The organism is Mariniflexile sp. (genome assembly GCF_052728615.1).
In genome coordinates this window covers 1-57,671 of sequence record NZ_JBFVFE010000018.1, presented here as the reverse complement: position 1 = coordinate 57,671, position 57,671 = coordinate 1, and the positions used below count along the sequence as shown (strand labels likewise).

Annotated in this window: 49 protein-coding genes (1 of these 49 running past the window's edge); 21 read left to right on the top strand and 28 right to left on the bottom strand. The window is 35.1% G+C overall.

All coding sequences use genetic code 11. The features are described 5' to 3' along the window. The 3 genes from ACU1LP_RS09035 to ACU1LP_RS09025 form a co-directional block, all read left to right on the top strand. Positions 1–1,781: the 3' portion of an ATP-binding protein gene (locus ACU1LP_RS09035; protein ID WP_445736091.1), read on the top strand. Its footprint begins 1,570 nt before the window's first position; 1,781 of the gene's 3,351 nt are visible here — the last part of the coding sequence; its start codon lies beyond the left edge, outside the window; its stop codon occupies positions 1,779–1,781. Continuing rightward, positions 1,778–2,926, top strand: coding sequence for a Wadjet anti-phage system protein JetD domain-containing protein (locus tag ACU1LP_RS09030; RefSeq protein WP_445733788.1), 1,149 nt, complete (start codon positions 1,778–1,780; stop codon positions 2,924–2,926). The genes ACU1LP_RS09035 and ACU1LP_RS09030 overlap by 4 nt, the downstream gene beginning before the upstream one ends. Before the next feature lie 108 nt (positions 2,927–3,034). Next, a complete protein-coding gene (locus ACU1LP_RS09025) occupies positions 3,035–3,208 on the top strand; it encodes a hypothetical protein (RefSeq protein WP_445733789.1) in 174 nt (57 codons plus the stop codon). Positions 3,209–3,306: 98 nt separating this feature from the next. Here the strand turns inward: ACU1LP_RS09025 and ACU1LP_RS09020 are convergent, their stop codons facing one another. The 5 genes from ACU1LP_RS09020 to ACU1LP_RS09000 all read right to left on the bottom strand — a co-directional run bounded on the left by ACU1LP_RS09020 (position 3,307) and on the right by ACU1LP_RS09000 (position 5,473). Continuing rightward, on the bottom strand, positions 3,307–4,167 hold the full coding sequence (locus ACU1LP_RS09020) for a HipA domain-containing protein (RefSeq protein WP_445733790.1): 861 nt from the start codon (positions 4,165–4,167) through the stop codon (positions 3,307–3,309). Positions 4,168–4,225: 58 nt separating this feature from the next. After that, complete coding sequence (locus tag ACU1LP_RS09015) at positions 4,226–4,540, bottom strand: HipA N-terminal domain-containing protein (protein WP_445733791.1); 315 nt, start codon at positions 4,538–4,540, stop codon at positions 4,226–4,228. Positions 4,541–4,542: 2 nt separating this feature from the next. Further along, positions 4,543–4,752 (bottom strand): type II toxin-antitoxin system Y4mF family antitoxin, encoded by a 210-nt coding sequence (locus ACU1LP_RS09010; protein ID WP_106659579.1) that lies wholly within the window; start codon positions 4,750–4,752, stop codon positions 4,543–4,545. A gap of 198 nt (positions 4,753–4,950) precedes the next feature. Beyond that, on the bottom strand, positions 4,951–5,241 hold the full coding sequence (locus tag ACU1LP_RS09005) for a type II toxin-antitoxin system RelE/ParE family toxin (protein ID WP_445733792.1): 291 nt from the start codon (positions 5,239–5,241) through the stop codon (positions 4,951–4,953). After that, positions 5,234–5,473, bottom strand: coding sequence for a ribbon-helix-helix domain-containing protein (locus ACU1LP_RS09000; protein ID WP_445733793.1), 240 nt, complete (start codon positions 5,471–5,473; stop codon positions 5,234–5,236). Before ACU1LP_RS09000 ends, ACU1LP_RS09005 begins: the two co-directional genes overlap by 8 nt. Before the next feature lie 460 nt (positions 5,474–5,933). Here ACU1LP_RS09000 and ACU1LP_RS08995 point away from each other — a divergent pair, with 460 nt between their 5' ends. Continuing rightward, positions 5,934–7,124: an ATP-binding protein gene (locus tag ACU1LP_RS08995; protein WP_445733794.1), complete on the top strand. Its 1,191-nt coding sequence runs from the start codon at positions 5,934–5,936 to the stop codon at positions 7,122–7,124. Positions 7,125–7,231: 107 nt separating this feature from the next. Here ACU1LP_RS08995 and ACU1LP_RS08990 read toward each other — a convergent pair whose 3' ends face one another. Further along, positions 7,232–7,486 (bottom strand): tyrosine-type recombinase/integrase, encoded by a 255-nt coding sequence (locus ACU1LP_RS08990; RefSeq protein WP_445733795.1) that lies wholly within the window; start codon positions 7,484–7,486, stop codon positions 7,232–7,234. Positions 7,487–8,482: 996 nt separating this feature from the next. Next, positions 8,483–8,893 (bottom strand): BrxA/BrxB family bacilliredoxin, encoded by a 411-nt coding sequence (locus ACU1LP_RS08985; RefSeq protein WP_445733796.1) that lies wholly within the window; start codon positions 8,891–8,893, stop codon positions 8,483–8,485. A 546-nt stretch (positions 8,894–9,439) separates the two neighbouring features. Between ACU1LP_RS08985 and ACU1LP_RS08980 the strand changes: the two genes are divergently transcribed. The 3 genes from ACU1LP_RS08980 (at position 9,440) to ACU1LP_RS08970 (ending at position 12,366) form a co-directional block, all read left to right on the top strand. Next, complete coding sequence (locus ACU1LP_RS08980; protein ID WP_445733797.1) at positions 9,440–10,180, top strand: TerB family tellurite resistance protein; 741 nt, start codon at positions 9,440–9,442, stop codon at positions 10,178–10,180. 248 nt (positions 10,181–10,428) lie between these two features. Beyond that, entirely contained in the window at positions 10,429–10,881 is a 453-nt protein-coding gene (locus ACU1LP_RS08975; protein ID WP_445733798.1) for a DUF1569 domain-containing protein, read from the top strand. Between the two features lie 78 nt (positions 10,882–10,959). Beyond that, complete coding sequence (locus ACU1LP_RS08970; RefSeq protein ID WP_445733799.1) at positions 10,960–12,366, top strand: DUF4403 family protein; 1,407 nt, start codon at positions 10,960–10,962, stop codon at positions 12,364–12,366. Between the two features lies 1 nt (position 12,367). On the opposite strand, the gene ACU1LP_RS08965 is transcribed toward ACU1LP_RS08970, so the two are convergent. Further along, complete coding sequence (locus tag ACU1LP_RS08965; protein WP_445733800.1) at positions 12,368–13,282, bottom strand: S66 peptidase family protein; 915 nt, start codon at positions 13,280–13,282, stop codon at positions 12,368–12,370. Between the two features lie 71 nt (positions 13,283–13,353). Continuing rightward, positions 13,354–13,980 (bottom strand): hypothetical protein, encoded by a 627-nt coding sequence (locus ACU1LP_RS08960; RefSeq protein ID WP_445733801.1) that lies wholly within the window; start codon positions 13,978–13,980, stop codon positions 13,354–13,356. A gap of 155 nt (positions 13,981–14,135) precedes the next feature. Between ACU1LP_RS08960 and metG the strand changes: the two genes are divergently transcribed. From metG to ACU1LP_RS08925, 7 genes are all read left to right on the top strand, one after another. After that, on the top strand, positions 14,136–16,283 hold the full coding sequence (gene metG, locus ACU1LP_RS08955; protein ID WP_445736090.1) for a methionine--tRNA ligase: 2,148 nt from the start codon (positions 14,136–14,138) through the stop codon (positions 16,281–16,283). 119 nt (positions 16,284–16,402) lie between these two features. Next, positions 16,403–16,921 (top strand): ferritin, encoded by a 519-nt coding sequence (locus ACU1LP_RS08950; protein ID WP_445736105.1) that lies wholly within the window; start codon positions 16,403–16,405, stop codon positions 16,919–16,921. Between the two features lie 435 nt (positions 16,922–17,356). Further along, on the top strand, positions 17,357–17,833 hold the full coding sequence (locus tag ACU1LP_RS08945) for a lipocalin family protein (RefSeq protein ID WP_445736089.1): 477 nt from the start codon (positions 17,357–17,359) through the stop codon (positions 17,831–17,833). A 2-nt stretch (positions 17,834–17,835) separates the two neighbouring features. Continuing rightward, positions 17,836–18,540, top strand: a complete 705-nt coding sequence (locus tag ACU1LP_RS08940) for an OmpA family protein (RefSeq protein ID WP_445736088.1) — start codon at positions 17,836–17,838, stop codon at positions 18,538–18,540. Between the two features lie 127 nt (positions 18,541–18,667). Continuing rightward, the gene (locus ACU1LP_RS08935; RefSeq protein ID WP_445736087.1) at positions 18,668–19,555 is read left to right on the top strand and encodes a DUF488 domain-containing protein; all 888 of its coding nucleotides are present in this window, start codon (positions 18,668–18,670) and stop codon (positions 19,553–19,555) included. Positions 19,556–19,558: 3 nt separating this feature from the next. Then, positions 19,559–20,377 (top strand): hypothetical protein, encoded by an 819-nt coding sequence (locus ACU1LP_RS08930; RefSeq protein WP_445736086.1) that lies wholly within the window; start codon positions 19,559–19,561, stop codon positions 20,375–20,377. Between the two features lie 36 nt (positions 20,378–20,413). Beyond that, positions 20,414–22,555 carry a Tex family protein gene (locus tag ACU1LP_RS08925; RefSeq protein ID WP_445736085.1) on the top strand — a complete coding sequence of 714 codons (2,142 nt, stop codon included), beginning with the start codon at positions 20,414–20,416 and terminating at the stop codon, positions 22,553–22,555. A 231-nt stretch (positions 22,556–22,786) separates the two neighbouring features. Here the strand turns inward: ACU1LP_RS08925 and ACU1LP_RS08920 are convergent, their stop codons facing one another. The 8 genes from ACU1LP_RS08920 to uvrC all read right to left on the bottom strand — a co-directional run bounded on the left by ACU1LP_RS08920 (position 22,787) and on the right by uvrC (position 31,908). After that, complete coding sequence (locus ACU1LP_RS08920) at positions 22,787–23,287, bottom strand: hypothetical protein (RefSeq protein WP_445733543.1); 501 nt, start codon at positions 23,285–23,287, stop codon at positions 22,787–22,789. A 96-nt stretch (positions 23,288–23,383) separates the two neighbouring features. Further along, complete coding sequence (locus ACU1LP_RS08915) at positions 23,384–23,728, bottom strand: hypothetical protein (protein WP_445736084.1); 345 nt, start codon at positions 23,726–23,728, stop codon at positions 23,384–23,386. Between the two features lie 132 nt (positions 23,729–23,860). Next, positions 23,861–24,292 carry a TerB family tellurite resistance protein gene (locus tag ACU1LP_RS08910; protein WP_445733542.1) on the bottom strand — a complete coding sequence of 144 codons (432 nt, stop codon included), beginning with the start codon at positions 24,290–24,292 and terminating at the stop codon, positions 23,861–23,863. A gap of 405 nt (positions 24,293–24,697) precedes the next feature. Beyond that, complete coding sequence (gene hppD / locus ACU1LP_RS08905) at positions 24,698–25,834, bottom strand: 4-hydroxyphenylpyruvate dioxygenase (RefSeq protein ID WP_445733541.1); 1,137 nt, start codon at positions 25,832–25,834, stop codon at positions 24,698–24,700. 134 nt (positions 25,835–25,968) lie between these two features. Beyond that, positions 25,969–27,123, bottom strand: coding sequence for a homogentisate 1,2-dioxygenase (locus ACU1LP_RS08900; RefSeq protein WP_445736083.1), 1,155 nt, complete (start codon positions 27,121–27,123; stop codon positions 25,969–25,971). A gap of 232 nt (positions 27,124–27,355) precedes the next feature. Further along, positions 27,356–29,599, bottom strand: a complete 2,244-nt coding sequence (locus tag ACU1LP_RS08895) for a patatin-like phospholipase family protein (RefSeq protein WP_445733540.1) — start codon at positions 29,597–29,599, stop codon at positions 27,356–27,358. Between the two features lie 74 nt (positions 29,600–29,673). Beyond that, positions 29,674–30,084 (bottom strand): hypothetical protein, encoded by a 411-nt coding sequence (locus ACU1LP_RS08890; protein ID WP_445733262.1) that lies wholly within the window; start codon positions 30,082–30,084, stop codon positions 29,674–29,676. A 30-nt stretch (positions 30,085–30,114) separates the two neighbouring features. After that, positions 30,115–31,908, bottom strand: a complete 1,794-nt coding sequence (uvrC, locus tag ACU1LP_RS08885) for an excinuclease ABC subunit UvrC (RefSeq protein ID WP_445733539.1) — start codon at positions 31,906–31,908, stop codon at positions 30,115–30,117. Between the two features lie 117 nt (positions 31,909–32,025). Here uvrC and ACU1LP_RS08880 point away from each other — a divergent pair, with 117 nt between their 5' ends. The 4 genes from ACU1LP_RS08880 to ACU1LP_RS08865 are packed head-to-tail and all read left to right on the top strand — an operon-like array spanning position 32,026 to position 34,883. After that, positions 32,026–32,451, top strand: coding sequence for an ATP-dependent zinc protease family protein (locus ACU1LP_RS08880; RefSeq protein ID WP_445733538.1), 426 nt, complete (start codon positions 32,026–32,028; stop codon positions 32,449–32,451). Beyond that, positions 32,448–33,326 carry a 30S ribosomal protein S6--L-glutamate ligase gene (gene rimK / locus ACU1LP_RS08875; RefSeq protein WP_445733537.1) on the top strand — a complete coding sequence of 293 codons (879 nt, stop codon included), beginning with the start codon at positions 32,448–32,450 and terminating at the stop codon, positions 33,324–33,326. Before ACU1LP_RS08880 ends, rimK begins: the two co-directional genes overlap by 4 nt. 12 nt (positions 33,327–33,338) lie before the next feature. Then, positions 33,339–34,313, top strand: a complete 975-nt coding sequence (locus ACU1LP_RS08870) for a succinylglutamate desuccinylase/aspartoacylase family protein (protein ID WP_445733536.1) — start codon at positions 33,339–33,341, stop codon at positions 34,311–34,313. Between the two features lie 6 nt (positions 34,314–34,319). Then, positions 34,320–34,883, top strand: a complete 564-nt coding sequence (locus ACU1LP_RS08865; RefSeq protein WP_445733535.1) for a 5-formyltetrahydrofolate cyclo-ligase — start codon at positions 34,320–34,322, stop codon at positions 34,881–34,883. On the opposite strand, the gene ACU1LP_RS08860 is transcribed toward ACU1LP_RS08865, so the two are convergent. The 11 genes from ACU1LP_RS08860 to panC form a co-directional block, all read right to left on the bottom strand. Beyond that, positions 34,880–36,769 (bottom strand): hypothetical protein, encoded by a 1,890-nt coding sequence (locus tag ACU1LP_RS08860; protein ID WP_445733534.1) that lies wholly within the window; start codon positions 36,767–36,769, stop codon positions 34,880–34,882. The two genes, ACU1LP_RS08865 and ACU1LP_RS08860, sit on opposite strands and share 4 nt — an antisense overlap. A 94-nt stretch (positions 36,770–36,863) precedes the next feature. Next, the gene (locus tag ACU1LP_RS08855; protein ID WP_445733533.1) at positions 36,864–37,484 is read right to left on the bottom strand and encodes a lipoprotein signal peptidase; all 621 of its coding nucleotides are present in this window, start codon (positions 37,482–37,484) and stop codon (positions 36,864–36,866) included. Between the two features lie 105 nt (positions 37,485–37,589). Further along, the gene (locus ACU1LP_RS08850) at positions 37,590–37,970 is read right to left on the bottom strand and encodes a TraR/DksA family transcriptional regulator (protein WP_445732563.1); all 381 of its coding nucleotides are present in this window, start codon (positions 37,968–37,970) and stop codon (positions 37,590–37,592) included. 4 nt (positions 37,971–37,974) lie between these two features. Then, positions 37,975–41,802 (bottom strand): isoleucine--tRNA ligase, encoded by a 3,828-nt coding sequence (gene ileS / locus ACU1LP_RS08845; protein ID WP_445736082.1) that lies wholly within the window; start codon positions 41,800–41,802, stop codon positions 37,975–37,977. 298 nt (positions 41,803–42,100) lie between these two features. Next, positions 42,101–42,565, bottom strand: coding sequence for a hypothetical protein (locus ACU1LP_RS08840; protein WP_445736081.1), 465 nt, complete (start codon positions 42,563–42,565; stop codon positions 42,101–42,103). Between the two features lie 276 nt (positions 42,566–42,841). Further along, on the bottom strand, positions 42,842–47,167 hold the full coding sequence (locus tag ACU1LP_RS08835; protein WP_445736080.1) for a LamG-like jellyroll fold domain-containing protein: 4,326 nt from the start codon (positions 47,165–47,167) through the stop codon (positions 42,842–42,844). A gap of 369 nt (positions 47,168–47,536) precedes the next feature. Continuing rightward, complete coding sequence (radA, locus tag ACU1LP_RS08830) at positions 47,537–48,895, bottom strand: DNA repair protein RadA (protein ID WP_445736079.1); 1,359 nt, start codon at positions 48,893–48,895, stop codon at positions 47,537–47,539. Positions 48,896–48,950: 55 nt separating this feature from the next. After that, positions 48,951–50,099, bottom strand: a complete 1,149-nt coding sequence (locus ACU1LP_RS08825; RefSeq protein WP_445736078.1) for an alpha/beta hydrolase — start codon at positions 50,097–50,099, stop codon at positions 48,951–48,953. Positions 50,100–50,170: 71 nt separating this feature from the next. After that, positions 50,171–51,133 (bottom strand): lysylphosphatidylglycerol synthase transmembrane domain-containing protein, encoded by a 963-nt coding sequence (locus tag ACU1LP_RS08820; protein ID WP_445736077.1) that lies wholly within the window; start codon positions 51,131–51,133, stop codon positions 50,171–50,173. 4 nt (positions 51,134–51,137) lie between these two features. Continuing rightward, a complete protein-coding gene (panD, locus tag ACU1LP_RS08815) occupies positions 51,138–51,488 on the bottom strand; it encodes an aspartate 1-decarboxylase (protein WP_027137887.1) in 351 nt (116 codons plus the stop codon). Positions 51,489–51,501: 13 nt separating this feature from the next. Continuing rightward, the gene (gene panC / locus ACU1LP_RS08810) at positions 51,502–52,353 is read right to left on the bottom strand and encodes a pantoate--beta-alanine ligase (protein WP_445736076.1); all 852 of its coding nucleotides are present in this window, start codon (positions 52,351–52,353) and stop codon (positions 51,502–51,504) included. A 457-nt stretch (positions 52,354–52,810) separates the two neighbouring features. On the opposite strand from panC, the gene ACU1LP_RS08805 reads away from it, so the two are divergent. The 3 genes from ACU1LP_RS08805 (at position 52,811) to glmS (ending at position 57,385) form a co-directional block, all read left to right on the top strand. Further along, positions 52,811–53,620, top strand: coding sequence for a glycogen/starch synthase (locus tag ACU1LP_RS08805; RefSeq protein ID WP_445736075.1), 810 nt, complete (start codon positions 52,811–52,813; stop codon positions 53,618–53,620). A gap of 26 nt (positions 53,621–53,646) precedes the next feature. Further along, positions 53,647–55,368, top strand: a complete 1,722-nt coding sequence (locus ACU1LP_RS08800; protein ID WP_445736074.1) for a DUF4270 domain-containing protein — start codon at positions 53,647–53,649, stop codon at positions 55,366–55,368. Positions 55,369–55,537: 169 nt separating this feature from the next. Then, entirely contained in the window at positions 55,538–57,385 is a 1,848-nt protein-coding gene (glmS, locus tag ACU1LP_RS08795; RefSeq protein WP_445736073.1) for a glutamine--fructose-6-phosphate transaminase (isomerizing), read from the top strand. Positions 57,386–57,671 lie beyond the last annotated feature (286 nt).

The window sequence follows — 57,671 nt, the reverse complement described above, 5'->3', positions numbered from 1 at the left end:
ATCTTAAGAATTTCAAGAACAAGACACTTAATGAAAAATCATTAATCAACAAAATTGAAATTAAGCCCAAAACACAATATTACGATTGGATTGAGAACTATTTGGAATCTCAATTTGATTTTACTTGCGTAGATAATCTTTCGGGGTTTGAGCAATTCCACGAAATGGCAATTACTCAAAATGGATTGATAAAATTCAAAAGGGGCAAACACGAAAAAGACGACAGGCCACATATTACTCGTAAAGAAAATTTTGTCTTAGGATGGGATAACAAGGAAAAACTCTCCTCCTTAAAGAAAGAATTAATTAATCTTCAAAATCAGCAAACGGAAAATAAGAAAGCGATTGCAAACAAAAATACCGAGATAAAAAACTTAGGTTTATTCAAGGATGAATGCCATAATCTATTTTCAAAGTTTGAAAAATATGATGATATAAACTGGCAATCATATGCTAATGATATACAAGATAAAACAGAACAGAAAGATAAATTAGAAAAAACCAACAATCGTGTAAAGCAACTTCAAGAAGATTTAAAGAAGGTTCAAGACGCATTAAATCAACTTTCAAAAGTTCAAATTTTCGACAAAGAACAAGAAATATTTACCAAGAAAAATGAAGTTGGTACTATTGAACAATCAATAAGAAGTAACAAATCCATTTATGAGCCATTGGGAATTGTTGATGTTTCAATGTTTGAAAAACAACATCCTGATTTGCTGAATATAGAATACGCAACCTTTGAAACAAGTCGTGAGAAATTCCAAAAAGAAAACTCAAGACAAACACGAGAACTTCAAGAACAAAAGGAAAGGAAAGAAAGAGAAGTAATCATCAAGATAAATAATTTTAAACAGCCTTCAGAAGCAATATCAAGCAAATTCAAAGATTGGCGTTCTGATGTTAATTCTCTACCCGATTCAACACATTTAGAGTTAATTAGTGAATATCAAAATTTCTTAGCCAGATTGGAGAATGATAATCTTCCAAAATTTGAAAAGAAATTCAACGACTATTTGCAAGAAACAATTACCAACAAGGTTGGTGATTTCAGAATGTTCTTTGAAAATTGGTCAGATTCAATCAAAGAAAACATTAAACATTTGAATGAATCTTTAAAAGAGATTGACTTCAAAAATAAACCACAAACCTACATTCAACTTGTTGCACCCAACAAGATTAATGATGAAGTGAAAGAGTTTAGAAAACTTTTAGAAGATGCCGTTCCCAATGTTTACCAAATGGAAAAAAATATTGAAGGTAGGAAACATCATTTCAATAATCACATTCAACCATTTATAGAAAGATTAGACAAAGAAGAATGGCGAAAAAAAGTAATGGACGTTCGTTTTTGGTTTAGTTACAAAGCCGAAGAATTTTACAAGGAAACAAATCAAAAGTTTAAAACTTATGAAGCAATGGGGCAACTTTCAGGTGGTGAAAAGGCTCAACTTACTTATACTATTTTGGGTTCTGCTATTGCTTATCAGTTTGGCTTAACAAGATATAATCAAGGGTTAGAATCTAAATCCTTTCGCTTCATTGCCATTGATGAAGCATTCAAGGCTCAAGATGAAGACAAAGCACGGTACTTGATTACACTTTGTAAACAACTTCATTTGCAATTGCTAGTCGTTACACCAAGCGACAATATTCACATTGTAGAAAACGATATTTCATTTGTTCACTTTGTTGAGCGCAAGGAAGAAAGACATTCGTGGCTATATGATATGCCAATTGAACAATTCAAAGAAGAAAAAGCGAATTATCTGACTAAATGATTACACCAAAAGAAATAAAGGACAAAACCGAAAGAAAGTACATTTCATTTCTTCAATCATTGGTTGAACAGAGACCTTTTGAGAAATTGGTAATTCGTGGCAATAAGTCATACACCAAATCTTCATTGTCGGAATTTGAAAGAGAAATTCAACTAATTCACAGCCAATCAAAGGAAAAAAAAGGTTTTGGTTATTCCTTAGACTTTCAAAAAGTAAAGACAAAATATTTAGGAACTCAGGATTTGCCTACTTCAATTTATTTTGACAATGAAAAAGATTTTTTGAAATTCTTAGGAAAAGAGAACGAAGTGTTTTTTTTCAAATCAAGTATTGAGAAAATCTTATTTGAATTTCTTGAACTGAAAGATTGGATAATTAGAAATCCTAAAAAGGTCATTGACAACTTGAACGCGTGGCAAAACATTTTACAAGTGTGTCATTACTTCAAACAAAATCCAAAACCAAATTTCTACATCAGAGAATTGCCAGTAAAAGTTCACACGAAATTTATTGAGAGAAATAAAGGCATTATCAGAGAACTCCTAGATGTCCTTATCTACGAACACGTAAACACCGAAGAAAAAGAATTTGAAAAAAGATTCTATTTGAAATATGCTGAACCTCAAATTAGATTTAAAGTTCTTGACAAAACAATATCGGACAGATTTTTTTCTGGAATTGATGATATTGCAATTCCAGTTAGCCAATTTGAAAAATTGGAATTACCAATCAGAAAAGCATTGGTCGTAGAAAACAAAACAACACTTTACACCACTTTGACTCTTCCGAAAATGAATGACACCATAGCAATTTTTGGTAGTGGATTTAGTGTTTTCAATCTAAAAAATGTGCGTTGGTTTGACGATCTTGAATTACTTTATTGGGGTGACATAGACGTGCAAGGTTTTGAAATTCTATCACAATTCAGAACATACTTTCCACATACAAAAAGTATATTAATGGACAACAAAACCTTTGACAAGTTTTTTGAAGATGACAAAGGCACAACGTCAAACCTATCTGCTAAACTAAAACTAACAGACGAAGAACAACTACTTTATGAGATTTTAAAAACAAACAACTGGCGACTTGAACAAGAGAAAATTCCATTAGACTATGTGAATGATTACTTTGAAGATGAATAGGCTTTTTTGTTAAAGAAAACCCAAACTACTTCCTTCAACCGACATCATTTTTGAATATGATACTTGATATCAATCCCTAAAATATAAAAAATAAGAAACGGTAAAAAGATGAAGTATAGCGATGAACAAAATTTAACAAGTAAAGAAGCTAAAGTATTTCTTAAAATTCAAGATTGTGATTTAGCTCATATAAGAAATGCTGGAAAGTTAAAATTTATAAAAAAAGGAAATGCTTTTCTCTACGATAAAGAATCGGTAGAAGCATATAAGAAACACATATAAGGTTGTTAAAATGGCAGTATCACATTACCTATGTAAGTTTTAAAGTCTCAGGTTAAAAATTAATTTGAGAATATTTTATTCATTACAGTAATTTCTAATTACTCAAACATTACTATTCTAGTTTCCAATAGCTTTAAATATTTTATTTTCATTTCATCAGAAAGAAAAGAAATTTCAAGTAATTCCTTCCATATAGGAATTACTTTTTTCATTTGTTCTAGAATTATAGTTATTGTTTTTTCGTTGAGTTGTAGCCTTTCTTTGGCGTAATAGTCAATAAAATCAGCTGATTTTAAATTACTTTTTTTTCCTTTCAGGGTGAGCGCTATTTCTTCATCAGGATTTTTAATAGCTATGGTAGAGTTAAGGAAATCATAAATGGGCGAGAGCGTTGTTTTACCATTTTTAGTAATCAATGAAAAGTTTTTCAAGTGCATATCTTCATTTCCACTAACATAGCAAAAAAGTATTCTTTTGAAAAAATCAGCTTTTTCGATAGCAGGGAATGAACAATATTCGTCAAGTACTGGAATGAGTTTCTCCATTGTAAAACGGTATTTTGTATCTCTAGTATTTCCAGTTAATTGTGCAAAATCTTCTGTAGCCCATTTTTTTCCTTTACCATAGCGGTCAAAACGTTTAATAAAATAAGATAAACTACCATCTTTGCCATAAAGCATTCCGTGAAAAGGAACTTCTAAACCAAATGCTTTTGCCATTCGCATGGTTACATCTTCATTCTCGGGTAATTGTGGGAATAAATCATTTTGTGGCTTTATGATATAGGTTCCAAATTGATCAACAATTTTAAATTCTTGATCCACTATAGAAACAGATGCAGTAAGCTTTGGTTGTACTCCTTGAATGGATAGTTTTTTAGCTCTATTGGCGGCTTCTTGACGTAATTCTACTGCTGTATAAGGTAAATTGTTTAAGTGCGTTAATTTAGGGGCAATCATACGTATTCCTTTTTTGCTATAGGTATTCGTACCGCATAATTTGTATGTAATGGGGCATCTATTCATTTTCCAATAATTGAACTGTTACAGATCCTACTAAATCGTTTCCTGTAGCAATTAGTTGAGAGAAATAATCTTTTTTGTCAATTTTGGCAATGCGTAATAAACCTTCCAACATGACACCTTCAGGCAATAACCCTTCGAAAAAGGGAGGGAAGGATTTGTAGTTATACTTTTTGTGGTTAGTGGGCATAGTTAATGATACTGCTTCACCTTCATAATTTTGGTCATACTCAAAATTATAGTCGTTAGCAGCAACTTCTGTTAAAATTCCAGCTCTTTTTCCGTGAGCCAATATTATTGCTTGTCTCATGATTATTTAGTTAATGGACTTTTGAATTCTACTTTAATGTTGAGTACTTGGAGTACTGCAAATAGATTATTTAATCGTACCGTTTCTTTGTTCTTTTCAATATCAAAAACAGTTGTTTTACCAACTCCTGCTAAATTAGCTAGTTCCAGTTGGGTAAGTCCTGCTTTTTTTCGATGGTCTTTTATCAAAGCACCTAAATCAAAATCATTCATTTTATACTGTTTAGGCGGTAAAAATACGTAATTTAAATATTTTAAGATACATTTTTTTTATAAAATTGTATTTTATTACTGTTAGAGCAGTAAATTAAAGAAGATTTATAATTTTTTAAGGGTGAAAAGACAAAAAAAGCACTCTATTACTGCTAAGGCGGTAATTAATTAGTATACTACTTAATGATTGGTCTTTATTTAATTAAAAATATTATCCAAATCTTGTCTTCCAATTATAGTCATAATTTCAACAACATTATTATTGACTTTATAATAAATACTATCAGAACCACAAACACAACGTCTATATCCTGTTTTAATAAAATCAACTGATTCAAATGAGAATGGACTTTCAGCAATAATATCAAAATACTCAAAAAATGAATCAAAATATTTGTCAGCTTGTGTGATTCCAAATTTCTTAACTCCATAATGATGAATTCTAATCAAATCATCACTAGCTACATTACTTAATTTGTATTTAGCCATTAAGTAAAGACTTTGATTTTGCTAAAATTTGTTCTTTACTATCGTTTGTAAATCCGCTATTTTCTGCTTTTTCCAGCTTAGCACTTATCCAATCAATTTGTCGTTGTTGTTTTCTAGCTTGTCTAATTAAATCGTTTACAAGTTCACTCTTACTAGAATATTCATTATTATCCACTTGAGATTTTAACCATTCATCATTTAGCTTTGTGAATGAAATACTTTGTCTTGCCATAAGATTCGTTTTTGATGTAAATTTACACCAAATATAATCAAATTAACTAATGTTTTTTGTAAAATAGATACTATAATAATATCAAAGGAAACTAAAAATTAACACCATTTTTACACCTTGAAGGTTCTAAAGTACCGTGTTTAAAGGATTGTTACTTATTGTTTCGCGATTCGCAAAACACGAATTTGTAATTATTTAAAGCATTATTCAAAAATTACGGCCTAAAATTATAATAGTAAAAGAAATTATCTCCTTATTTTAATAGCCTAGTCTTTAAAAGAATTAAAACTGTACTAAATTTTACTCTACCACTTTGTTTATTGGTTACCTTTGAATAAGACATTCCATGGCACATATATAGGTTATCTAAAAGTAATGTATAATATTGAGTTAGATTTTTTAATAACAGCACATCCTAAAATGCAAAAAATAACCTATATTGCACATATAAATATGCAACATGGAACAATTACTAGAAAAATCGGCAGCATTGGTACAACGAATACGTTCTGAAAAGAAACGCTATTTATACAATGAGATTAACTGGAACAACAAATTAATAGGCATAAAAGGGGCTAGAGGTACTGGCAAAACGACCCTTTTGTTACAAAAATTAAAAGAGTTAAAGTTGTTACCAACCCAAGGAACCTATTGGTCCTTAGATGATTTTTACTTCACAACACATTCTTTGGTAGAAACTGCCGAAGCATTCTTTAAAAAAGGCGGGCAATATCTTTTTTTGGATGAGGTGCACAAATACGAAAATTGGTCTATTCATATAAAAAACCTGTATGATTTTTATCCTGACTTAAAAATAGTGTTCACAGGGTCGTCCGTAATCGATATTTCTAGAGAAGAAGGCGATTTAAGCAGACGGATGTTAATTTACACCTTACCGGGGCTTTCATACCGTGAATATTTGGCGTTTAATGATTTGTATAATTTTGAACCTATTGCTTTGGAAGACATACTTTCCAAAGACCGTAAATGGACCGAAATGTTTCCTGCAGAGTTTAAACCATTAGTGTATTTTGAGGATTATTTACAATACGGTTATTATCCATTTTCCATGGAAGATAAACAAGGTTACTCCACACGGCTGCAACAATTGGTGCGCTTAATTGTGGAATACGATATGGCAGAACTAAAGGGTTTCGATGTGCGTAATGCAAAAAAAATGTTGCAATTACTTAACGTGGTTGCCGCCAATGTACCCTTTCAGCCCAATATAACCAATATTGCAAAAAAAAGCGATATCCATAGAAATTCAGTGGTAGCGTATCTTCATTTTTTAGAGCAAGCCCAGTTGATAAGATTATTGTATGCATCCGGAATCAGTTTGGCAACACTTCAAAAGCCCGAAAAAGTGTATTTGGACAACCCAAATCTCGCCTTTGCATTTTCTACGTCAAACCCCAATAAGGGGAATTTGAGGGAAACTTATTTTATTTCCCAAGTTTCAGTAAGACATAAAATGGCATACCCAAAACAAGGAGACTTTTTAGTTGATAATACATTTACTTTTGAAGTTGGGGGTAAAGATATAACGAGCAAACAGATAGATTCTGTAAAAAACGGTTTTGTGGTTGCAGACGATGTTGAGTTTCCCATTACAAAACTACCGCTTTGGCTATTTGGATTTTTATATTAACACATTATGGATATTATAGCGATACACATTAATTATTACACCATTTGCCAAAGAGCTTAAAAAATCAATTAAAAAATAGTTTCATAAAAAACAATACAAATTTACCTTCAAACCAATATTTCAATCGCCTTATCTAAAACTGAATTGTCAAATTCCTTAAGATAAGTTTGTGTGATACTAAGGTTTTGATGCCCCATAGATTCACTAATGATGTCGGTAGCGACTCCTTTTTGTTTTAAACAGTTAGCAAAACTATGTCTGGCCACGTAACTGGTTAGGGTTTTATCAATTCCACAAATTTCGGCAATCTCTTTTAATTCTTTGTTATAGCGTTGAAGGGTTTTATGTTTTCTGTTCTCCAATTGCGGTGGGGTATTTTTTTAAATACAGATTGTGATTGACCATAACATAGGCCTATACCTAAAAAAAATACTGTGAAGAAATTTAAAAATGCTTTCAAAGTTTAATGGTATCTGTATTGGTTATAAAAAACTAATGCTTTGTTCAAAAACCCTACATTGAAAGGTTTAACATGTTGTGAGGTATCTGGATTTGTGATAGGGCAAGAAACCACTTTATAGTTGCATTTCCAAAAATAATTATGAAGTTGTTTGCGATACCAATTTTGATTTGAATAATTTTTCAATGCTACAAGTAATTAGCAACCTGATTGAAAGATTCAAATCCCGTCTTCAGTCGAAGATAATAACTGAAGTTAAAAACGACTCAACCGTCATCATTGTTTTTTTTGATAACAAAGTCTTCAAAAACTGAAGGCACTTTGCAAAACATGAAAACGTGGTTTCTGGACAAAAAAAACCCAATAAGGCAGGACTCTTTCCTTTAGCTATTCGCATTACCAAAAAACAGGCGTCCCAATTATCATTTTATAGGCCATTATATTGAACTCATTTAAACTTTTTTGAGGTGGCCGAAGATTTTTAAAAAAAAATTGAAACGAATAAAAAATTATCTCGTTATTAGGCAGATAAAGTTCGTGTAAATCACGTGATGGATTTTCGAAATCCAAACATCTTGCATTTCAAGATATTGATGAACAATTCTTATGAAGATTCAAAAGCTACCTAAAAATTAAAGAAACCTTATACGTAAGACCAATACTTAAGGCTTTTTGCTCCTCTTCTTGAGTCATTTCTGGTTCCATCTTCACATTGAAAGGCAACTAATCCTGAACATAGCACAAATAAAAATAGCAGAATGGGCTTTTTCATTTTTTCTTAAAGATCTTAACTTAAAGACGCAAACTTGTGAAAAGGTTGCGCAATAAAACAAAAACCCACGACTACATCATGGGTTTTAAACTTATACTTCAGTAAGGCATCGGTTTTAGGTCTCTTTTAGCAATACTCATTATAAGCATCCACAAGGTTTTCAGCAATTAATTCTGCTGGTCTGCCTTCAATATGGTGACGCTCTAACATGTGTACCAGATCGCCATCCTTAAACAAAGCCATACAGGGCGAACTTGGAGGAAACGGCACCATATAACCACGCGCCGCATCAACAGCTTCCTTGTCAACACCTGCAAATACAGTAACAATATGGTCTGGGCGTTTCGCGTTTTGCAAACTCATTCTTGTGCCCGGGCGTGCATTCGCCGCGGCACATCCACACACCGAATTAACCACAACCAATGTAGTTCCTTCCTTTGCTAAAGCCGCATCAACAGCCTCGGCAGTATGTAATTCTTCAAAACCAACTTTGGTTAAATCTTCACGCATTGGTTTTACTAATTCTGCTGGATACATATTTTTTAAATTTAAATTTAAGTATTAATACTGTACAAAGTTAATCAAAAATTGTGCAATAATGGTTTTGGCGTTCCCTTATAACACTTATGGTGTCATAAGGTCAGGCTATCCGTTGCAATCTTTTGGTTTTTGTCATTCCTGCAAAGGCAGGAATCCACAATCAATGTTAGAGGTTTGTTTTTTAAGGCTGGTAACTTATCACAGAAAACCAAAAGGATTTTCACTGCTATCCTTAACGCGGGTCCAACCCATGTTAGTTTCACAAAAAACAATAAGTACATTCTTCAAAGGCCACTTGAAAAGATGGTAATAACCCACCCCTAACCCCTCCCAGGAGGGGAACAATGCGTGTGTGCTGTAAATTTAAGTTATTATTTCCAATGACCACAAAGATTATTTTGCCAATAACGTATTTAAATGCTTGCCGGCAGATCCTGTTTACTTCTAATGGCAAAAAAGATAAAGAAACTACATAAGCACATTTCTTCTTTTAAAAGAACAATTTTATATGTAGGTTTGACGGTAAACAAAATTTATACTTACATGAGTTATTCAAAATGGATTGGTGCAGCGTTGGGATGGTCGTTCGGTGGGCCCATTGGCGCTATTTTAGGGTTGGCATTAGGGAGTTTAATAGACGGCATGTCCACCGAAATCAGTAGCACCGTTTTTAGGGATCAACCGCGGCAACGTCCACAAACACAACCGGGCGATTTTGAAGTGAGTTTGCTCATTTTAGCATCCATAGTTATTAAGGCTGATGGTAAACAAGACCAACGCGAACTGGATTTTGTGCGCAATCAGTTTGTAAACATGTACGGCAAGGAGCGTGCAAACCATGCTTTTAAACTTTTTAAGGAAATCAATAAACAGCAAAATATCTCAACCAAACAAGTCTGCTTGCAAATTAGGCAAATGATGCAGCATGCATCCCGTTTGCAGCTCATCCACTTTTTATTTGGAATAGCAAAAGCAGATGAAATGGTAACCGATGACGAAGAACAACAAATTCGTACCATAGCCGGTTATTTGGGCATTAGCCATAACGATTACGAGAGTATCAAGGCTATGTTTTACAACAGTAGTGATAGTGCCTATAAAATATTGGAAATTGACAAAACGGCAACCACAGACGATATTAAAAAAGCCTATAGAACCATGGCAAAAAAATACCACCCCGATAAAGTGATTCACTTAGGTAAAGAACATCAACAAGGTGCCGAAGAAAAGTTTAAAAAAGTACAGGCAGCTTATGAGCAGTTGCAAAAGGAAAGAGGGTTTTAGGTTTTTTTTCATTCCTGCGTAGGCAGGAATCCTAATCTAATGAAACTATGGACTGTTTTTATTATTAGAGTTCGTTGAAATTAAATTCGAAAAATCTTTAAGACGGTTGCGTTCCTCTAAAACACGGTATACTTCTTTTGAAAGATCATAAAAAGACAGTTTAATATCTAAACTTTTAACCTGAAACAAATCCAAAGTAAAAATAAAATAAATAAATTGCGATGCGTTTTAAATTAAAGCAATTTATTATGATAAACCTCTTCGACATCAACGAAACCAACGCCGTTATTCAAAGAATTAACAATCTCAAACCTGAAACACCACCATTATGGGGAAAAATGAGCGTTGAGAAAATGTTGGCTCATTGCAATGTTACTTACGAAATGGCATTGGAAGATATGCACACTAAACCAAGTGGTTTTAAAAAAACCATGCTGAAATTATTTGTAAAACCTATTGTTGTTGGCAATAAACCCTACAAACGAAACAGTAGAACAGCACCAGAATTTTTAATTACCAATGAAAAAAGTTTTGAATTGGAAAAAGTAAGGCTCATCAATTATATTTTGAAAACGATAAGTTTGGGGGAAGATTATTTTGATAACCGGGAATCCTTTTCCTTTGGAAAACTCACAAAAAAAGAATGGAATACCATGTTTTACAAACATTTAGACCATCATTTGAATCAATTTGGGGTATAGTTTTTTTTTGGAATTTTAATCCTTTATGTGTTTTGCCCTAAAGTAGTTTAATTACATTTGCCACCAAAAAACATCAAAATGTTTAAAAGTGCTTCGTTTTTTTCAGTGTTAATGGTGGTTTTGCTTAACCTCTCCTGTGCTTCCAAACAAAGTTTAATAACGCAAAAACCAGAACCCGAAGAAGCACGACCTTTGGTTTACGAGAACGTGCCTTCGTTCATCAATTTCCCTGTTACCATCAAATTAAAGGATATTGAAAACCAGACCAATGCCATTTTAAAAGGTTTGATTTATGAAGACAAAACCATAGAAGACGATAATATTGAGATAAAAATCTGGAAACAAGCCCCAATTACCATAAATAACGACCAAAAGTTCAACGGAAAAATAGAGACCATACTGCCTTTAAAAGCCAACATTAAATACCGTGTTGGTACGCAAGCCTTGGGTGTCAACCTATACAAAATGAGCGAGTTTAACCTTAATGGCGTGGTTACTTTAACCAGCGACATTGGTTTGTCCAATTGGAAATTAAAATCGCGTACCCAATTAAAAGATTTGGAATGGACAGAAAGCCCTTCTTTGGTGGTTTACGGTAAAAACCTGCCCGTTACCTATCTTGTAAATCCTGCCATAAAAATCTTTCGAGCCGAAATAGAGAAAAGTATTGATGCTGCCATTGAAGCATCCATGGATTTTAAACCCAACGTGTTGGCAGCCATCGAAAAATTAACCGTGCCTTTTAAAATGAGCGATAATTATGAAAGTTGGCTTCGAATCGTGCCTATTGAAATTTATACTACGGATGCGAAATTAAAAAATGACCAAGTATTGCTAAATATGGGCATGAAATGTACCATGGAAACTTTAATTGGAAAACAACCAGAATCTAAATTTGATGCTAAAAACATTGTATTAAAGCCGGTAAACAAAATGCCAAACCGTGTGACTTCAAACATCATTGCGGTATCAACCTATAATGACGCCTCAAAAATAATGACCAAAAACTTCTCGGGGCAGGAATTTGGTTCGGGCTCTAAAAAAGTGACCGTTAAAAAAGTCGATCTTTGGCACAAAGATGGCAACATGGTCATTGCTTTAGATTTAAAAGGGTCTGTAAATGGCACTATTTATTTGCAAGGACTTCCGCTATACGATAGTGCCACCAAAGAAATATATTTCAATAATTTAGATTATGTTTTAGATACCAAAAGCCAGTTGATCAGAACTGCCAATTGGTTGGCAAAGGGGTTGATTTTAAAAAGGATACAAGAAAATTGTAGATATTCCATTCAACCCAATTTAGATGAAGGCAAACAAACCATACTTAATTATTTAAGCAATTACTCGCCAATCCCTGGTGTTTTTGTAAACGGCAAAATGGAGGATATCAATTTTCAAGGAATACAATTAACCAACAATGCTATTTTGGCGTTTTTAAAAATTAATGGCGAAATAAGCGTTACTGTTGATGGGTTGAAATAGATTACTTTTCAAAAACAATGGTCGATTGATTTTTATCAACCTTTAACTGAATCGTTCTCCCCAAAATCATCGCTCTATTATCTTTTTCATGTCCCGCAGGCATATTAAAGGCAATTGGGAAATTATAATCTGAAAGTGCATCAATAATTAATTGTTCCACAGAGGTGCCCCAAGGCGTCGTGTTTTTTCTAACCTTTGTTATATCGCCTACTATAACCCCTTTACAGTTATCAAAATAACCGGCGCGTTTTAAACTTTGCAACATGCGGTCTATATGGTATTCATATTCGCCAATTTCCTCAATAAAAAGTATTGTTCCAGAGGTGTCTAAGCTCGTTTTAGAACCTAGCATGGTATGCAACATGGTTAAGTTTCCGCCCACTAACACCCCTGAAGCATTCCCTGTTTTATTATAAATTGAGCCCTTTAAAGTATAGGTTAAAGAGTTCCCGAAAATAGCATCCTTAAAAGTAGAAACCGTTTCTTTGATGGCCTCTAAATTATCTTGCATACTGGTGCACATCATGGCATGGATGCTTTCTATGCCTTCGTTATGAAATTGGTTGTGCAACGCCGTAATATCAGAATACCCAACAAGCCATTTAGGGTGTTTTTTGAACTTGGTATAATCTAATTTATCCAGAATCCGAACCGTTCCGTAACCACCTCTGGCACACCAAATGGCACTTATTTTTGGGTCGTCCATCGCTTTTTGGAAATCCTCACGACGTTCTTCATCGGTTCCTGCAAAATGATTTGCTTGTTTAAACACGTTTTTGCCAACAACCACTTCCAGTCCCCAACTTTTAAGCAAGCTTTTGGCTTGTTCAATTTCTTGGGTTCTGCTGTTCAAAACACCCGAAGGTGCCACAATGGCAACGGTGTCGCCTGCTTTTAAATAGGGAGGTCGTATCATTTTTGTTTGCGAATATATTTCAGTTGTAATAATACACAAAAGAAATATAATTGTTTTTTTTATTATCATATTCAATATTTTTTATGCCAGCCATAACCCAAAGATAAACCTGCTCCTATATAGCTGCTCTTACCAACATTCCCATATAATTTGAAACCAAAAGACCTACCGAATGCTGTTGGTTTTCCAATAGGTATAAGTCCATAATAAGCTCTAAAACGTTTTTTATTAGCTTTAAACCATTTGATGGTTACTTCAAAAGGGATGCCAATATAGCTTTCATCTTGCCAATAAACAATATTGTTTTCTTTTATTTTGCTATGTTTAATATTATTAGAAACACCAATTGAAAAACTATAAGATTCATTGTTGTCAATATAGCGTTTTCCATATAGGATTGAATATTCGTCAATATTAAAATCTGAGTATATGTATGGGAACGCTATAAAAGCGACAGCAACATAGTCAGATTTCAAATTTGATTGATTCTGATATCTAAATGTGAATAAATCTTTATTATTTTGATAATTAATTTGACATCCTATTGTGAACCCACTAGCATTTCCACCAGTATAACCGAAATTACCTTCTAAATATATGATTGGATTTGACTTTAATTCAGTAGAATCTACAGCATTTTGCGCTGATAATGAGCAGTATAAAAAAACTATAAAATAAAGTAGGTATTGTTTTTTCATATAAAAACTTAGATGAATCTAATATAGATAGAAAAGATATGATAAATGTTACGGCGAGATTAAATATTTTGTGCGACAACTATCAGTAAATCTATATACAAGAATTAACAAAAGATAAACAGAATGTCTATTTTTGCAATCAAATTGAATTCAAGATGAACACACCAAAACGATATACCATTACCTCGGCGTTACCTTACACCAACGGGCCCATTCATATTGGGCATCTGGCAGGGGTTTATGTGCCCGCAGATATTTACGTACGTTATTTGCGATTAACAGGAAACGATGTGGTTTTTATTGGCGGAAGCGATGAGCATGGGGTGCCCATTACCATAAAAGCAAAAAATGAGGGGGTGTCGCCGCAAGATGTGGTAGATAAATATCATGCTATCATTAAAAAATCGTTTGAAGAATTCGGAATTTCGTTTGACAACTATTCGCGTACCTCGGCTAAAATCCATCATGAAACCGCTTCAGAATTCTTTAAAACCCTATATGATAAAGGCGATTTTATTGAAGAAACTACCGAGCAATTATACGATGAAAAAGCACATCAGTTTTTAGCGGATAGATTCGTTACAGGTACCTGCCCTAAATGTGGCAATGAAGAAGCTTATGGCGACCAATGCGAAAGCTGCGGCAGTAGTTTAAATGCGACGGATTTGATCAATCCAAAATCAGCATTAACAGGCAATGTGCCCACTTTAAAACAAACAAAACACTGGTTTTTGCCTTTAGATAAGCACGAAGCGTTTTTACGTGAATGGATTTTAGAAGGCCACAAAAAAGATTGGAAACCGAATGTGTACGGACAGGTAAAATCGTGGATAGACGATGGGTTGCGCCCGCGTGCCGTGACCCGCGATTTAGATTGGGGTATTCCAGTACCAGTTCCAGGAGGCGAAGGCAAAGTGCTCTACGTTTGGTTTGATGCCCCTATTGGCTATATTTCATCCACCAAAGAATGGGCTGCCCGGGTTGGTAAAGACTGGGAACCCTATTGGAAAGACAAAGACACCAAATTGGTCCATTTTATAGGTAAAGATAATATTGTATTCCATTGTATTATTTTCCCAGCCATGTTAAAAGCCGAGGGAAGCTATATTTTACCCAATAACGTTCCTGCCAACGAGTTTTTGAATTTAGAAGGCAACAAATTATCAACCTCAAAAAATTGGGCGGTTTGGTTGCCCGATTATTTAAAGGAATTTCCGGGTCAGCAAGACGTTTTGCGTTATACATTAACGGCTAACGCACCAGAAACCAAGGATAACGATTTTACATGGAAAGATTTCCAGGCACGAAACAACAACGAGTTGGTCGCTATTTTTGGAAATTTCATCAATCGCGTTGTGGTGTTGACCAATAAATTTTATAACGGAATTGTGCCAGCTCCAAACGGATTTTCGCAAGTAGATGAAGAAACGTTGGCAGCCATTAAAGCCTATCCAGAGGTTATTTCAAGTTCCATTGAGCGATACCGTTTTAGGGAAGCACAACAGGAATTGATGAATCTCGCACGCCTTGGCAACAAATATTTAGCCGACGAAGAACCTTGGAAAGTCGTAAAATTTGATGAACCGCGCACACAGGCCATTATGTATGTGGCGTTACAAATAGCCTCGGCTTTGGCAACATTAAGCGAACCTTTTTTACCTTTTACTTCTACCAAACTTAAAGGTATTCTAGGGTTACGTCATAACGAGGCCCATAGCGACGTGGTTATCTCTTCAAAGGAACAGATTTCCATTCCCGACACATCGGGGCATAAAAATGGGTCTCGCAATGACGGTTTAACTTGGAATGATATCAGTTCAAAAGAAACCCTTGTACCACCAGGTCATCAAATAGGAGAAGCAGAACTGTTATTCAGCAAAATTGAAGATGAAACCATTCAATTTCAACTGGATAAATTGATTGCCAGTAAAAAAGCAAACGAAGCTGCCAAAAAAACAGTAGAGCCACAGAAAGACACCATCACTTTTGATGATTTTACAAAATTGGACATTCGGGTAGGCACTATTTTAGAAGCTCAAAAAATGCCAAAAGCCAAAAAATTATTGGTTTTAAAAGTCGATACAGGAATTGATGTACGTACCATTGTTTCTGGAATAGCCGAAAGTTTTACAGCAGAAGAAGTGGTTGGAAAACGTGTAACGGTGCTGGTAAATTTAGCACCAAGGGATTTACGGGGTGTTGAAAGCCAAGGCATGATTTTAATGACCGAAACTGCCGAAGGAAAATTGGTTTTTGTAAATCCAGATGATACTGCCATTCCGAATGGTTTACAAATAAGTTAGGATTTTAAATGGGTTTATAGATTTAATCTTATTAAAAATCTGTAACAGACTTAATTATTACTGAAATGAAACTTTGAAGCCCTTAAATAATTCATTAACTTTACAAAAAACACAAAATGATGTTATCAAAAAATATAGAAAAAGCACTTAATGGCCAAATACGTATAGAAGCCGAATCATCACAAATTTATTTAGCAATGGCATGTTGGGCAGAAGTAAAAGGGTTAGAAGGTGTTGCAGGGTTTATGTACAAGCAATCCCAAGAAGAGCGCGACCACATGCTAAAGTTGGTAAAATATGTAAACGAACGTGGTGGGCATGCTCAAATATCGGCACTTGCCGCACCTAATGTAACGTTCAAATCGTTTAAAGAAATGTTTGAAGAACTTTATAAGCACGAAATTTTTGTTTCAGAAAGTATCAACGAGTTGGTGCATATAAGTTTGCAGGAAAAAGATTATTCAACACATAACTTTTTACAATGGTACGTTGCCGAACAAATAGAAGAGGAGGCTATGGCACGAACCATTTTAGACAAGATAAACTTGATTGGCGACGATAAAGGAGGCCTGTATTTATTTGACAGAGATATTGTTAACTTAACCGTTAGTTCGGCATCAACTGGAAGCCCTCAATAATTTTAACACTTAATCTTATTTAGATTTAATAAAAATAACTATTTTTGCTCTTTCCTTTATTTACAAATGGGTCACTTGGGCAAAAAGAAACAGAAAAAAGCACTAAAAAAACTTGAAAAAGCTGGGATTAAACTTCCAGGCAAAGTAAAGAGCGGTTGCTGCGAGAAATATAAAAAAGGCGATAACAAACGTTGTAAAAAATGTCCATGTTTCGACTTACTAAAAAAAGTGGCTTAGTTAGCAAAAAAAGAAATTTCAACTTATTTATATTCATAAAAACAGACTTCCATATTGAAAGTCTGTTTTTGGTTCTATTAAAAACTTATTTAATCCGATGAAATTCATAAAATGGAAATTGTATAATGAAAATTTAGAATTTTATAATGCAAAATTCACAAACCTGTCGCACCTTTGCTTCAAATAAATACTTAAAACATGAAAAGAATTATAGTTTTATTACTTACAATTGGCTTAGTAAGTTGTGGTTCATCAAAAACCGTTAGAGATTCTAAAAAAGTTATTAAAGGCGATTGGACATTAACATCAATAACCTACAGCAAAACAGGTAAATACAACGTTACATTGTTAAACGACACCAACAAAGATTGCTTTGAAGGTAGTACATGGCAGTTTGTGCCAAACAACAACACAGGCACCTATACCATAAATGAGTCTAGTTGCTCTACGGGGATTAGAAATTTTGTGTTCACCATTCAAGAAGTGAATGCGGACAACGGATATTATGATTTTCTGCTGAAACCCACTAACGAAAAAAACAAATCAGACACCAATCAAGGATTTAGATTAAAGTTAACCGCTTTGTCAGATACAGATATGCAATGGCAACAAACAGTTTCAGGTAATGGGGAGCCGTTTATTATAAATATGAATTTCAATAAAAAACAAAAATAATCATGGGTACAAAAATAAAAAACATAGGAATGTTGCTTTTCACGCTTGTTTTAGCAATCAGTTTAACAAATTGTAAAGCAGTCCAAAATGCTAATAATAAACAAAAAGGCGCCGTTATTGGCGCTACCGGTGGTGCCATTTTAGGTGCCATTATTGGTAACAACGTTGGTAAAGGAGGCAATGGCGAGTTGGGGGCTGTAATTGGTGGCGTTGTTGGTGGAGGAGCAGGAGTTCTTATTGGAAATAAAATGGATAAACAGGCCCAAAAAATTGAAGAAGAAATTCCAGGGGCTCAAGTAGAACGTGTGGATGACGGTATTGTGGTAACTTTTGATGAAAGCAGTGGTGTTTATTTTGATACTGCTAAATACCACATTAACAGTGCATCCCAAACCACTCTAAATAAATTGGCCAATGTGTTCAAGGAATATCCAGACACCAATATTTTGGTGGTTGGCCATACAGACAGTGTTGGTTCTGAGGAATCAAACATGACCCTATCAAAAAATAGAGCGTATGCTGTTACCAATTATTTAAAAGAAAAAGGATTGGGTGCTGGACGTTTTACAACCAATTGGTTTGGTGAAAGCCAGCCCATGCACGATAATGGAACTGCCGAAGGTCGCGCCAAAAACCGACGCGTAAATGTAGCGATCGTTCCTAATGAAAAAATGATTGAAGAAGCTAAAACACAAGCAGGAAATTAATTGTTCTTAATATAAATTTGTAAAAATCCCGTTTTCAATGTTACTTTAGAGACGGGATTTTTTTAGCTAATCGTTGTAATTTTTAATAATGAATAACATATAAACTAAAATTATTTATATTTGAATAATGTATTACAGAAGAAAAATAGTACTATCCCTTTTGCAAGTATTTAATAATGAGCTTGATAAAATAAAAGTTCAAAAATTGTTATTTTTATACAGTAGGTATAAAACAAAGAAAAAAACCTATGATTTTGTGCCTTACAAACTTGGTTGTTTTTCTTTTCAAGCAAATGCTGATTTAAATACTTTAAAAAAGTATGGAATTGTTTCTGAAACATCAAAAACTTGGAAAAAATTGGATGAAACTAATTATCTAACTCAAATTGATAAAGAAGACAAAAAAATAATTTCAGATTTTTCTGTTATTTATAAAGGGAAAACGAGTGATGACTTAATTGATTTAACATACAAGAGATATCCTTACTATGCTATTAATAGTACAATTGCATATAAATATCTGTCGAATGAAGAATTGAAAAACTTGGATAATTTTAGGTCTTCTGAAGATGAAATTGTCCTATTTACTATTGGATATGAAGGGATTTCTCTTGAACATTATTTAAATAAGTTAATTAAAAACAACATTAAGATTCTTTGCGATGTTAGAAGAAATGCTTTAAGTATGAAATATGGTTTTAGTAAAAATCAACTCCAAAATGCCTGTGAAGGTGTCGGAATAAAGTATTTTCATATTCCAGAAGTTGGTATTAATTCTGATAAACGGCAAGAATTAGATTCACAAAGTGATTATGACAACTTGTTTCATGATTATGTTTTGAACAGTATTCCACAAACAACAAATTATCAAAAAGAAATTCTAGACTTGTTAAAATACAATAAAAGAATTGCTTTAACTTGTTTTGAAGCTGATAACTGCCAATGCCATAGAACCCATTTAGCAGAAGCGATTTCACATTTTAAAGAATTTAAATACAAAATTGAGCATTTGTAATTTATGGCTTTAAAGAAAATTCTAATTACAGTAACAACTTATCCTCTTCCCTCTAGAAGTTATGATGAATTAGTTTGTACTGCTGGAATTTTAGAAGATGGTTCATGGATTAGAATTTACCCTATCCCATTAAGTTTTTTGAATCAAATAAAAAAGGATACTGGGTTTAAAAAATATACTTGGATAGAACTTGATGTAAAACCGAGAAATGATGATTTTAGACCAGAAAGCCATTCTCCAAATAATTACAATGTTAAAATTATTAATACACTTGACACTAAAAATTATTGGAGAGAACGAAAAAGAATCTGTTTAAGGAATGTCTATACTAATAAGGAAAAACTACTTAATGATTCTAAATCTCCAACTAACATATCGTTGGTGACTTTTAAACCGTCAAAGATTACAAACTTTATTATAGAAGATGATTCCAAGGAATGGAAAGATGAATGGAAAGAATTAAGAAAACAAACAGACTTATTTGCAGAAATAGAAAGCGACCCTGAAAAACTAATCCCTAAAGTTCCTTTTAAATTTTCTTATACTTTTGAAGATGATGAAGGTGTTCCAAGTACTTTAATGATTGAAGATTGGGAAATATTTCAACTTTATTGGAATTGTCTTCGTGACGCAAAAGGGAATGAGAAAATTGCTCTTGAAAAAGTGAAACAAAAATACTTTGATACTTTTGTAAATCAACATGACGTATATCTTTTTTTAGGAACAACCATGCAATGGCACAGACGAAGAGCAAATAATCCTTTTGTTATTATTGGAACTTTTCATCCCAAAATTGAAGAACAATTAAGTTTGGATTTATAATACCACCCTTTTTGGTTTTTTTCAAAAGAAAAATTAATGATAAAATATATAATCTCGCACACGCAATTACCTGAAGTTTCCATAAAAAACACGGTTGAACTATTAAATGAAGCGTGCACCATTCCTTTTATTTCACGTTACCGTAAAGAACGAACAGGCAATTTAGATGAGGTTCAAATTGGCGCTATTGTAAGGTACAAAGAACAATTTGAAGCTTTAAAAAAACGAAAAACAGCCATTTTAAAAGCACTTGAAGAACAGGCCGTTTTAAATTCCGAATTAAAACAAAAAATAGAGGCCGCACAAGATTTAACATCGCTTGAAGATTTATACCTGCCCTTCAAAAAAGGCAGAAAAACCAAAGCTGAAACCGCCAGAAAAAATGGATTGGAACCCTTGGCAAAAATCATTATGGGCCAAAATGCAAATGATATAGAATCTTTAGCGTTTAAATACATAAAAGACGAAGTAACCTCTGTTGAAGATGCGTTGGAAGGCGCACGCCATATTATTGCCGAATGGATCAATGAGCGTACCGATGTTAGAAACAACATCCGTTACCAATTAGAGCGTTTCGCCATGATTTCCACAAAAGTTGTCAAAACCAAGGCTGATGATACTTCGGCTGCACTCAGTACAAGTGAAAATGCCCAAAAATTCCGTGATTATTTTGATTGGGAAGAAGCGTTAAGCAGAATCCCATCCCACAGATTACTGGCTATTTTAAGAGCTGAAAATGAAGGGGTCATCAAAACAAAAATAGAGATTGATGATGACAAAGCATTATCAAAAATTGAAGATAGAATCATCCGTTCCCATAATGCATGTTCAGAACAAATTCAACTCGCCATTAAAGATGCTTATAAACGTTTGTTGTTTCCGTCGTTAAGCAATGAAGCGTTACAAGTAGCAAAAGCAAAAGCCGATGAAGCCGCCATTTCAGTATTTGCAAAAAACCTAAAGCAACTTTTGTTGGGTTCGCCTTTGGGCGAAAAACGGATTTTGGCTATCGACCCTGGTTTTAAATCGGGTTGTAAAGTGGTATGTTTGGATGCTCAAGGTGGTTTGTTGTATAACGAAACCATTTATCCGCATCCACCTAAAAGCGATAGTGCTGGCGCCATGAAAAAAATAAGTTCGTTAACCGAAGCCTACCAAATTGAAGCCATTGCGATTGGAAACGGCACCGCATCACGAGAAACTGAAGCTTTTATTGGAAAAATCCATTTTAAAAATAATGTACAGGTATTTGTGGTTAGTGAGGCGGGTGCGAGTATTTATTCGGCATCTAAAATAGCACGGGAAGAATTTCCAAATTATGATGTAACGGTACGTGGATCTGTGTCTATTGGAAGACGTTTGCAAGACCCATTGGCAGAATTGGTTAAAATTGATGCCAAATCCATTGGCGTTGGGCAATACCAACATGATGTGGACCAAACTAACCTTCAAAAAGCATTGGATGCTGTGGTTGAAAATTGCGTAAATGCGGTTGGTGTAAACATTAATACAGCGAGCAAGCCGTTGTTGAGCTACGTGTCTGGAATTGGGCCAAAACTTGCCGAAAATATTTTTGGATACCGCAATGAACATGGTGCTTTTAAATCGAGAAACGACATTAAAAAAGTACCGCGTTTAGGAGGCAAGGCCTTTGAACAAGGTGCTGCTTTTTTACGGATTAAAGAGCCTAAAAACCCTTTGGACGATTCGGCGGTCCATCCTGAAAGTTATGCAATAGTTGAAACCATGGCGAAAGATTTGGGCAAGAACGTATCCGATTTAATTGGACATACAGACTTACTTCTAAAGATAGATTTAAAAAAATATGGCTCAGATTCGGTGGGACTGCCAACGCTTCAAGATATCATCAAAGAACTGGAAAAACCCGGTTTGGACGTTCGCGAACAAGCCAAAGTCTTCACTTTCAATCAAAACATAAAAACCATCAACGATTTAAAAGAAGGGCAATTGCTCCCCGGCATTGTAAACAACATCACTAATTTTGGCTGTTTTGTAGATGTTGGTATTAAAGAAAGTGGATTGATTCACGTGTCCAATTTATCCGATAGCTTTGTAAAAGACGTGAACGAACACGTTGGTTTGCACCAACAAGTCATTGTTAAGGTTTTGGAAGTGGATATTCCGCGAAAGCGTATTCAACTTAAATTGCATAAATAAAAAATGTGCAAAAACCGTCATTGCGAGTTTTTTCATTAGAAAAAAACGAAGCAATCTTTCAAATTGAACTTCTATCCTATTTTGTTTATGAATTAGACAGATTGCTTCGTAGTACCTCCTACCATTGACATCGTATTTAACTAATTTAAAATCAATTATTTATGAAATGTCATTTTTACCGCTTGAAATTTTTTTCTTGGGCCTCGCAATGACAAGCAATTATTCTAAAATTTAAGAAGCCATTTTAAACGCATGTTGTTCTAATATAGCGTCTGCAATCAGTTTTTGCCATTTTTCAATGCGTTGAAGCTCAAAATCTTCTATTAAATCGGTATCTACATCAAAAAAATTGATGATGGTATTGGACTTGCCTGAAGATTTATAGGATATTTCCAAATGCAAATTTTTTAAGCCCGTTATCTTTTTTTTATCGTAGTTGTAATTTTTTACAACATGGCATTGTTTAATCTCTGCTATATTAATATTGATAATTATTGGATGTCCTGTTTCAAAATATACGTTGGTCAATATTTTATGGTCATTACTTATGCCAATAAAATTTTTACGCCATATCTCTTTAAGACCATAAACAATGCCGCTATCTTTTAATGAAGAATTTATGAGTTTTTTTGTGCTTACAGTATTTCTTGTTCCGTTTAAAATAAAATATAAAAAAGGAAGGAATACGCTTAAAGTTAAAATTATGGAAAGAATTACTACTGAAGTTTTCATCTTGTGTTTTTTTGGATTATTATTTATTGAATTGTTAAGACCCTCACGAATCATTGCTATGATGGAGGTTTTGTTGAATGGTGCAAAAACAATAGGCTACAAGAAGGAATGAAACGGGTATATTATTTTGCTAATGGTTAAATTTAAATTGAAGAAATCGCAGGCTTTTAAATAATTTGAGTTGTTTTCTAATAGCACCTTGTTTAAAGGCTTGTACGATTCTGAATAATTTACATGGTTTTGTTTTTTCAGTTTCTCAAAACTTACTAATTCTTCAAAAGAATTATTGATTGAGATGGCAGAGGCATTAACTGAACGGTCAATTTTAATATCATGCGGATGGCTAACAGATTTATATGACAGGTTGCTTTCTGTTTTAAACAGAAATAACGAGAAGAAACTTAACGTAACCGTTAAAAATAAACAGTTAATTTTTAGCATGTATCACTAAATTACAAAACGTAAATGTATAATAAAGTTTGTTAAAAAAATGATAATTTTTAGTGAATGGATATCAAAAAAAAAATGCGAACCAATTAGTTCACATTTTTTATAATTTAATACAAGGTAAAATTACCTATTCATATTTTTGATTTCATCCATAAAAGTGTCTAAATCCACCCCATTTTTCACTAAGGTTAAGGCTTTGTCCACAATATACTTCACGTTTTCAGGATGGAACCCAAGTCCCACAGCAATTTTGTTAAGCAAGAGTTCCTCATGGTCATCTTTAATATGGTCCACATAAACCATACGTGCCAAATCATACAAACGCTCTAAACGGATATCATAAGATAACGGTGGGTTTATGGGATGCGATTTATAATCCTTTAAAATTATTTTATAATCTTCTGCACTAATGTTTAAATTATGCGCTAAGCGATCCAAAAATGCTTTTTCTTCTGCGGTAATGATACCATCATTCATGGCTACACGTACAATAGCTGCAAAATGGTCTTCATTACGCTTTTTAAATCCACTATCAAATAAATCTGAAAACGACATATATTATTTTTTTTGTGGTGCAAACCTACATATTTTTTTCGTTTTTTTTGTATTCAAACACGTGAAAAATATATTAAAATCATTCCTTTTATCTAAGATAGCAAATAAAATCTGTTTTTTTTAAACGGCAATGAATTACTTCGACCCAAGGGTACGAGGTATCAAATAGGAATTCTTTTTTATTTCGGCACAAGCGTCAGGGAATGATCGGAAAATTGATTAAAACTCTTTCTTTGGGCATTCCCACGCACCCGACAGCTATCGGGAGCAGTGAAGTAATTGGTTGATCGATTACTAACAACCTATAGATCACTTTCCCGAAAAATAATGGGACAAGTTGTTCTTCGCAATAGTATAAAAACAGACTTTTTTGATAGTCTATAAACCAGAATATATTTGTGGTATTTAAAGGGTGCCTCTATTGGCCTGTTCTCTTTCAATAGATTCAAAAAGTGCCTTAAAATTTCCGGCTCCAAAACCGCGTGCGCCCATACGTTGAATGATTTCGAAAAACAGCGTAGGTCTGTCCTCCACGGGTTTTGTAAAGATTTGCAATAAGTAGCCTTCTTCATCGGCATCTATCATAATGCCCAAGCTTTTAAGGGTTTCTATGTCTTCCCTTAATTCGTGGTTATGTTCATGCAATCTTTCAGGAACCGCTTTATAATAGGCTTCGGGTGGAGTTGATAAAAATTCGATGCCTCGTGCTTTTAATTGGGTTACTGCTTTTATAATATCATCTGTTGCCACCGCAATATGCTGTACGCCCGCACCTTCGTAAAAATCGAGATATTCTTCAATTTGAGATCGTTTTTTGCCTTTGGCGGGTTCGTTTATGGGGAATTTTATGCGCCCGTTGCCATTGCTCATTACTTTACTCATTAACGCGGAATATTCGGTATGGATTTGTTTATCGTCAAACGATAAAAAGTTTTCGAACCCCATAACATCCTCATACCATTTTACCCAAACATTCATTTGGCCCCAACCTACGTTGCCAACCATGTGGTCTATATATTTTAAGCCTACTGGCACTGGGTTGTAATCGCTTTTCCATGCCCTAAAACCGGGCAGAAAAGCGCCCTTATAATTTTTACGTTCAACAAACATGTGTACTGTTTCTCCATAGGTGTAAATACCGGCACGCACTACTTCGCCATTGTCATCTGTTTCTACCACAGGTTCCATATACGATTTGGCACCTCTACTTGTGGTTTCTTGGTAGGCTTTTCTAGCATCTTCTACCCAAAGTGCTATTACTTTTACGCCGTCGCCATGCTTTACTAGATGCTCATTTATGGGTGATTTACTATTTAGGGGCGTGGTTAAAACCAAAAGGATTTTATCTTGTTTTAGCACATAACTTACTGAATCTTTTGAGCCAGTTTCCAAGCCTTTGTAGGCATGCGACTGAAACCCAAAGGCTGTTTTATAAAAGTGTGCTGCTTGTTTTGCGTTGCCTACGTAGAATTCTACGTAGTCTGTTCCTAAAAGGGGCAAAAAATCTTGTGCGCCTTCAAATATTTTTTCTAATGTATACATAGTATAAGCCCCTCTTAATCTCCCCAAAGGGAGAAACTCAAACGGGGATTGGAGTCTTTAATTATACCTAAATCAATTATTTCTTGTTTAAGTTGAAATTTAAAAAGCCCTCCCTTTGGGAGGGTTGGGTGGGCCTATATCCACGATTTATGATAATCGTCATCGGCTATTTTCATGCCTTCTTCCGTAACCATTAAGGGTTTAAAGGTATCGACCATAACTGCTAACTCATCTGTTTTTGTTTTGCCAATGCTCCGTTCGGTCGCTCCCGGATGTGGCCCATGCGGAATACCTGCGGGATGCAATGAGATCTGGCCTGCCTCCACATCGTTACGGCTCATAAAATCGCCATCCACGTAATACAGCACCTCATCGCTATCTATATTACTGTGGTTATAGGGCGCGGGAATGGAAAGCGGATGGTAATCGTACAAACGCGGTACAAAACTACAGACCACAAAGGCATCGGTTTCAAAAGTTTGATGGACTGGTGGCGGTTGATGGATGCGCCCTGTAATAGGCTCGAAATCATGGACTGAAAAGGCATACGGATAGTTGTAACCATCGTACCCAACCACATCAAACGGATGCGATGCATACACCATTTCAATAATATCCTCCTGCTTTTTTACTTTTATTAAAAAGTTGCCGGTTTCGTTGTAGGTTTCCAGTTCTTGTGGCCTGCGAATATCGCGTTCGCAATACGGCGCATGTTCCAACAATTGTCCAAACCAATTCCGGTAACGTTTTGGGGTGTAAATGGGTCGGTGCGATTCGACTATAAAAAGTCGATTGTCTTCCGTATCAAAATCCATTTTATAAATAATGCCTCGGGGAACCAACAAATAATCGCCATATTTAAAATCGAGATTTCCTAAATGGGTTCTTAATTTTCCTGTGCCTTTATGGATGAAAATCAATTCATCCGCATCGGTATTTTTATAAAAGTAATCTTGGGTACTTTGTTTTGGTGCTGCCAATATGATGGCGCAATCTTTGTTTATAAGTACTGTTTTTCGACTTTCTAAATAATCTTGCTCTGGCTGTACCTGAAATCCTTTTAAACGGTAGGATTGTATGTTATTTGCTTTGGCAATTTTTGGCGCTACACTATATTGTTTTTTTATTTTCTTGACTTGTGTGGGCCGTTGCTCATGGTAGCTATTTGTGTACATACCATCAAACCCAATGGTACCGAATAACTGTTCAGAATACAAACTACCATCTGGTTTTCTAAACTGCGTATGGCGTTTAGGCGGAATGCTTCCTAATGTATGATAAAAAGGCATTTTATTTAAAGTTAAAAGTTAGATATTAGAAGTTAAAAGTTTCAAGTACTTAAACTTCAATTAGATACATAAAGATACAAAAAAGTATGTTCATTCAGGATTTCTCTTGATGAGGAAGTGCAGAAATAATAATAGGCCTTGCCAAAAAAGTTGCATAACTTAACAAATATAATGATCTGTGGGAATAAAGACTTGCTGTTTTTCGCTTACGCGGAAATGAAAAAAAACACCTTTAAAACCAAAAACCGACATTAAAAAACCAATAGCTTTTATTTTTTTCAGGAGAGTAGCTGTATTTAACTTGTAAGGGGCCAACAAACGTTTCCATACCGTAGCCTAAAGCATAGCCCCTATAATTGGGAAGCGTAAACCATTCTCCCGATTCGAAAATATCATCATCTACATTGGCCCAATTCCCTTCTAACGTTATATGGTTCTTTTTAAAAATCTCAAAATCGGCACTTAAAGACGCCTTTACATAACTATTCCCCGTAAGGGAAATAAAATCGTAACCGACAAAAGGAATAAAATTATTGATTAAATTATTGCCGTAACCTCCCAATGCAAAATCCAATGTTTTTGTTGATTTATCCCCCATTTTAAACCCGCCACTAGTTTGCACATTAAACGCTAATTTATGTGAAACACTAAAGGCATATCCCATGTCTGCCTTTGCTATTGAAAAATTTTGAAAATCTTCATTAAAATGACTGGCATATAAATACATGTGCAAGTCTGCATCAAGACAAACCCCTTTTGTTGGAAAATATTTATTGTTGTACGTATCTAGTTTTAAGCCTCCAAAAACGCTTAAATAATCGGTGTTTTCAAATATAAATTCATTATTTCTATTAGTGGCCAATAAGGTTTGGGATTTTATTTGAAGACGCTTATGTTCGGCACCCACACTAAAGGCAAAGTCTTTTCTGAATAGGGTTTGCAAATAAAATTGATTGGTTTGATCTTGCAATTCGGCATCCACTTTATTTAATCCTGTAGCTGTTATTTCGGAATCTTCCAATAATAATTGCGCACTTACATTTTTATTGAATTGATGGTATCTTGATTTTAAACCGATGCTCCAATAAAAACCCTTATCAATAAAATATTCAAAATTATACCTCACGTTATCTCCTAAAATAACATCTAATGATGCCACATCATTCCCAAATAAAAGGCGCTTTTTGGTTAGGTTAACCAGTGCCGCACTTTTGTATAAATCATCAAAGTGCACCCCCAATTTTAAAAAAGTGCTTATTTTGGTTTCTTTCAAGCTAGCAATAAAATTGTATCCTTCTCCATTTTCAGTATTTTTTAATTGATATTCAAAAGAATCAAAGTTATTGGTTGCTACCAAATCGTTTATGCCTCTGTTAAAATCTGCATAGCTAATCTTTTCATTGTTTTTTAATTTAAGCTTTCCTAAAATATAAGCTCTGGAATATTTGTTGTTTCCAGTTATCACAATGTTATTTATTATGATGCTATCACGCACTTTCAAGGCGATTTCATGTGGTATTTGGCTGGTATTTGTATTGACTAATTTTTTTAAATCCTCCAGTTTTAAAAGAGCAGCCTGTTTTCCGTTTTCTATGATTTTTGAACCCTCGCTGAACGACACCACACTATAATCCTTAATGTCGGGCTTAATATAAATGTCGGTTTTCTTAACCTTGCGTTTCATATCGTTAATAGTCCTGAAGTTGTTTATTTGTACCAAAACATCGGGCGCCGAAATTAGCTCTTCCCGGTTTACCAATCCGTCTTGCACATCAACACCAATAATGACGTCCATTCCTTTGGCACGTAATTCGTCCACCGGATAGTTATTGACCACCCCGCCATCAATCAACATTTGATTGTTTATGATAACAGGCTGAAAAAGAGAAGGCAATGCGCCACTCGCCATGATGGACTGCGTTAAATTACCTTTGTCAAGTAGTACTTGCCGACCTGTTTCAATATCGGTGGCAATACAAAAAAATGGAATTGGCAACTGGCTAAAATCATCAATTTGATTAACGTGCAAAGTCAGTTTAGAGAACAGACTGTAGGTGTTTTGTCCACGGGAAAGTGCCGATGGCAACTTAATTTTAAAATTCTCAAAGGGTAAGTTCACAGCGTATCTCTCAGAATTATTTCGCTCATAAAAGGCTTTGGAAGCTCTCGGTAAATCGTCATTTATAAGCCTGTCAAAATCTATTTCGTGAAAAATGGAATCGAGTTGTTTGCCCGAATAACCAGAGGCATAAAGTGCACCAATTATGGCACCCATGCTGGTTCCTGCAACATAATCAATCTTCACGCCCAAACTGTCAATAACCTTTAGGGCGCCAATATGCGCCAACCCTTTGGCACCACCGCCACTTAACACTAAACCGATTTTTGGCGTACTGTTTTCTGGAGTATTATTTTGCGCTTTCGCGGAAAGAAATACAAGTAGGCACAGGATTAATATGGTGGTTTTGGTTTGCAAGTTATTGTTCTTGGTATTTGATTTTAAATTATTGAGAAAGCCTGATTTATGATTTTTATGAAAAATCAATACCTCTAAACATTAACAAAAGGTGTTCTTTCTACGGGCAATTTTAAAGTGCTTAAAATTTTATTTAATGCTGTTAATGACTCTTCTTCAATAAAATCAGTGTTAATCTTCAATTCATCTGAATCGGTTTTTAAAGTGTACTCTCCGGCAAATTTCTTAATCCAGTTTATTTCATCCATATTTATTTCCTTTCTAAAAATCGAATTCTTTTTAATAATGCCGTTTTTAATGGTTAAGTACTGATTTTTAAATTCGTACAAGAATTGTATTGAGTAAAGTGCTCCAATTACCAAATATCCATAATCAAACCATCGTGTTTTTATATCTGCAAATACATTAAAAATTCCAAAAACAATCCAGATACATGCCATTATTAAATTGGTGTAAAGTCTTCTTTTCTTATATTTTATTTTCATATATTCCCGTATTTATCATTGAACACTGATTCATTTCTCATGATAATAATTATAAACCTTCTCAGCTCTTGATGCGCCAACAACTACTTCCAGTTCGTCCAACTTCGCATTGGCAACTCGTTTAGCCGATTTAAAATGCTTTAGCAAGTCCACCACGGTTTTTTCGCCTACGCCAGTTATGGTTTCCAGTTCGGTATTTAACGCGGTTTTGCTGCGTTTATTTCTGTGGTGCTCAATGCCAAAACGGTGCGCTTCGTTACGCAATTGCTGTATCACTTTAAGCGTTTCACTTTTTTTATCTAAATATAGTGGAATTGGATCGTTTGGATAGAATAATTCCTCTAAACGTTTCGCAATTCCGATAATGGCTATTTTTCCTCGTAAATCAAGTACATTTAAACTTTTTAATGCTGATGATAATTGCCCTTTACCTCCATCAATAATGATGAGTTGTGGTAAAGATTGCTCTTCGTCCAACATCCTTTTATAACGGCGGTACACCACTTCTTCCATGGAAGCAAAATCGTCTGGTCCCTCTACCGTTTTTATGTTAAAATGCCGATAATCCTTTTTGCTGGGTTTCCCATTTTTAAAAACCACACACGCCGCAACGGGATGCGTGCCTTGAATGTTTGAATTATCAAAACATTCTATATGCCGCGGTTCTTCGGGCAACCTTAAATCGGCTTTCATTTGCGCCATAATTCTATTGGCATGCCGATCTGGATCTACAATTTTATCTTGTTTAAACCGCTCCATACGGTAATATTTAGCGTTTCTTAAAGACAAATCCAAGATGTGTTTTTTGTCGCCCAATTGCGGCAACGTTACTTTAATATCCTCACCTATCTCCACTTTAAAAGGTACATAAATTTCTTTTGAATTTGAATGGAATCGCTGACGGATTTCAATAATAGCCAATTCCAATAACTCGACATCGGTTTCGTCTAATTTCTTCTTGATTTCCAAGGTGTGCGACCGAATGATTGCCCCGTAGGAGAGCTGTAAAAAATTGACATACCCATAGCTTTCATCACTCATAATGGAGAACACATCTACGTTACTTATTTTTGGGTTTACAATAGTGGATTTAGACTGATAATTTTCAAGAACCTCTATTTTTTCCTTCATTTTTTGGGCTGCCTCAAAGTGCATATCTACCGCCAACTGTTTCATTTGGATTTTAAATTGAGACAACGAATCCTTAAAATTTCCTTTTAAAATTTCTTTTATAGCCTTAATATTCTCGTGATAGGATGTTTCGGTTTCAAAACCTTCACAAGGCCCGTAACAGTTTCCCAAATGGTATTCTAAGCACACTTTGTATTTACCCGCTTCAATTTTGGTTTCCGATAAATCGTAATTACAAGTCCGTAACGGATAAAGCCCTTTTATTAAATCCAATAGCGTGTGCACCGTTTTCATGCTGGTGTAAGGCCCAAAATATTCTGAGCCATCCTTAAAAACCCTACGGGTAGAAAACACTCTGGGGAAACGCTCGTTTTTAACGCAAATCCACGGATAGGATTTGTCGTCCTTCAACATCACATTGTACTTAGGTTGGTACTTTTTTATGAGGTTATTCTCTAGCAATAAGGCATCCGTTTCCGTATCGACCACAATGTGCTTTACAGTGGCTATTTTTTTTACCAAGACACGTGTTTTTCCGTTATCGTGCGTTTTTGTAAAATAGGAACCGACCCGTTTTTTTATATTTTTAGCTTTTCCAACGTAAATGAGCGTGCCATCCTTATCATAATATTGGTACACACCCGGTTGGTTTGGTAAGGTTTGTAATTGTATTTCTAAAGTAGGTTTGTCCATTAACGTAAAGGTAATTATTTTTAATTTTTTAATAATGAAATACCACAGAGTAAATCTGTTAAACTTTTGAGGCTACCTAACTATTTGCTACCTTGCCCCACATTTTAAAAGCATTAAATGAACAAAAAAATAATTGGTAGGGTCGATAAAATAGATTTCCCTAATTTGGGATTGTTCCATATTGATGTTAAAATTGATACGGGCGCATATACTTCAACCATTCATTATTCTGAAATTATTGAAGAAAATAATACTTTAAGGTGTATTTTTAACAGTGACGCACATCAAAATTTTGGTAAGACCGACATCATTTTTGATGACTATTCGCGTACCAATGTAAAAAGTAGCAATGGTTTTAAAGAAGACCGATATAAAATAAAATCTGAAGTCATATTTTTTGGAAAAACCTACAAGATTAACCTAACTTTAAGCACACGCAACGACATGAAATTTCCTGTTTTAATTGGCAGGCAATTTTTAAAGCGAAAATTTATGGTTGATGTAGATTTGGAAAATGTTTCTTATAATTCAAAATTCTTATGAACATAGTTATATTATCTAGAAATTCCAATCTATATTCCACCGACAGACTTGTTGAAGAAGGTGAAAAAAGAGGTCATAAAATAGAGGTGATCGATCCTTTAAAATGCGATATCATTATTGAAAGGGAAAAACCCACCATATATTATAAAGACCGCTATTTGGATTATGTAGATGCCGTAATTCCCAGAATTGGTGCTTCCATAACTTTTTATGGTTGTGCCGTGGTGCGCCAATTTGAAATGATGAACGTGTTTACCATTGCAACTTCTGATGCCATTCAACGTTCCCGGGATAAATTAAGAAGTTTACAACGCTTAAGTAAAGCAGGTATTGGGATGCCAAAAACCGTTTTCACCAATTACTCGCGCGATGTTGAAGAAGTGATTGAACATGTTGGCGGAGTCCCCGTTATTATAAAATTATTGGAAGGCACACAAGGTTTAGGGGTGGTTTTGGCTGAAACAAAAAATGCTGCCGAATCTGTTCTGGAAGCTTTTAATGGTTTGGAAGCGCGTGTTATTGTACAAGAATTTATAAAAGAAGCAAAAGGCGCCGATTTACGCGCTTTAATAGTAGATGGGCAAGTAGTGGGTGCCATGAAGCGCCAAGGAAAAGAAGGCGAGTTTCGTTCAAACTTACATCGCGGTGGTTCTGCCAATATTATTAAATTAAGCGACTCTGAATTAAAATTAGCCATCAATGCATCCCGTGTACTAAAATTGCCGGTTTGTGGGGTTGATATGCTACAATCGGCACGAGGCCCCTTACTTTTAGAAGTAAATTCCACACCGGGGCTTGAAGGTATTGAGGAGGCTACGGGCAAAAATATTGCCAAAAGCATTATTACGTACATTGAAAGAAGCCGACATAGTTAATATTATAATAAAATGACATCCATTACCAACAACGTTTTAACTATTCTGAACACAAAAATATATCCCGGTGAAAGTAAGGAGATTGATTTTGATGTTGCCAATCTTCACACGTCTTCTCCTATAAACGTTCCCGTTATTATAGAACGTGCTAAAAAACCAGGTCCCATTGTATTATTTACGGCGGGCATTCATGGTGATGAGGTAAACGGTGTTGAAATAGTACGGCAATTGATAGCCAAAGGCATTAACAAACCAAAAGCAGGTACCATCATTTGTATTCCAGTAATTAATATTTTCGGATTTATAAATTTAAAACGCGAGTTTCCTGATGGCAGGGATTTGAATCGGGTGTTTCCAGGAACGTCTGAAGGTTCTTTGGCCAGTAGGGTGGCGCATAAATTAATGCATGAAATTGTACCCATTGCCGATTACATTATAGATTTCCATACGGGTGGTGCCGGTCGTTTTAACGCACCGCAACTTCGTATCATGAAGGAAAATAGGTCACTTAACGAGTTGGCAAAAGTGTTTGGCGCTCCCTTTGTTCTCTACTCTAAAAATCTAAATAAATCATTCAGGAACACTTGCTATAAATTGGGCAAACCCATGTTGCTTTTTGAAGGTGGAAAATCGTTCCATATAGATGAAAGTGTAACCAATCATGGTGTGAATGGCTCAAAACGTGTTTTGCAACATTTAGGGATGTTAAGCACAAAATTTAATGTTTCCAAACCAAAAAAGGACACCGTTTTTATTAATGAAAGCAGATGGCAACGTGCTAGTCATTCTGGTATGTTTAGAGCCTCAATCGGTATCAGTTCCCACGTGAAAAAAGGAGATGTTTTAGGACATATCACAGACCCTTACGGCAAATTAAATCAGGCAGTAAAAGCACCAAATACGGGGTATATTATTAACGTAAATGAATCGCCTATTGTATATCAAGGCGATGCTTTGTTTCATATTTCCTCAAAACTCAAACGTTAAAACACCATGCTTAAAACTGAATTACGGAAAAAATATAAAGCGCTTCGTAATACCTTATCCACTGCCCAAGTTGACGATTTAAGCATCTCTATTGCCAATCAACTTTTAAAATTGCCCATTTGGGAATTTTCATTCTATCATATTTTTTTGGCCATTGAAGAACAAAAAGAAGTGAATACCGATTATATCTTGAATATTTTATCAGGAAAAGATAAAAACATTGTGATTTCCAAAAGTGATTTTAAAACGGGTTTGATGACGCATTTCCTTCTGACCGATGGTACAAAAATCAAAAAGAACAGATATAATATTCCCGAACCGGTTGATGGTATTAAAATTCCAAATGATAAGATAGAAGTGGTTTTTATACCCCTTTTGGCTTTTGATAAAAAAGGAAACCGCGTGGGTTATGGCAAAGGATTTTACGATCGGTTTTTAGCGGATTGCAAACCGGAAACCCTTAAAATTGGATTGTCATTTTTTGAAGTGGAAAATGAAATTACTGAAGTTTTTGAAAGCGATATGGCATTAGACTATTGCGTAACGCCTATTGGAATCTATCGCTATTAATTCCTGCAATTTTCGCAATACGTTTTTCGTAGAAATTCATTATCCAACAACTGAAATGTGACCCCGCCATCATTCACAGAATTAAACAATTTACAGAACCGTTCATTATTCATATTATAAGCATTCAACAAAATAGTCCGGTAATTGGGCTCCTTGGTAAGGTCTTTATCAATTAATGTTAAGTTTAAATAATAAAATAGGAGGTTTTCGTCAATATCAATACTTCTTGCCTTTCTTTCCAACAGCTTAACGGCTAAATCAGAATTGCCATAGAGACTAAAAAACTGGGCCAAACTTAAATAATCGTAATCCGATAAGGTAAAATTTTTATAGTTATTGTTTACGTACTCCACGGACTTGTCCTTGTTGTCAAAATCCCTATTCCTCATAAATTTATCGGAAATAACAATATGGAAGTTTGACATCATTCTTGAAATGAGCGATTTATCTATCCCGTAATTTTTTAGTGCATTTATTTCCTTTACCAAAGTAGATTCATCAATATTGATGGCTTTATAGCGCCACAGCCTTATTTCCATGACCACTATGTTGTATTTTACTTCACCATCTTTCGGTACCAGTTTTTCTAGATCCAGCAATTCGTTGTAAACAATCAAAGCCTGCCTTTCATCAAAAATATATTTATAAGCCGCATTTTTATTGATTAGTTTGGCGTTTTTAGCCTGCCTTGGTATATCCATATCCCGCAGAATATCGGGAGAAGCTTCTTGTATCCTTATTTTTTCAAAAATGGAATTTTGTATGTCTTTCGCTAAATCAATTTTTCCTTCAGATACGGCTGAATTAAATTCATTTACAAGCGTGCTGGCAGACTCTATTTTACGCTTTTCTTTTTTTTCCAATTCCAACTCAATAACAGCCTTTCTATGGTTTTTTAAAATATATTCCATATCTCTTGAAACGGAACCTTCTATGTTCTTTTTAATCTCTTCCTTGGCCTGCGATTTTAAATACTCGTATTTGGTGCCCTCAATATCATTAAAAAATTCAACCCAGTTTTCTGATGAAGACACCACCGTTTTAATAGTTGGTTTTTGGTATGCTTGTAAAGCAGCAACCACACTATTGCCTCGTTCCTTTTGTAATTCAACATTTCTGCTGGATATCCCTTCAATAGAGGCATACACTTTTATATTCAAGGCCTTAATATCAAAATCCGTTAATCTTAAAGAATCATAAATGGGTTTTATATCTGCCTGGGAATAATTGGATTTATTTTTTTTAAACGGAACAATAAACTTTAATGTTTTGTTTCTAATGGCTGTGCCTTCAGCGGATGAGGACGATCTAATTTGTTTGGTACCATAAGTTAAATCGTCCAAATACATCCCCATGTCCAACAAGTCCCATGAATAATATTCCAAATCATAGGTGACGTAATATTGGCACAGATTTTTTTTCCCTAAAAATAGAATGTTATATTCTACATTGGCATTAAGAAGCGCTTTAGGTATTTTCCCGACTTTTACCCGATACGTATTTTGTCCGCCAAATTTTAAACCCTCTTTTAATTCTTGGGAATAAACAGGCTTTAATAAAAGGCCCTTTATTTGATTGCTTTCAACAAATAGCAGCGCACAGCTGTACCTGTTTTTTAAAACAATATCTATGGCAAGTCCATCATCTGCATTTTTAAACACGGTATTAAACCAATTTCTATCATTTACCTCAAAATAAAGATCATCGTTTTCCCTTGTAATGGAATACCTTGCTTCTTTGGGTTTTTGGCGGAATGCTTGAATGCACTCTTTACATTTCTGGTCTCTATCATTAGCATTGAAAACAATATCGAACGTGTTTTGGGACCACGCTATGTGTGAACTGAACAGTACATAAGCGATGACGAATAGAAATTTGCCTTTCATTATTAAGAGTTTGAGAGAATATTTTTTATTAAAACATAAATATAGTAAATACTGTAAAAGTATAAAATACTTACTTATTATATTTTTTAATGGCTTATTTATTTGAAAACGCTTTTTTATTAAAAACGATAAGCATTAAAAATCCTGTGCTTATTGCCATATCGGCAACATTAAAAACGGGCTCGAAAAAATTAAAACGCTTGCCCCCATAAAAAGGAACCCATGTTGGTAGGTCTATTCCAAAAAGCGGGAAATACAGCATATCTACAACACGTCCGTGCAAAAAAGTGTCGTAACCGCCAGCTTCCGGTAAAAATCTGGCAACTTGGTTAAAACTGTCTTCAAATAATATACCATAAAAAACGGAATCGACAATATTTCCCAAAGCCCCCGCAAATATGAAAGCAATGGCCACAATCAAAACCTTGGATGCTTGTTTCTTTGTAGTATCGTATAGCCAATATCCAATACCAAATATGGCTACAACCCGGAATAGCGTTAAAATAACTTTGGCTGTTCTATCAGAAATAAACGAGACAAAATCGCTGATTTTTGTTCCCCAAGCCATCCCATCGTTTTCAATAAAATAGATTTGAAACCAACTGAATACTTCTATGTTATCTTGAAGTTTAAAATGTGTTTTAATGTATATTTTACTTATTTGGTCTATAAGCAAAATGATGACGATTAGCAGTATTGATTTTTTTAAGGACATGAAAACGATTTACGATTTCTGATTTACGATTGAATAGGTGATTTAAAAAATAAAAAACGTCTCGCTTATAAGTCGAGACGTTTAAAATATATCATTTAAACCATGTTATTGCATGTTTTTTGCTTCAATGCTTAAGGTAGCGTGGGGCACTAATTTTAATCGCTCTTTCGCAATTAATTTGCCGGTAACCCTGCAAACCCCATACGTTTTGTTCTCAATTCTAATTAAAGCATTTTTTAAATCGCGAATAAACTTTTCTTGGCGAATGGCCAATTGCGAGTTAGACTCTTTGCTCATTACCTCACTTCCTTCATCAAAGGCTTTAAAGGTGGGCGATGTATCTTCGGTGCCATTGTTATGGTCGTTCATGTACGCACTTTTAATAAGCTCTAAATCGTGCTGTGCTTTGATAATTTTATCTTGTATCAGTGCTTTAAATTCTGCTAAATCTTTATCAGAATATCTTACATTTAAATCTAAACTCATAATTTCAATGTTTTTGTATAAATAATTTGGTGTTCACATCATCAAATGCAATCTCTATACCGTTTTCTAATTTGTCAATTATTTCAAGCCCTTCGGTTAAGGTTTCAGCCTTAATATACGAAATATTTGTGTTAATGGCCGTATTAATTTGTACATCGCTTTGTAATTTAACATCTATTCTATCGGTTAGCTCAAACCCCGAATCCTTACGTAAATTTTGAATACGGTTAACAAGTTCCCTTGCAATGCCTTCACTTCGTAAATCATCAGTGATTGTAACGTCCAAAGCCACTGTTAAATTGCCTTCATTTGCTACCAACCAACCTTCAATATCTTGCGATGTAATCTCTACATCATCTAGGGCTAAAGTTATATTTTTTCCATTAACTTCAATATCCAAAACACCATTTTGTTCTATTTTGTTAATATCTTCTGCCGAAAAGTTAGTAACTGCTACTGCAATGGCTTTCATTTCTTTACCAAAACGGGGACCCAAGATTTTGAAGTTTGGTTTAATTTGTTTTACCAAAATCTGTGAAGCTTCTTCCAAAAGTTCAATTTCCTTGATGTTTACTTCGTGCTTTATCAAATCTGAAACCGCCAAAATCTCTTCCTTTTGCTGTTTATTGACCACAGGAATCATGATTTTTTGAAGTGGCTGACGCACTTTTATCTTTTCCTTTGCTCTTAACGACAATACCAATGATGATATGGTTTGGGCACTTTCCATTTTTCGCTCTAAGCTCTTATCAACAAAAGCAGCATCATACACGGGGAAATCAGCCAAATGCACACTTTCAAAGGTTTCTTTTTGGGTTACGGCATTCAAATCCAAATACAACCGGTCCATAAAAAACGGTGCAATGGGGGCACCTAATTTTGCAATGGTTACCATACAGGTGTAAAGCGTTTGGTAAGCTGAAATTTTATCTTGTTGGTAATCGCCTTTCCAAAAACGTCTTCTGCTTAAGCGCACATACCAATTACTTACATAATCTTGTGTGAAATCTGAAATAGCTCGTGCCGCTTTGGTGGGTTCGTAATCGGCATAAAAGGCATCAACTTTTTTTATTAAAGTGTTTAATTCTGAAAGGATCCAACGGTCTATTTCCGGGCGTTCTTCTAAAGGAAAATCGGCTTCTGCATACGTGAAATTATCCAAATTGGCATACAGCTGAAAAAACGAATAGGTGTTATAAAGCGTTCCGAAGAATTTACGTTTTACTTCCTCGATACCTTCCAAATCGAACTTTAAATTGTCCCACGGATTCGCATTGGAAATCATGTACCAACGGGTAGCATCTGCTCCGTAGGTTGACAAGGTTTCAAAAGGATCGACCGCATTTCCTAAGCGTTTGGACATTTTTTGTCCGTTTTTATCCAACACCAAGCCGTTAGAAACTACGTTTTTATACGCCACCGAATCGAAAACCATGGTTGCAATAGCGTGCAATGTATAGAACCAACCGCGGGTTTGATCAACACCTTCGGCAATAAAATCTGCTGGGAATGCCCCTTTTAATTTCCCCAAAGGGGAAAAACCCATGCGCAACTCATATTCTATTTTATTTAATACAGCATCTATGTCTCCTGTAACTTCTTCATTAGTAAACCTAATAATCCTAAAGCCTAAATCTTCTAAATTCCCGGTTCTAAATGTGTCTGCTTCCTGCATTTCCGAAGTATGGTGGTAACCACCATCAACTTCAATAATCAAGTTTTTAGAAAGGCAAACAAAATCCACTATATACTCATCAATAATATGCTCTCTTCTAAATTTGTGACCACCTAATAGCTTGGTCTTTAAACATTCCCAAAGCACTTTTTCGGCTTCGGTGGGTTTTTTAATTCTTTCCTTTTTAAGTTCATTTATTAATTTATATGAAGATTTTCTAGCTGTTTCATATCCAGCTGAGCGCTTCAGTTCTCCCCCTTTGGGGGAGTTAGAGGGGGCTTGTGCTTCTTCAAACGGATAATGCCATTGCGCATAGGGCATGGAACCAGAATCGAACCAAACATCTATTAAATCGCTTTCGCGGAACATTTTTTGACCTGAATCTGAAACCAATACAATCTCATCTACAATGTTTTTATGAAGATCGATTTTTGCATAGTTTTCTTCGGAATTGTTTCCAACTTCAAAATCTGCAAAAATATCTTTTGAAAGTACACCAGCTGAAACTGCTTTTTGCATTTCATTTTTCAATTCTTCAACAGAACCAATACAAATTTCTTCCTTACCATCTTCAGTTCTCCAAATTGGCAATGGAATGCCCCAATAGCGTGAACGTGATAAATTCCAATCGTTTGCATTTGCGAGCCAGTTTCCAAAACGACCTGTTCCTGTTGCTTTTGGCTTCCAGTTGATGGTTTCGTTAAGTTCGTACATTCTGTCCTTAACATCGGTTACTTTTATAAACCAAGAATCTAAAGGATAATAAAGAATTGGTTTATCGGTACGCCAACAGTTTGGATAGCTATGTTTATATTTTTCGACCTTAAAGGCTTTGTTTTCTTCTTTTAATTTGATAGCAATCTCAACATCAACCGACCGCTCTGGTGCTTCGCCATCATTGTAATATTCATTTTTTACATACTTGCCTGCATATTCTCCCATTTCTGGTCGAAAACGCCCTTGTAAATCTACTAATGGCACCAAGTTTCCATTTTCGTCTTTTACCAACATGGGTGGCACTTCAGGTGTTGCTTGTTTTGCAACCAAAGCATCATCAGCACCAAAAGTTGGTGCAGTGTGAACGATTCCTGTTCCTTCTTCAGTGGTTACAAAATCGCCAGATATGACTCTAAAGGCATTTTCTGGATTATCGTTTGGTAATGTGTAAGGTAATAGTTGTTCGTAAGAGGTGCCAACAAAATCTTTTCCAATAAATTCTTTAATAACGTAAAAAGGAATTTTTTTATCATCAGATTTATATGCGAACAATTCAGCTTTATCTTCAACTTGAATAAACTTCCCTGCAAACTGATAGTCAACTAATTTTTTAGCTAAAATCACTTTAATTGGTCGAAAGGTGTATTGGTTATATGTTTCAACTAAAACATATTCAATCTTTGGGCCAACCGTTAAAGCGGTGTTACTTGGTAAAGTCCAAGGTGTGGTTGTCCAAGCTAAAAAATAAATATCGCCTTCATTTTGTAAAAAATCAGGCAGTGATTCTGGTTTTGCTTTGAACTGAGCAACAACCGTAGTATCCGTAACATCCTGATAAGTTCCGGGTTGGTTTAACTCGTGAGAACTTAATCCTGTACCTGCTTTTGGTGAATACGGCTGAATGGTATAGCCCTTATATATTAACTTTTTATTATAAATTTGTTTTAGCAACCACCAAACCGATTCCATATATTTTGGTTCATAAGTAATGTATGGATTGTCCATATCTACCCAATAGCCCATTTTTTGGGTCAAGTCGTTCCAAACATCGGTGTAGCGCATCACGGCTTTACGGCACGCTGCGTTATAATCTTCCACCGAAATGGTTTTTCCAATATCTTCTTTGGTAATGCCTAATTCCTTTTCAACACCTAATTCAATAGGCAATCCATGGGTGTCCCAACCCGCTTTACGCTTCACTTGGTAGCCTTTCATGGTTTTGTAACGTGGAAAAATATCTTTAATGGCTCGTGCTAAAACGTGGTGTACCCCGGGCAATCCGTTTGCAGATGGAGGTCCTTCAAAAAAGACAAAAGGTTCGTTGCCCTCGCGTGTGGAAACACTTTTTTCAAAAATGTTGTTTTCTTGCCAATAGTTAAGAATCTCTTCGGCTACATTTGGCAAGTCAAGTCCTTTATATTCAGGAAATTTAGCAGTCATTATATCAAATTTCTTTTCGAGGTGCGAAATTAAGGAATTTTGATAAAATAGCGTGTTTAAAATACCCAAAATACAATTTAGATATTTCTAATAACCGTTATTAAAACTAATCATTGTTGTCCGGTAAAGAATCAAGACCGCTTCGCTGTTAGAATAAAGAATCAAGACTTGGTCGTAACTAGCTGATAAACAAAATAATTATTTTTTTAAATTTTTAAAAGCCTGATAATTGAACGAAACACCCTAAAAAGATAACAAACTCCAGTTTGTAAACATTTTTATAGGACAACACTTAAAATTAATGCGTCTTTTGAAATGCTTTTTGAAACCGGTTGGCTTTATCCAAAAGTAGTTTTTCTTCTTCAGGAGTAACATGTTCTTTCGCCACCACTTTTTTATTATGGAGGTAGATTTTTTTAACGGGTTTATCAGACAATTTAGAATGGATGTGAATCAATTTATTATCTGAAAAATAGTAGGTTTCAGCAAGCGTTTTATTGGTGGTCTCAATATTTTTAATTTGATGTAATTCATGTGTTTTTTCATCAAAAAGCACATAGTATTTAAAACTTCCTATATCTTTAAATCCGTCTGTATCTGTTAACACACCTTCTGTTTTGATTTCTTTTAAATTCGAATTAGTATCAATTTTTGAAATGGTTTTATCTGTTTCAGAAACCACGGCATCGGCACTTAAATGGGTTTTAGTGCCACAAGAAACAAGCGTTAACAATACAAAAAGGGAGCTCAAATAATTTTTCATCTTTTAACTTTATTAATTAAGTACATGACAAAAAATTAGATTGACCTTCTGTAAATGGTACTAATCCCACTGAAATTGAGACCTGTCAGGTTTTTAAAACCTGACAGGTCTGGAACACATGAGATTATTAAACTGCTGACAATTAGTTATATAACATTTATTTTTCAATTTTTGTCATGTACTTATCTTTATTAATCTTGGGGAAATTTAAAGCATAAAAAAAGCCTAAACAAATATTTAGGCTTTTTTTTTGACTAACTCAACTAACATTAAAAACTAATGAACTATTATTTTTTTAGTGATTACCTGTCCTGTTTGTGCTTTAAACCAAACAATGTAAGTGCCAGATGCCACGTTGTTTATCTTTATTCCGTTGCTCAAGGTTTCTTGTGATACGCCCTTAAGTTCCATCACCGTTTGTCCGCGCATGTTTACCAGTGCCATTTTATCCATAGAGGTGTTCATCTTTTTTCCGTACAAGGTGTTTGTGCTATTTTGATAGTAAATATAATTCTCAGCAATTGCTGTTTCCTCTATGCCCAAACTTTGTTGTTGCGATTGGAAGACTAGCTCAAACCTTTTGTTAAACTTTCCAGCTTCAGAAGTAAATCTATAAGCAGTGCTTTGTTTCAGATCAAAATAAGTGCCCGTTACATTATCCTTTAAAAAAACCTCTTGGTTTGTATCTATATTTTCCTGTTCGGTAAGCTTGATCTCAAAGGTATTTTTGCCCGAAGAGCTGAAATTTAACGGGATGACTTTATCGGGAGTAATGGAGCTGTATGCTTGCATAAGCATATTCTTCCCATTGAAACTCAGATTAAAATCGTTGTTGGTCACTTCAAAATTTTCTGAATCGTACCCATAATCATAGCCATCGGTAGTGGTTTCGCTAAATCCTAAAACCATTTCTTTTTTGGTTTTTGGCCCTACAATACTGTTAAACTCCAAACGCATTTTCTGCATGGAACTATTTTGATTGTTCGCTGTATTAGAACTGCTTTTTGATTGTTTTGTTCCTGATTTAAAAAAGTTGGAACCATTGTTGAAATTCCCGTCGGCATCGGCTTCTTTAACAAAAACACGTTGGCCATTATTAAAAACCACAGTCCCATTTGCAATAATCTCAGCAATGAATGCCTGTCCTACAGGTAAATACTTAGTAGGTGGCATGGTGCCTTCTTGAGCACCTGTTGTGGCACCGTAAATCCCAACGAACTGGGAAGCCCTAACGGCATCCAATTTATTTACATGGGCGTATCCTCCTTTATATTCATCTAAATAATGTGAATCGCCAGCCCATTGTTGCCACAATTGTAAAGTGCCTTCAATAACGCCTTCATTGTCATCAATAAATTTATTGATGTCCAATGCTGATGGATACGGGTTTCCCAACAAATATTCTGTTTTTGATACATTGGGTACCGATCCTGGACCGCCTTTATCGATTACATTTACCAAAATGGTTCCGTTATTTGGTTTGCCCTCAAAAATATATTGCTGTTGCAAGCCTGCATTACCTGTACCTTTTTGGGTATAACCTACACCCGGTTGTAAAGCCGTATTAGGTTTTACCGCTGTCCAATCCCAATAAGTAACACCGTTTATATAGTTATATATCCAATACGTGCTAATTTTACCTACTTGATTATAGGCCGAAGTAAAGGACATATCAAATCCCGTTTCATCTTTAAGCATATTTAATGTGAATGCGGTATTGTTCGGGTTGTTGGCCAACGTATTGTTGTCTATTAAATTGGTGGCCGCTTTAATCCCGATAGGTGATGCCCAGTAATTGTACCTATATGCGTTTGATGTACCCTCTTGCCGTCTTAATATCTTTCCGGTTGCCGAGGTTATTAAATCACTGGTTTTGGTTTGGACCAATTGGGAATCATCTTTTAAATCTATGGTACCATTTAATTCTAAATACCAGCTGTTGTTTATTTCGTTGTCGCCATTTACAGTGAGTGTTTTTTCACTATTTATAATCAGCCCTAAAGTTTTAAGGGAACTGTTGGCTGTGATGTTATTGGATATTTTAATAATTCCATAATCTTTACTATTAACAGTGTCATCAATATCCCAAACATCGCCATGTAACCAAATGCTTTTGCTTTCCCAACTTCCATCAAATCCAGTTACATAAGGCATGGGAGCCGTTTGTTCTAATACCGTTCCAATATTGTATAGGACCAACGGACGGTTGTTACCGGAATAATCGGAAGTTTTGTTGTTTTTTATATTGGTCATAGGATAGTAGGCTACTAAATTTACCCAAGGGATTTTGCTTTTAGTAGTATTATCCATGATATCTTTACCTATTACCGTACCTCTTACATTACCATTGTTGTTTTCAATTTCTTGATAAACCATTTGTTGCAATTGACTGTCGGTTAATGTTTTATTAAACACACGCACTTCATCAATATCTCCCTTAAAGTATTGTTCCTTTATCAATTTATTTGAAAAACGCCCTACTTCAAAAGTATTGTTGGTATCGGTACTCGCAGCAAGGGAAGCACCTGTTTTACCAATATCAAAAGTATCTGCTAATTTTCCATCAATATAAAGTTTTAGGAGTCCTGTTGCACTTGAAAAACTTCCAGCAATATGATGCCATTCATTATATTTAATAGCATTGCAATTGGTGCAATTCCCTACCGATTTTTCAGAAGTTTTGTTAGTTTTTAAAGTAAACATGGGCATATTTCCATTTTTTAACCATAATTTACAAGCTACGTCCTCGGCAATGATGGTCATGTTTGTGGTATTTCCCGTATCGGACTTTACCCAAGCCATGACGGTAATATCATTCAATCCATTAACAAATGAATCTCCAGAAAGGTAATTGTTTACACCATTAAAATACAACATAGCAAGTGGTGGAATATTGACCAAAGTAAAAACTGCATCCCTAAAATCCACATCGCCACCGGCATTCACATCATTGTCAATATCGGGTAACAAGCTGGGATTGTTGATGGTCCCGTTTACATCGGAATATCCTACAGTGGCATCGGTAGCATCATCCAGCCCATCAAAGTCAGTGTCTTTTCCAGTGAGCGTTAAACCAGCTTCCACGGTATCGTTTCCGCCTTCGTTATCGGAATCCAAATCCAAATAATCCGGTTTATCAACGCCATCTGTATTTACAGGAATCAATCCCGCAATGTAATTGGTATCAACACCAAATGCGTTCACTATACCCGAAGGTGCCACATAATCCAACGTGGTTTGTGCTTCTACATTATCCGGTATGCCGTCGCCATCGCTGTCTAAATCCAAAAAATTTGGTATATAATCGGCGTCGTCCAAACTTTCCTTCACTACATAATTCACCGTACCACTATTTGGAGACAACTGAACGACATCTGGAATCCCATCTGTTCCAACAGGCCCGTTAACAACGCCATTGGTATGCGCTTTACCATGGCCAGCTTCATCAGCATCTAAAATGCCATCATTGTCACTATCAAGGTCATAAATATTGGCAATCCCATCACCATCTGTATCCAAATTTGAGTTAGTAACCCTAACAGAGCCTTCATCAAAATTTGAGTAATTGGACATGGTTATTACAAAAGAATATTTTCCGGGAGCCAATGTTACCGTACCTTGAACCAAGGTCCATGGAGTGGCTGCCGAAGATCCATTTTGGATGGGAATGGCTATGGTGCCGGTATCTGCAATTAAAGTGGCTCCGGTTTTATTATTTCCAACTCCCGAATAAATAGCAATTTTGCCAGTGGCTGTATTATTGTTATCTCTTGGAGAGAAATAACCTGAATACGTAATATTGGTTGTTGAAGTAATTGTAAACGATTGATAGATGTCGGCATCTCCATTGATATCTAAATAATGTTGCTTGAATCCAACCGTATTTGTTCTAACATCAGCATCAAACGGCGGCCCTCCATTTCCATAATTATAAGCACCTCCATCAACTTGTACTATATTTGGAGTTCCTCCAGATCCTAGACCCCCTGGAATAAGAATCCAAGGTAAAATGGTTGTAGCATTTACGCCTTGTGCGGCTTGATTGTTTCCATTATTTGGGACAGTCACATTTTCAAAACCGCCATAACTGAGCACATTGTTTTCGTCAAAATCCAAAATGCCATCGTTATCGTTATCCAGATCTACGCTATCAGGAATGCCATCGCCATCGGTATCTTTCACTTTATTACATGCTGAATCTGTACCCGTGACGTTAAAAAATTTAACGACTCCATTTTTGGTAGCAGTTCCACCATTCTCATTTAAAACCTCTACACCGGCTACTTCAACCTTTACAGAACCTTTTTTCCAGCCGGAATCTTTGATATCATAAATTTTTACATAGTAGTTGTTTCCATTGGGAACACATCCTAAATCCAAAGTTGCTTTATAATCTTCTTTATTGGTTAGCTTACTTTTTTCATAACATTGCGTATCATCGCAAATAGTTCCTAAAAGTACATTTGAGGAATCGTAGATTTCCACCTTATAATTGAACGATTTTTTGGTCCATTCGACCATTACTTTTAGCCCGGAGTTTTGGGCTATAGCTAAATTGAAAGTTAACAGTATGGCATAGACCATAAGTAGTTTTGTTTTCATAGGAGATAGATTTGGGATCAATCAATGACAAAATTATGTGCTAATTATATGAAAAACAACTATTAACAATTTATATTCGTTAAAATATGCCTTTTTGTCGATTACCAATTTCAAATTGGTTAAAAAAGCCGATAAATTACATACGTTCAATTTTTAATTAATACGTGAGGGAAATGCAACTTAACAAACCAACTGCTTTAGTCTTTATTCATTAAATATTGAGTACAATAGTAATAATAAATATTGATTTAGAGAAGATAAATCGCAATTTTTTATCGACTAAAAGTATTTTTATTCGATAAAAAGTATTTTTTAGTAAGAAAAGAGGCTATTTTGCGAAGTATAATTTTAAAGGTTTTAGTTTTTAATTCAAACTATAAACCCTACCAAATCTTCAATTTTAGAAATCAATTGTATTTTGATGGCGGTGTTTTTTAAGGATATTTTGTTGTATTTGGAAACGAATATGGTTGAAAACCCTAATTTTTCAGCTTCTAAAATACGTTGCTCCACACGTTGAACCGGACGAATTTCACCAGACAGCCCCACCTCGGCGGCAAAACAAAAATCCTTTTGAAGTGCCACATCTTCATTGGAAGATAAAATAGATGCTACCACCGCTAAATCGATAGCAGGATCGTCCACATTAATGCCTCCAGTAATATTCAAAAAAACGTCTTTTGCCCCTAAACGGAAGCCAGCACGTTTTTCTAAAACAGCCAATAACATATTCAGGCGTTTTGCATTAAATCCAGTCGCACTGCGCTGTGGCGTGCCATAAACTGCGGTACTTACCAATGCCTGCACTTCTATCATTAATGGGCGCATGCCTTCTAAAGTAGCAGCAATGGCATTGCCTGAAAGCTCTTCATCTTTTTTTGAGATTAAAATTTCTGAGGGGTTGGAAACTTCACGAAGTCCGGAGCCTTGCATTTCGTAAATGCCCAATTCGTTGGTAGAGCCGAAGCGGTTTTTATGCGCCCTTAAAATCCTGAACACATGATTGCGATCGCCTTCAAACTGCAAAACGGTATCTACCATGTGCTCCAAAATTTTTGGGCCTGCAATATTTCCATCTTTTGTAATGTGGCCAATGAGCAAAACGGGTGTTGCCGTTTCCTTGGCGAACTTTATAAGCTCGGTAGTGCATTCCTTTATTTGGGAAATACTTCCAGAAGACGATTCAATGTAGTCGCTATGCAATGTTTGTATGGAATCGATAATAACAATATCGGGTTCCAAAGCTTCAATTTGCTTGAAAATATTCTGCGTTTTGGTTTCCGTAAGAATGTAACAATTGTTGTTTGCCGGATTGATGCGCTCTGCACGCATTTTTATCTGTTTTTGGCTTTCTTCACCTGAAACATACAACGTTTTATAAGGTAATTTTAATGCTATTTGAAGTAATAAGGTGCTTTTTCCGATTCCCGGTTCACCTCCCAAAAGCGTTAACGACCCCGGTACGATGCCGCCACCAAGAACCCGATTGAATTCCCCATCAAAAGTATCCAGTCGCGCTTCATTTGATACGTCAATATCTTTTATCCGTAGCGGGACTGCTGCTTTTTTTACTGTGGAAGTGGGCGATTTCCAATCACTTTTTTCAGGGGTTTGAATCACTTCTTCCACAATGGTGTTCCATTCTTTACAGCTAGTACACTGCCCTTGCCATTTGGCATATTGCGAGCCGCAATTTTGGCAAAAAAATGTTGTTTTTACTTTGGCCATATTCCTCTCCTAACCCCTCCAAAGGAGAGGAGTTAATTCCGTTTTTAAATTTAAATTAATAACCAAAATCTGTTTTTATGGCTTCAGCTTTTTGCAACATTTCATCTTTGGTAATACCGCCAATTTCATCTAAAGTGTAACCGGATTGGTACGTTCTCATGGCTTTTTTCGATTCGCCGGCTTCTTCATAAAAACGTGCCAAATAATAATTTCCAAGAAGTGTTTTTGGATATTCATCTCTGGCCATTTTTCCTAAAGCTTCATAATATTCAAATTTTCCTGTTTTTTCAATAGCTGCCGAAATAGCTTTAAAATCGTTAATGAGAATCTTCTTTTTTATTCCGAACAACTCATGGATGGTTTTATACTTTTCTTCAAGATAGGTGACTGGCGAGGTTTCTAAACCTAAAATAGTGTTTTTATATTCGTCTTTACTTATGGGCTGGAACACATTGAAGATTTTCTCAAGAGCGGATGGTATCACATGTGTTGGAAGTGAATAGTGCGAAGGGCCTTCAAAGCTTTTAAAATTATAGAATAGGTTTTTATTGTCAATGGCAGAAACATCGGTATTTAAAGCTTGCGTCATTTTAAGTACGGATGATGAATCGTTATTGGTATTGGCTAAATAGTAGAATGTTTTAGATTGTAATTTCCTCATAACTTCTGGAATATAATCGAGCATTTTTGGTGCCAATTCTGGACTCACCACAATATACCCCTTAAACAAGGGTTGTGGTTTGAGCAAAAAATAATTTATGAAATTGGCGGTATCGCCATGGCCCACCGCCACTCGGAAATTGGCGGTTCTATATTTTTTTTCCAGATAAGGAATAAGTTCCATCCCTACAAACTCGAAAAATTTTGCCCCTGCATCTATGGGCAACGAGTTTTGTTCGGAATACATGGTGTCATCATCGCGTTTATCAAATTGATTGATGCCCACTACAATACTCTCAGGCATATCTTCCCAATAGGAATAATAATCCACATTTCCTGCCACCGCTTCAAACAGATAATCGCCATCAAAAACAATAAACAACGGGTAGGTTTTGGTATCGTTACTTTTATAACTTCTTGGTAACTGAATTTTTAACTCTCTGGTTTCCCCTAATTTTGAAGATTCGATGGTTTCGTATTTAACTTGGGCGTTATAACTGGGTATCGAACAAAAAACCAATAAAATGGGTAGTAGATATTTCATTTTAAAAAGATTTTAGATTTTAACGCAAGGTAAGGAATTAGTTAAAACTAAAAAAAGCTGTTTTTAGTCAATTATTTTTTCGTCTTTATCCTATTATATATTGGGAGATAAATTAAGGACAAGCCACCAAAAACAATGATCATAAGGGTTTGTGATGCCCACATGATCCATCCAAAGGCAATGCTTGGTGCTTCTGCAATTCCAAAAATAGAAAATGCTAAATAAACAGCGATGGGATAAGCACCTATGCCGCCACTGGTTGCAGCTATACTAAAACTTGCCGAAATAAATCCTATTAAAATGGCTCCTGCCGAAATACCTTCTAAATCCTGTATGGCCAATGATGTTACATAAAACATAAGCACATACATGGCCCATATAAATAAGGTATGGAAAATAAAAGCGCCCTTCTTTTTCATTTTAAAAACACTTAAAGCACCTTCTATCAACCCGTTGATGAAATTTTTGATTTTTTGGGCGAATTTAGAGTTGCTTTTCTTGATGTATTTTGAAAAAACAAAAATTAAAGAGATTACCAAAACTAAGGAAACGGCTACTTTTAAAGGATTGAATTTTTGAATGAAAAACGCGTAGATAAAGTCGAATTGAAGAAACAACGTAATCATTACAATGCCTGCCATAACAAGCAAATCGGCAATACGCTCTGACACAATGGTTCCAAAACCTTTCTCAAAAGGCACGCCTTCATAATTGGTCAATATAGAGGCCCGGGCAACCTCTCCTGCCCTGGGTATGGTGTAATTTATTAAATAGGTGGCAAAAACCGCCATGACGCTATTCCAAAATTTTATGCGGTAACCCAAAGGCTCCAACTGAAAACGCCAACGGTAGGCACGGGATAAATGACTCAACAAACCCAAAAAAACACCTAAAAAAATCCAGGATTTGTCTGCTTTCTTCCAATAGTCAAAAACGACTTGCAAAGGAACCTCTTGCAATGAATACCAGATTAAAAAAATCCCCAATAATAAAGGAAGTATGATTTTTAGCGTTCTTTTTGTATGTTGATTCAAAAGATTATTTCAACAAGTTTGTGGCTTCGTCTGGAAATACCAAAGAGGGTTTAAAAACTTTAGCTTCTTCAATATCCATAAAAGCATAAGTAATTAATATTAAGGTGTCGCCCACCGAAACTTTTCTGGCGGCGGCGCCATTAAGGGTTATTTCACCGGTGTTTCGTGGTCCTGGAATGCAATAGGTTTCTAAACGTTCGCCATTGTCGTTGTTTACAATCTGGACTTTTTCACCTTGAATAATATTAGCGGCTTCCATTAAATCTTCATCAATGGTAATACTGCCAATGTAGTTTAGTTCTGCACCGGTACATTTTACTCTGTGAATTTTAGATTTTACTACTTGTATTTGCATGGGGCAAAGATAATTAATTTAGAGCGATATTGTCAATTAGTCTAACATCATCTGCGTACACCGCTATAAACGCTCTGTACTTATTGTTTTTAATTTTCCGTTTTACTGTTTTTAGGGTTGAAATCTCTGCGATTATAAAATATTCCAATGTCAATAAATCATGGTTTTCAAACTGTTTCCCAACCCATTGCGACACATTATCAGCACTTTTTGTGCCAAAACGCATTTTGGCGGTTTTTAATGTTTTATAAATAAAAGGTACCGCTTTTTTGTGTTCGGAATTTAATCGTGTATTTCTGGAACTCATTGCCAACCCAGATGGTTCTCTATGGATGGGGCATCCAATAATGTTTAATGGCATGCTGTGCTTTTCGACCATTTTTTTTATGATTTGCAACTGTTGGAAATCCTTTTCGCCAAAATAGGCATTATCGGGCTTTATAATATCGAACAACCGCTTTACAACGGTGCCTACGCCATCAAAATGGCCGGTTCTAAATTTGCCTTCCATTTCATGCTCCAACCCATCAAAATCAAAATGTTCGGAGAGTGTTTTTCCTTCGTAAATATCATCAACGGTTGGTGCATAAACCAAAATGTTCTGTTTGCCCAGTGTTTTTAGCAATTCTAAATCGCACTCTAAAGTTCTTGGGTATTTTAATAGATCTTCTTTATTATCAAACTGGGTGGGGTTTACAAAAATGCTCACAACCACTTTATCATTGGCATCCAATGCCTTTTTAACCAAGGCTAAATGCCCATGGTGTAAGGCGCCCATGGTAGGAACCAATCCGAGAGTTTGCTTTTTAGCCTTAAAAGCCTCAATAACTGTAATAATTTGTTGTTTTTCGGAGTAAACTTCCACTTTTTAATATAAATTAAAGCGTGCAAACTTAAGATTTTACAATCAATCTGCATAAAATTTTGTACTTTTGCGTGTTTTTTATTTTGAATCTTCAAAAGAAAGACACAAATGGAACTGTTTTTGATATTTCTTCAGTTTTAGAAATAATGCATTTTCGTTCCCTTTGGCCATATAAGCATTAAACAAAAACACATGAAACTTCCATAGCGAGCTCTTGATACTTTAAGAAATGATTATATGGAAGTAACATGTGACAATAAAATACAATATAAAAAACACATGAACCTTCCATAACGAGCTCTTGATACTTTAAGAAATGATTATATGGAAGTAACATGTGACCAATAAAATACAAATATAAAAAACACATGAACCTTCCATAACGAGCTCTTGATACTTTAAGAAATGATTATATGGAAGCAACATGTGACCAGTAAAAAACAAATATAGAAAACACATGAAAGATAAGAGGATATTATATGTATCATCTGAAGTAGTGCCCTATTTACCGGAAACCGAAATTTCTTCAATGTCTTTTGAGGCGCCTAGATTAGTGAATCAGCAAGGGGGCCAAATTAGAATTTTCATGCCTCGATACGGCAACATAAATGAGAGAAGACACCAACTGCACGAGGTTATAAGACTTTCCGGTATTAATTTAGTGATCAACGATTTGGATATGCCGCTTATTATAAAAGTAGCCTCTATTCCCAAAGAACGTATTCAAGTATATTTTATTGATAATGATGAATACTTTAAAAGAAAAGCGACTTTAACCGATGAAGACGGCAATTTATTTGCCGATAACGATGAACGCGCCATTTTTTTTGCAAAAGGTGTTATTGAAACGGTCAAGAAATTAAATTGGTCGCCCGATATTATCCATGTACACGGTTGGCTGGCAGCTCTATTGCCCATTTACCTAAAGGAATATTACAAGGACGAACCTTTATTTAGCGATAGTAAAATAGTAACTTCTGTTTACAATCAAAGTTTTAACAATACGTTAAATAAAGATATGCTTAATAAGGTTAAATTTGACAACATTAATGAAGATGCCATTAAAGTTCTTGAAGAACCATCGTATATCAACCTCATGAAAGTTGCCATTGATTATTCAGATGCTTTGATTGTGGGATCGGAGGAAATTCCAAAGGATCTGGAAACCTATTTAAAAGCATCTAAAAAACCTATTTTAGAATACAAACATAAAGATGAATTTGGTGAAGCTTATAAAACTTTTTTTAATACCAGCGTTTTAAGTTAACCTATTATATTCATTTCAATTTATATATGAAAAATACCATTAAAGCCCTTAAATTTTCTATAGTTTCTTTTCTACTTGTATCATTTTTTTTAGCATGTGATAAAGATTTTACCGTTCTGGAAAGTAATGTACTTGGAGAAGACAATTCAAATTTCAGTGCCACAAATGAATTTTTGCAAATAGCGGCATACAATAAAAAACTCGATTCGTTACAAATTAACAGGCTTCCTTCCAATTTGCTTGGTGTATATAACGATCCTGTTTACGGACAAACAACGGCAAGTATTGTTACGCAAATTACACCTACTACTTACGCTCCAGATTTTGGCGATAATACGGTTATAGATTCTGTGGTGTTAAACATTCCTTATTTTAGTAGGGTTATAGGAACTGTGGATGGAAACCCCACATACACTATTTTAGATTCACTATATGGAGAGACTTCCACTGGAACCATAAATCCGTTTAAATTAACTGTGTATCAAAACAACTACTTTTTAAGGGATTTTGATCCTAGCTCAACCAATAATACACAACAAAATTACTTTTCCAAAAGCGATGTTGCCATGAACGGAACAGATAATTTTGCGTTAAATGGTAGTTCCACAATTAATTTTGACAATCAAAAAGGGGCTCAAGTGTACAATATAGATCAATTTACACCCAGCAGCAAACCTGTTATAACTGTCGTTGGCACTGGTACAGATGAAGTTAAAACACGATCTGTACCTGCTTTTAGAAAAAAATTAGATACAGATTTTTGGAAAACAGCCATTATAGATAAAAAAGGCGATCCTGTTTTAAGCAATGCCAACAATTTCAATAATTATTTTAGAGGCCTGTACTTTAAAGCGGAAGCTGTTGCGGGTAATGGTAACATGCTTTTATTAAATTTAGCAGCTACCAACGCTGGTATTACCATTTATTATTCCAAAGATTCTTCGGTAGCGGGCGAAAAAACGCAAGCAACCTACGCCTTCAGGTTTACAGGAAACATTTTGAATACCCTTATTAATGATTATGGTTCTGTTACTTTACTAAATGGCAATAAAACCACCGGTGATGATAAACTTTATTTGAAGGGAACTGCAGGCTCCATGGCTGTGGTTGATTTATTCAGTGGCACTGTAGATTATAACGGAACACAAATTAGTGCATTGGAAGCTTTTAAAAAAACCTACAGAATACCAATGGGCAATGACTATAAAAAAGACAGCAATGGGAATTATATTCTAAGACGCTTAATAAACGATGCCCAATTAATAGTTTATGAAGATGCCATTATGGCTACGCTTCCAAAAGATAAAAATGGAAAGGATTACTCGTTTTATGATAGATTATATGCGTATGATGTAAAGAACAACATACCGCTTATAGATTATAATTTCGACACATCAAATAACACCGCCAACCCTTTAAACTCCACTGTTTTTCATTTAGGAATAAGAAGAACAAATGATGCCAAGACAAAATATAAAATCCGCATTACCGAACATTTAAAGAATATTTTATTAAGGGATTCAACCAATACTAAAATAGGCTTGGTATTATCTACCAATGTAAACGTGGACTATGATAAAAACACCCTGTTCTTTAACAAAGCTAAAATTTTAAATAGCACTGATGCTGTTACAGCAATTCCAGCTTCAGCATTCATAACGCCAAGAGGTACTATCTTACATGGAACCAATTCCAGTGATCCTGATAAGAAAATGAAACTGCAAATATTTTATACAGAACCTAAATAGAGGCCTGAATCCGTTTCCAATACATTTATATAATTTGATTGGATTGTTTTAAGCGAAAAACGAATTTCATCGTATAAAATAAGGACTTTATATAATAATTATCTGTCATTGGTATTTATTTTACATATTTGCCAAAATTAAATATAACCCGAATCAAAATAATTGATCTATGTGTGGAATTGTAGGATACATTGGCCCAAGAGAAGCTTATCCAATTATAATTGAAGGTCTTAAACGACTGGAGTATCGAGGCTATGATAGCGCTGGTATTGCCTTGTTTGATGGTACAGACCTTAAAGTTTGTAAAACAAAAGGTAAAGTTTCCGATTTAGAAACCCTTGCAGATAAAGAAATCACAAAACACGGAAATGTAGGTATAGGGCACACACGATGGGCTACCCACGGTGTACCCAACGATGTGAATTCACACCCACATATTTCAAACTCCGGTGAATTGGTTCTTATCCATAATGGCATCATTGAAAACTATGATTCGCTGAAACAAGAGCTAATATCAAGAGGTTATACCTTTAAATCCGATACGGATACCGAAGTTCTTATCAATTTAATTGAAGACGTTAAGAAAAAGGAAAACGTAAAACTTGGCAAAGCGGTACAAATAGCCTTAAATCAAGTTATTGGTGCTTATGCCATAGCTGTTTTTGACGTTAGTAAGCCCGAAGAAGTAGTCGTGGCCCGTTTAGGAAGTCCGTTAGCTGTTGGAGTGGGTGAAGATGAGTTTTTTATTGCAAGTGACGCTTCTCCCTTTTTGGAATACACAAAAAACGCCATTTATCTGGAAGATGAAGAAATGGCTATTATCAGATTTCATAAAGAGATAAAAGTTAGAAAAATAAAAGATGATTCTATAGTAGATACTTATGTTCAAGAACTTCAAATGAACTTGGAGCAAATTGTAAAAGGGGGTTACGAACATTTTATGCTCAAGGAAATACATGAGCAACCAAAAGCCATCACCGATACTTACAGAGGGCGACTTTTAAGAAACGAAGCCATTATAAAAATGGCCGGGGTTGAAGATAATATGAAAAAATTCCTCAATGCCCATCGTGTCATCATTGTTGCCTGTGGCACCTCTTGGCATGCAGGTTTGGTAGCCGAATACATCTTTGAAGATTTGGCAAGAATCCCTGTTGAAGTAGAATACGCTTCGGAATTTAGATACAGAAACCCAGTTATCACCGAAAATGATGTTGTTATTGCCATTTCACAATCGGGTGAAACTGCCGATACGTTAGCAGCCATTAAATTAGCAAAATCAAAAGGGGCGTTTGTGTTCGGTGTTTGTAACGTGGTAGGCTCCTCCATCGCCAGAGAAACCCATGCAGGTGCTTATACGCATGCGGGCCCTGAAATTGGCGTTGCTTCAACAAAGGCATTCACCACCCAAATTACGGTACTTACATTAATAGCGTTGCGATTGGCAAGAGCCAAAGGCACCATAAGCAGTTCCGATTTCCGCCACCATTTACTGGAGCTGGAAATGATTCCTGGTAAAGTAGAACAAGCTTTAAAATCGGATGCCCATATTAAAATGATTGCCGATATTTATAAAGACTCTCGCAATTGTTTGTATTTAGGAAGAGGATATAATTTCCCTGTGGCACTTGAAGGCGCCTTAAAACTAAAGGAAATATCTTATATACACGCGGAAGGCTATCCTGCTGCCGAAATGAAACACGGTCCTATTGCGTTGATTGACGAAAATATGCCTATTGTTGTGATTGCAACAAAAAAAGGACATTATGAGAAAGTGGTGAGCAACATCCAAGAAATAAAGTCCAGAAAAGGTAAAATTATCGGCATTGTTACTGAAGGCGATGTTCAAGTTAGAAATCTTGCAGACCACGTTATTGAAGTCCCGGAAACGCTGGAATCTTTATCGCCGTTATTAACAACCATTCCGTTACAATTATTATCATACCATATAGCGGTCCTGTTAGGCAAAAATGTGGATCAGCCGCGTAACTTGGCAAAATCCGTAACTGTAGAGTAACTAAAAAAACCATTAAAATATCGATATTTAAATTGCCATGGCTAAGTTTAAGCCATGGCAATTTCTTATTTAAAGGCGTTATTTTTATGGAAAACATTGTTCTCCGGAGGTTTTTTTGTTAAATTATACTATGCGTGCATAATTTTTTTATACTTTTAGTACGAAGTGATATTTAATATATTTATATTGCTCTACTGAAACTTAAACTAATAGGTATAGGCGTTTAGGTAACACTTACTTTTGTTCTTGTTTTATCATTTTCAACCATCTTTTTAACTAACACATT

Excerpts from the sequence above, each read along its gene's own strand:
- radA (WP_445736079.1), bottom strand. The coding sequence starts at position 48,895 with ATGGCCAAAGTAAAAACAACATTTTTTTGCCAAAATTGCGGCTCGCAA.
- ACU1LP_RS08865 (WP_445733535.1), top strand. The coding sequence starts at position 34,320 with ATGCTTAAAACTGAATTACGGAAAAAATATAAAGCGCTTCGTAATACC.
- ACU1LP_RS08855 (WP_445733533.1), bottom strand. The coding sequence starts at position 37,484 with ATGTCCTTAAAAAAATCAATACTGCTAATCGTCATCATTTTGCTTATA.
- ACU1LP_RS08910 (WP_445733542.1), bottom strand. The coding sequence starts at position 24,292 with ATGTCGTTTTCAGATTTATTTGATAGTGGATTTAAAAAGCGTAATGAA.
- ACU1LP_RS08800 (WP_445736074.1), top strand. The coding sequence starts at position 53,647 with ATGAAAAATACCATTAAAGCCCTTAAATTTTCTATAGTTTCTTTTCTA.
- ACU1LP_RS08890 (WP_445733262.1), bottom strand. The coding sequence starts at position 30,084 with ATGAAAATAAAATATAAGAAAAGAAGACTTTACACCAATTTAATAATG.
- ACU1LP_RS09010 (WP_106659579.1), bottom strand. The coding sequence starts at position 4,752 with ATGAATGATTTTGATTTAGGTGCTTTGATAAAAGACCATCGAAAAAAA.
- ACU1LP_RS08840 (WP_445736081.1), bottom strand. The coding sequence starts at position 42,565 with ATGAAAAATTATTTGAGCTCCCTTTTTGTATTGTTAACGCTTGTTTCT.
- ACU1LP_RS08965 (WP_445733800.1), bottom strand. The coding sequence starts at position 13,282 with ATGATACGACCTCCCTATTTAAAAGCAGGCGACACCGTTGCCATTGTG.
- ACU1LP_RS08860 (WP_445733534.1), bottom strand. The coding sequence starts at position 36,769 with ATGAAAGGCAAATTTCTATTCGTCATCGCTTATGTACTGTTCAGTTCA.
- ileS (WP_445736082.1), bottom strand. The coding sequence starts at position 41,802 with ATGACTGCTAAATTTCCTGAATATAAAGGACTTGACTTGCCAAATGTA.
- ACU1LP_RS08950 (WP_445736105.1), top strand. The coding sequence starts at position 16,403 with ATGTTATCAAAAAATATAGAAAAAGCACTTAATGGCCAAATACGTATA.
- glmS (WP_445736073.1), top strand. The coding sequence starts at position 55,538 with ATGTGTGGAATTGTAGGATACATTGGCCCAAGAGAAGCTTATCCAATT.
- ACU1LP_RS08995 (WP_445733794.1), top strand. The coding sequence starts at position 5,934 with ATGGAACAATTACTAGAAAAATCGGCAGCATTGGTACAACGAATACGT.
- ACU1LP_RS09020 (WP_445733790.1), bottom strand. The coding sequence starts at position 4,167 with ATGATTGCCCCTAAATTAACGCACTTAAACAATTTACCTTATACAGCA.
- ACU1LP_RS09025 (WP_445733789.1), top strand. The coding sequence starts at position 3,035 with ATGAAGTATAGCGATGAACAAAATTTAACAAGTAAAGAAGCTAAAGTA.
- uvrC (WP_445733539.1), bottom strand. The coding sequence starts at position 31,908 with ATGGACAAACCTACTTTAGAAATACAATTACAAACCTTACCAAACCAA.
- ACU1LP_RS08985 (WP_445733796.1), bottom strand. The coding sequence starts at position 8,893 with ATGTATCCAGCAGAATTAGTAAAACCAATGCGTGAAGATTTAACCAAA.
- ACU1LP_RS08920 (WP_445733543.1), bottom strand. The coding sequence starts at position 23,287 with ATGAAAACTTCAGTAGTAATTCTTTCCATAATTTTAACTTTAAGCGTA.
- ACU1LP_RS08930 (WP_445736086.1), top strand. The coding sequence starts at position 19,559 with ATGGCTTTAAAGAAAATTCTAATTACAGTAACAACTTATCCTCTTCCC.
- ACU1LP_RS08970 (WP_445733799.1), top strand. The coding sequence starts at position 10,960 with ATGTTTAAAAGTGCTTCGTTTTTTTCAGTGTTAATGGTGGTTTTGCTT.
- ACU1LP_RS08900 (WP_445736083.1), bottom strand. The coding sequence starts at position 27,123 with ATGCCTTTTTATCATACATTAGGAAGCATTCCGCCTAAACGCCATACG.
- ACU1LP_RS08835 (WP_445736080.1), bottom strand. The coding sequence starts at position 47,167 with ATGAAAACAAAACTACTTATGGTCTATGCCATACTGTTAACTTTCAAT.
- ACU1LP_RS08945 (WP_445736089.1), top strand. The coding sequence starts at position 17,357 with ATGAAAAGAATTATAGTTTTATTACTTACAATTGGCTTAGTAAGTTGT.
- rimK (WP_445733537.1), top strand. The coding sequence starts at position 32,448 with ATGAACATAGTTATATTATCTAGAAATTCCAATCTATATTCCACCGAC.
- panD (WP_027137887.1), bottom strand. The coding sequence starts at position 51,488 with ATGCAAATACAAGTAGTAAAATCTAAAATTCACAGAGTAAAATGTACC.
- ACU1LP_RS08935 (WP_445736087.1), top strand. The coding sequence starts at position 18,668 with ATGTATTACAGAAGAAAAATAGTACTATCCCTTTTGCAAGTATTTAAT.
- ACU1LP_RS08940 (WP_445736088.1), top strand. The coding sequence starts at position 17,836 with ATGGGTACAAAAATAAAAAACATAGGAATGTTGCTTTTCACGCTTGTT.
- ACU1LP_RS08825 (WP_445736078.1), bottom strand. The coding sequence starts at position 50,099 with ATGAAATATCTACTACCCATTTTATTGGTTTTTTGTTCGATACCCAGT.
- hppD (WP_445733541.1), bottom strand. The coding sequence starts at position 25,834 with ATGTATACATTAGAAAAAATATTTGAAGGCGCACAAGATTTTTTGCCC.
- metG (WP_445736090.1), top strand. The coding sequence starts at position 14,136 with ATGAACACACCAAAACGATATACCATTACCTCGGCGTTACCTTACACC.
- ACU1LP_RS08805 (WP_445736075.1), top strand. The coding sequence starts at position 52,811 with ATGAAAGATAAGAGGATATTATATGTATCATCTGAAGTAGTGCCCTAT.
- ACU1LP_RS09015 (WP_445733791.1), bottom strand. The coding sequence starts at position 4,540 with ATGAGACAAGCAATAATATTGGCTCACGGAAAAAGAGCTGGAATTTTA.
- ACU1LP_RS08960 (WP_445733801.1), bottom strand. The coding sequence starts at position 13,980 with ATGAAAAAACAATACCTACTTTATTTTATAGTTTTTTTATACTGCTCA.
- ACU1LP_RS09005 (WP_445733792.1), bottom strand. The coding sequence starts at position 5,241 with ATGGCTAAATACAAATTAAGTAATGTAGCTAGTGATGATTTGATTAGA.
- ACU1LP_RS08975 (WP_445733798.1), top strand. The coding sequence starts at position 10,429 with ATGATAAACCTCTTCGACATCAACGAAACCAACGCCGTTATTCAAAGA.
- ACU1LP_RS08980 (WP_445733797.1), top strand. The coding sequence starts at position 9,440 with ATGAGTTATTCAAAATGGATTGGTGCAGCGTTGGGATGGTCGTTCGGT.
- ACU1LP_RS08915 (WP_445736084.1), bottom strand. The coding sequence starts at position 23,728 with ATGCTAAAAATTAACTGTTTATTTTTAACGGTTACGTTAAGTTTCTTC.
- ACU1LP_RS09000 (WP_445733793.1), bottom strand. The coding sequence starts at position 5,473 with ATGGCAAGACAAAGTATTTCATTCACAAAGCTAAATGATGAATGGTTA.
- ACU1LP_RS08870 (WP_445733536.1), top strand. The coding sequence starts at position 33,339 with ATGACATCCATTACCAACAACGTTTTAACTATTCTGAACACAAAAATA.
- ACU1LP_RS09030 (WP_445733788.1), top strand. The coding sequence starts at position 1,778 with ATGATTACACCAAAAGAAATAAAGGACAAAACCGAAAGAAAGTACATT.
- ACU1LP_RS08850 (WP_445732563.1), bottom strand. The coding sequence starts at position 37,970 with ATGAGTTTAGATTTAAATGTAAGATATTCTGATAAAGATTTAGCAGAA.
- ACU1LP_RS08925 (WP_445736085.1), top strand. The coding sequence starts at position 20,414 with ATGATAAAATATATAATCTCGCACACGCAATTACCTGAAGTTTCCATA.
- ACU1LP_RS08880 (WP_445733538.1), top strand. The coding sequence starts at position 32,026 with ATGAACAAAAAAATAATTGGTAGGGTCGATAAAATAGATTTCCCTAAT.